The 57,671-nt window shown below is 28.6% G+C and carries 72 protein-coding genes and 2 pseudogenes (2 of these 74 running past the window's edge); 73 read left to right on the top strand and 1 reads right to left on the bottom strand.

What is annotated here, in order from left to right; all coding sequences use genetic code 11:
* The 30 genes from BUB83_RS04485 to BUB83_RS04340 all read left to right on the top strand — a co-directional run.
* Positions 1-438: the 3' portion of a hypothetical protein gene (locus BUB83_RS04485; protein WP_073337249.1), read on the top strand. It extends 294 nt beyond the left edge of the window; 438 of the gene's 732 nt are visible here — the last part of the coding sequence; its start codon lies beyond the left edge, outside the window; it ends in the stop codon at positions 436-438.
* Positions 439-441: 3 nt separating this feature from the next.
* On the top strand, positions 442-900 hold the full coding sequence (locus tag BUB83_RS04480) for a hypothetical protein (RefSeq protein ID WP_073337248.1): 459 nt from the start codon (positions 442-444) through the stop codon (positions 898-900).
* Positions 897-1,286 (top strand): hypothetical protein, encoded by a 390-nt coding sequence (locus BUB83_RS04475; protein ID WP_073337247.1) that lies wholly within the window; start codon positions 897-899, stop codon positions 1,284-1,286. The genes BUB83_RS04480 and BUB83_RS04475 overlap by 4 nt, the downstream gene beginning before the upstream one ends.
* 67 nt (positions 1,287-1,353) lie before the next feature.
* Positions 1,354-2,421 (top strand): M24 family metallopeptidase, encoded by a 1,068-nt coding sequence (locus BUB83_RS04470; RefSeq protein ID WP_073337246.1) that lies wholly within the window; start codon positions 1,354-1,356, stop codon positions 2,419-2,421.
* A 68-nt stretch (positions 2,422-2,489) separates the two neighbouring features.
* Positions 2,490-3,047 carry an elongation factor P gene (gene efp / locus BUB83_RS04465; RefSeq protein ID WP_073337245.1) on the top strand — a complete coding sequence of 186 codons (558 nt, stop codon included), beginning with the start codon at positions 2,490-2,492 and terminating at the stop codon, positions 3,045-3,047.
* A 20-nt stretch (positions 3,048-3,067) separates the two neighbouring features.
* Positions 3,068-3,436, top strand: a complete 369-nt coding sequence (locus BUB83_RS04460) for a CD1247 N-terminal domain-containing protein (protein ID WP_073337244.1) — start codon at positions 3,068-3,070, stop codon at positions 3,434-3,436.
* 93 nt (positions 3,437-3,529) lie between these two features.
* A complete protein-coding gene (gene spoIIIAA / locus BUB83_RS04455) occupies positions 3,530-4,453 on the top strand; it encodes a stage III sporulation protein AA (RefSeq protein ID WP_073337243.1) in 924 nt (307 codons plus the stop codon).
* Positions 4,450-4,974 carry a stage III sporulation protein SpoIIIAB gene (gene spoIIIAB, locus BUB83_RS04450; protein ID WP_073337242.1) on the top strand — a complete coding sequence of 175 codons (525 nt, stop codon included), beginning with the start codon at positions 4,450-4,452 and terminating at the stop codon, positions 4,972-4,974. The genes spoIIIAA and spoIIIAB overlap by 4 nt, the downstream gene beginning before the upstream one ends.
* 9 nt (positions 4,975-4,983) lie before the next feature.
* Complete coding sequence (gene spoIIIAC / locus BUB83_RS04445; RefSeq protein ID WP_073337241.1) at positions 4,984-5,184, top strand: stage III sporulation protein AC; 201 nt, start codon at positions 4,984-4,986, stop codon at positions 5,182-5,184.
* Between the two features lie 8 nt (positions 5,185-5,192).
* Entirely contained in the window at positions 5,193-5,576 is a 384-nt protein-coding gene (gene spoIIIAD / locus BUB83_RS04440) for a stage III sporulation protein AD (protein ID WP_073337240.1), read from the top strand.
* A 16-nt stretch (positions 5,577-5,592) separates the two neighbouring features.
* Positions 5,593-6,759: a stage III sporulation protein AE gene (spoIIIAE, locus tag BUB83_RS04435; protein ID WP_073337239.1), complete on the top strand. Its 1,167-nt coding sequence runs from the start codon at positions 5,593-5,595 to the stop codon at positions 6,757-6,759.
* A 15-nt stretch (positions 6,760-6,774) separates the two neighbouring features.
* Entirely contained in the window at positions 6,775-7,353 is a 579-nt protein-coding gene (spoIIIAF, locus tag BUB83_RS04430) for a stage III sporulation protein AF (protein ID WP_073337238.1), read from the top strand.
* A gap of 15 nt (positions 7,354-7,368) precedes the next feature.
* Positions 7,369-7,971 (top strand): stage III sporulation protein AG, encoded by a 603-nt coding sequence (spoIIIAG, locus tag BUB83_RS04425; RefSeq protein WP_073337237.1) that lies wholly within the window; start codon positions 7,369-7,371, stop codon positions 7,969-7,971.
* Positions 7,972-8,034: 63 nt separating this feature from the next.
* Complete coding sequence (locus BUB83_RS04420) at positions 8,035-8,541, top strand: SpoIIIAH-like family protein (RefSeq protein ID WP_073337236.1); 507 nt, start codon at positions 8,035-8,037, stop codon at positions 8,539-8,541.
* An 81-nt stretch (positions 8,542-8,622) separates the two neighbouring features.
* On the top strand, positions 8,623-9,006 hold the full coding sequence (locus BUB83_RS04415) for an Asp23/Gls24 family envelope stress response protein (protein WP_073337235.1): 384 nt from the start codon (positions 8,623-8,625) through the stop codon (positions 9,004-9,006).
* Positions 9,007-9,121: 115 nt separating this feature from the next.
* Positions 9,122-9,523, top strand: a complete 402-nt coding sequence (gene nusB / locus BUB83_RS04410; protein WP_073337234.1) for a transcription antitermination factor NusB — start codon at positions 9,122-9,124, stop codon at positions 9,521-9,523.
* A 13-nt stretch (positions 9,524-9,536) separates the two neighbouring features.
* Complete coding sequence (locus BUB83_RS04405) at positions 9,537-10,370, top strand: bifunctional 5,10-methylenetetrahydrofolate dehydrogenase/5,10-methenyltetrahydrofolate cyclohydrolase (RefSeq protein WP_073337233.1); 834 nt, start codon at positions 9,537-9,539, stop codon at positions 10,368-10,370.
* Position 10,371: 1 nt separating this feature from the next.
* Complete coding sequence (gene xseA, locus BUB83_RS04400; protein WP_073337232.1) at positions 10,372-11,577, top strand: exodeoxyribonuclease VII large subunit; 1,206 nt, start codon at positions 10,372-10,374, stop codon at positions 11,575-11,577.
* 2 nt (positions 11,578-11,579) lie between these two features.
* Entirely contained in the window at positions 11,580-11,813 is a 234-nt protein-coding gene (locus BUB83_RS04395; protein WP_073337231.1) for an exodeoxyribonuclease VII small subunit, read from the top strand.
* The gene (locus tag BUB83_RS04390) at positions 11,791-12,660 is read left to right on the top strand and encodes a polyprenyl synthetase family protein (protein ID WP_073337230.1); all 870 of its coding nucleotides are present in this window, start codon (positions 11,791-11,793) and stop codon (positions 12,658-12,660) included. Before BUB83_RS04395 ends, BUB83_RS04390 begins: the two co-directional genes overlap by 23 nt.
* Positions 12,661-13,274: 614 nt before the next feature.
* Entirely contained in the window at positions 13,275-13,847 is a 573-nt protein-coding gene (locus BUB83_RS04385) for a hypothetical protein (protein ID WP_073337229.1), read from the top strand.
* A gap of 1 nt (position 13,848) precedes the next feature.
* Positions 13,849-15,708, top strand: coding sequence for a 1-deoxy-D-xylulose-5-phosphate synthase (gene dxs, locus BUB83_RS04380; RefSeq protein ID WP_073337228.1), 1,860 nt, complete (start codon positions 13,849-13,851; stop codon positions 15,706-15,708).
* A gap of 17 nt (positions 15,709-15,725) precedes the next feature.
* Positions 15,726-16,538, top strand: a complete 813-nt coding sequence (locus tag BUB83_RS04375) for a TlyA family RNA methyltransferase (RefSeq protein ID WP_073337227.1) — start codon at positions 15,726-15,728, stop codon at positions 16,536-16,538.
* Positions 16,539-16,546: 8 nt separating this feature from the next.
* Positions 16,547-17,389 carry an NAD(+)/NADH kinase gene (locus tag BUB83_RS04370; RefSeq protein WP_073337226.1) on the top strand — a complete coding sequence of 281 codons (843 nt, stop codon included), beginning with the start codon at positions 16,547-16,549 and terminating at the stop codon, positions 17,387-17,389.
* Between the two features lie 15 nt (positions 17,390-17,404).
* Entirely contained in the window at positions 17,405-17,857 is a 453-nt protein-coding gene (locus BUB83_RS04365) for an arginine repressor (RefSeq protein WP_073337225.1), read from the top strand.
* 10 nt (positions 17,858-17,867) lie between these two features.
* Positions 17,868-19,562, top strand: a complete 1,695-nt coding sequence (recN, locus tag BUB83_RS04360) for a DNA repair protein RecN (protein WP_073337224.1) — start codon at positions 17,868-17,870, stop codon at positions 19,560-19,562.
* A 141-nt stretch (positions 19,563-19,703) separates the two neighbouring features.
* On the top strand, positions 19,704-20,915 hold the full coding sequence (gene spoIVB, locus BUB83_RS04355; protein ID WP_073337223.1) for a SpoIVB peptidase: 1,212 nt from the start codon (positions 19,704-19,706) through the stop codon (positions 20,913-20,915).
* 166 nt (positions 20,916-21,081) lie between these two features.
* Positions 21,082-21,900 carry a sporulation transcription factor Spo0A gene (gene spo0A / locus BUB83_RS04350; protein ID WP_073337222.1) on the top strand — a complete coding sequence of 273 codons (819 nt, stop codon included), beginning with the start codon at positions 21,082-21,084 and terminating at the stop codon, positions 21,898-21,900.
* Positions 21,901-22,049: 149 nt separating this feature from the next.
* Positions 22,050-23,045, top strand: a complete 996-nt coding sequence (locus BUB83_RS04345) for a tyrosine-type recombinase/integrase (protein WP_073337221.1) — start codon at positions 22,050-22,052, stop codon at positions 23,043-23,045.
* A complete protein-coding gene (locus BUB83_RS04340) occupies positions 23,045-23,527 on the top strand; it encodes a helix-turn-helix domain-containing protein (protein ID WP_242950627.1) in 483 nt (160 codons plus the stop codon). The genes BUB83_RS04345 and BUB83_RS04340 overlap by 1 nt, the downstream gene beginning before the upstream one ends.
* An 810-nt stretch (positions 23,528-24,337) precedes the next feature.
* Here the strand turns inward: BUB83_RS04340 and BUB83_RS04335 are convergent.
* Entirely contained in the window at positions 24,338-24,538 is a 201-nt protein-coding gene (locus BUB83_RS04335; protein ID WP_073337220.1) for a helix-turn-helix domain-containing protein, read from the bottom strand.
* Between the two features lie 145 nt (positions 24,539-24,683).
* Between BUB83_RS04335 and BUB83_RS04330 the strand changes: the two genes are divergently transcribed.
* The 43 genes and pseudogenes from BUB83_RS04330 to BUB83_RS04130 form a co-directional block, all read left to right on the top strand.
* A complete protein-coding gene (locus tag BUB83_RS04330; RefSeq protein ID WP_073337219.1) occupies positions 24,684-24,920 on the top strand; it encodes a DUF5348 domain-containing protein in 237 nt (78 codons plus the stop codon).
* A 21-nt stretch (positions 24,921-24,941) separates the two neighbouring features.
* Positions 24,942-25,217, top strand: a complete 276-nt coding sequence (locus tag BUB83_RS04325) for a hypothetical protein (RefSeq protein WP_073337218.1) — start codon at positions 24,942-24,944, stop codon at positions 25,215-25,217.
* 468 nt (positions 25,218-25,685) lie between these two features.
* Complete coding sequence (locus tag BUB83_RS21840; RefSeq protein ID WP_159434046.1) at positions 25,686-25,856, top strand: hypothetical protein; 171 nt, start codon at positions 25,686-25,688, stop codon at positions 25,854-25,856.
* A gap of 186 nt (positions 25,857-26,042) precedes the next feature.
* Positions 26,043-26,228 (top strand): hypothetical protein, encoded by a 186-nt coding sequence (locus BUB83_RS04320; protein ID WP_073337217.1) that lies wholly within the window; start codon positions 26,043-26,045, stop codon positions 26,226-26,228.
* Positions 26,229-26,242: 14 nt separating this feature from the next.
* Positions 26,243-27,325 (top strand): hypothetical protein, encoded by a 1,083-nt coding sequence (locus BUB83_RS04315; RefSeq protein WP_073337216.1) that lies wholly within the window; start codon positions 26,243-26,245, stop codon positions 27,323-27,325.
* Positions 27,326-28,313: 988 nt separating this feature from the next.
* Positions 28,314-28,496 carry a hypothetical protein gene (locus tag BUB83_RS04310; protein WP_073337215.1) on the top strand — a complete coding sequence of 61 codons (183 nt, stop codon included), beginning with the start codon at positions 28,314-28,316 and terminating at the stop codon, positions 28,494-28,496.
* 48 nt (positions 28,497-28,544) lie between these two features.
* Positions 28,545-31,331 (top strand): hypothetical protein, encoded by a 2,787-nt coding sequence (locus tag BUB83_RS04305; protein ID WP_073337214.1) that lies wholly within the window; start codon positions 28,545-28,547, stop codon positions 31,329-31,331.
* A 317-nt stretch (positions 31,332-31,648) separates the two neighbouring features.
* Complete coding sequence (locus BUB83_RS04300) at positions 31,649-31,921, top strand: hypothetical protein (RefSeq protein WP_073337213.1); 273 nt, start codon at positions 31,649-31,651, stop codon at positions 31,919-31,921.
* 176 nt (positions 31,922-32,097) lie between these two features.
* Entirely contained in the window at positions 32,098-32,652 is a 555-nt protein-coding gene (locus BUB83_RS04295; RefSeq protein ID WP_073337212.1) for a GIY-YIG nuclease family protein, read from the top strand.
* Positions 32,645-32,824, top strand: coding sequence for a hypothetical protein (locus BUB83_RS04290; protein WP_073337211.1), 180 nt, complete (start codon positions 32,645-32,647; stop codon positions 32,822-32,824). The genes BUB83_RS04295 and BUB83_RS04290 overlap by 8 nt, the downstream gene beginning before the upstream one ends.
* On the top strand, positions 32,814-33,071 hold the full coding sequence (locus BUB83_RS04285) for a DUF5659 domain-containing protein (RefSeq protein WP_073337210.1): 258 nt from the start codon (positions 32,814-32,816) through the stop codon (positions 33,069-33,071). The genes BUB83_RS04290 and BUB83_RS04285 overlap by 11 nt, the downstream gene beginning before the upstream one ends.
* A 111-nt stretch (positions 33,072-33,182) precedes the next feature.
* Positions 33,183-33,362: a hypothetical protein gene (locus BUB83_RS04280; RefSeq protein ID WP_073337209.1), complete on the top strand. Its 180-nt coding sequence runs from the start codon at positions 33,183-33,185 to the stop codon at positions 33,360-33,362.
* An 81-nt stretch (positions 33,363-33,443) separates the two neighbouring features.
* Positions 33,444-33,698 (top strand): hypothetical protein, encoded by a 255-nt coding sequence (locus BUB83_RS04275; protein ID WP_073337208.1) that lies wholly within the window; start codon positions 33,444-33,446, stop codon positions 33,696-33,698.
* 117 nt (positions 33,699-33,815) lie between these two features.
* Complete coding sequence (locus BUB83_RS04270) at positions 33,816-34,256, top strand: IS630 transposase-related protein (RefSeq protein WP_073337207.1); 441 nt, start codon at positions 33,816-33,818, stop codon at positions 34,254-34,256.
* Between the two features lie 283 nt (positions 34,257-34,539).
* A complete protein-coding gene (locus BUB83_RS04265; RefSeq protein ID WP_073337206.1) occupies positions 34,540-35,112 on the top strand; it encodes a recombinase family protein in 573 nt (190 codons plus the stop codon).
* Positions 35,113-35,731: 619 nt separating this feature from the next.
* On the top strand, positions 35,732-37,507 hold the full coding sequence (locus BUB83_RS04260) for a hypothetical protein (RefSeq protein WP_084133404.1): 1,776 nt from the start codon (positions 35,732-35,734) through the stop codon (positions 37,505-37,507).
* Between the two features lie 21 nt (positions 37,508-37,528).
* On the top strand, positions 37,529-38,788 hold the full coding sequence (locus BUB83_RS04255) for a phage portal protein (protein WP_073337205.1): 1,260 nt from the start codon (positions 37,529-37,531) through the stop codon (positions 38,786-38,788).
* A gap of 8 nt (positions 38,789-38,796) precedes the next feature.
* Positions 38,797-39,570: a minor capsid protein gene (locus BUB83_RS04250; RefSeq protein ID WP_073337204.1), complete on the top strand. Its 774-nt coding sequence runs from the start codon at positions 38,797-38,799 to the stop codon at positions 39,568-39,570.
* 277 nt (positions 39,571-39,847) lie between these two features.
* Positions 39,848-40,468 carry a DUF4355 domain-containing protein gene (locus BUB83_RS04245; RefSeq protein ID WP_073337203.1) on the top strand — a complete coding sequence of 207 codons (621 nt, stop codon included), beginning with the start codon at positions 39,848-39,850 and terminating at the stop codon, positions 40,466-40,468.
* A gap of 62 nt (positions 40,469-40,530) precedes the next feature.
* Positions 40,531-41,343 carry a N4-gp56 family major capsid protein gene (locus tag BUB83_RS04240; protein ID WP_073337202.1) on the top strand — a complete coding sequence of 271 codons (813 nt, stop codon included), beginning with the start codon at positions 40,531-40,533 and terminating at the stop codon, positions 41,341-41,343.
* Positions 41,344-41,389: 46 nt separating this feature from the next.
* Complete coding sequence (locus BUB83_RS22670; RefSeq protein ID WP_278336913.1) at positions 41,390-41,518, top strand: hypothetical protein; 129 nt, start codon at positions 41,390-41,392, stop codon at positions 41,516-41,518.
* Positions 41,519-41,529: 11 nt separating this feature from the next.
* Positions 41,530-41,844, top strand: coding sequence for a phage head-tail connector protein (locus BUB83_RS04235; protein WP_143160471.1), 315 nt, complete (start codon positions 41,530-41,532; stop codon positions 41,842-41,844).
* A gap of 3 nt (positions 41,845-41,847) precedes the next feature.
* On the top strand, positions 41,848-42,144 hold the full coding sequence (locus BUB83_RS04230; protein WP_073337201.1) for a hypothetical protein: 297 nt from the start codon (positions 41,848-41,850) through the stop codon (positions 42,142-42,144).
* Positions 42,141-42,458, top strand: a complete 318-nt coding sequence (locus BUB83_RS04225) for an HK97-gp10 family putative phage morphogenesis protein (protein WP_073337200.1) — start codon at positions 42,141-42,143, stop codon at positions 42,456-42,458. Before BUB83_RS04230 ends, BUB83_RS04225 begins: the two co-directional genes overlap by 4 nt.
* Positions 42,458-42,844 carry a hypothetical protein gene (locus tag BUB83_RS04220; RefSeq protein WP_073337199.1) on the top strand — a complete coding sequence of 129 codons (387 nt, stop codon included), beginning with the start codon at positions 42,458-42,460 and terminating at the stop codon, positions 42,842-42,844. The genes BUB83_RS04225 and BUB83_RS04220 overlap by 1 nt, the downstream gene beginning before the upstream one ends.
* Positions 42,845-42,859: 15 nt before the next feature.
* Complete coding sequence (locus BUB83_RS04215; RefSeq protein WP_073337198.1) at positions 42,860-43,372, top strand: hypothetical protein; 513 nt, start codon at positions 42,860-42,862, stop codon at positions 43,370-43,372.
* Between the two features lie 54 nt (positions 43,373-43,426).
* On the top strand, positions 43,427-43,774 hold the full coding sequence (locus BUB83_RS04210) for a hypothetical protein (protein WP_073337197.1): 348 nt from the start codon (positions 43,427-43,429) through the stop codon (positions 43,772-43,774).
* Positions 43,775-43,788: 14 nt separating this feature from the next.
* The gene (locus tag BUB83_RS04205) at positions 43,789-44,106 is read left to right on the top strand and encodes a hypothetical protein (protein WP_073337196.1); all 318 of its coding nucleotides are present in this window, start codon (positions 43,789-43,791) and stop codon (positions 44,104-44,106) included.
* A 13-nt stretch (positions 44,107-44,119) separates the two neighbouring features.
* Positions 44,120-45,922, top strand: a complete 1,803-nt coding sequence (locus BUB83_RS04200; protein ID WP_073337195.1) for a phage tail protein — start codon at positions 44,120-44,122, stop codon at positions 45,920-45,922.
* Between the two features lies 1 nt (position 45,923).
* Positions 45,924-46,616, top strand: a complete 693-nt coding sequence (locus BUB83_RS04195) for a phage tail domain-containing protein (RefSeq protein ID WP_073337194.1) — start codon at positions 45,924-45,926, stop codon at positions 46,614-46,616.
* 48 nt (positions 46,617-46,664) lie between these two features.
* Positions 46,665-48,815 carry a BppU family phage baseplate upper protein gene (locus BUB83_RS04190; protein ID WP_073337193.1) on the top strand — a complete coding sequence of 717 codons (2,151 nt, stop codon included), beginning with the start codon at positions 46,665-46,667 and terminating at the stop codon, positions 48,813-48,815.
* A gap of 120 nt (positions 48,816-48,935) precedes the next feature.
* Positions 48,936-49,931, top strand: a pseudogene (xerA, locus tag BUB83_RS04185) (site-specific tyrosine recombinase/integron integrase).
* A gap of 21 nt (positions 49,932-49,952) precedes the next feature.
* Positions 49,953-51,320, top strand: a complete 1,368-nt coding sequence (locus tag BUB83_RS04180; protein ID WP_073337192.1) for a phage tail spike protein — start codon at positions 49,953-49,955, stop codon at positions 51,318-51,320.
* A gap of 3 nt (positions 51,321-51,323) precedes the next feature.
* Positions 51,324-51,608, top strand: a complete 285-nt coding sequence (locus tag BUB83_RS04175) for a hypothetical protein (RefSeq protein WP_073337191.1) — start codon at positions 51,324-51,326, stop codon at positions 51,606-51,608.
* A 26-nt stretch (positions 51,609-51,634) separates the two neighbouring features.
* Positions 51,635-51,859, top strand: a complete 225-nt coding sequence (locus BUB83_RS04170) for a hypothetical protein (protein ID WP_073337190.1) — start codon at positions 51,635-51,637, stop codon at positions 51,857-51,859.
* Between the two features lie 19 nt (positions 51,860-51,878).
* The gene (locus BUB83_RS04165) at positions 51,879-52,556 is read left to right on the top strand and encodes an N-acetylmuramoyl-L-alanine amidase (RefSeq protein ID WP_073337189.1); all 678 of its coding nucleotides are present in this window, start codon (positions 51,879-51,881) and stop codon (positions 52,554-52,556) included.
* 55 nt (positions 52,557-52,611) lie between these two features.
* Positions 52,612-52,815, top strand: coding sequence for a phage holin (locus BUB83_RS04160; protein WP_073337188.1), 204 nt, complete (start codon positions 52,612-52,614; stop codon positions 52,813-52,815).
* Between the two features lie 211 nt (positions 52,816-53,026).
* A pseudogene (locus BUB83_RS21500) lies at positions 53,027-53,119 on the top strand (sporulation transcription factor Spo0A); the annotation flags it as partial.
* A gap of 11 nt (positions 53,120-53,130) precedes the next feature.
* Positions 53,131-53,649: an NUDIX hydrolase gene (locus tag BUB83_RS04155; protein ID WP_073337187.1), complete on the top strand. Its 519-nt coding sequence runs from the start codon at positions 53,131-53,133 to the stop codon at positions 53,647-53,649.
* A 66-nt stretch (positions 53,650-53,715) separates the two neighbouring features.
* The gene (gene spoIIM / locus BUB83_RS04150; RefSeq protein ID WP_073337186.1) at positions 53,716-54,342 is read left to right on the top strand and encodes a stage II sporulation protein M; all 627 of its coding nucleotides are present in this window, start codon (positions 53,716-53,718) and stop codon (positions 54,340-54,342) included.
* Positions 54,343-54,632: 290 nt separating this feature from the next.
* Positions 54,633-55,508, top strand: a complete 876-nt coding sequence (locus tag BUB83_RS04140) for a site-specific tyrosine recombinase (protein ID WP_073337184.1) — start codon at positions 54,633-54,635, stop codon at positions 55,506-55,508.
* A gap of 108 nt (positions 55,509-55,616) precedes the next feature.
* Positions 55,617-56,795 carry a D-alanyl-D-alanine carboxypeptidase family protein gene (locus tag BUB83_RS04135; RefSeq protein ID WP_084133403.1) on the top strand — a complete coding sequence of 393 codons (1,179 nt, stop codon included), beginning with the start codon at positions 55,617-55,619 and terminating at the stop codon, positions 56,793-56,795.
* A gap of 149 nt (positions 56,796-56,944) precedes the next feature.
* Positions 56,945-57,671: the start of a response regulator transcription factor gene (locus tag BUB83_RS04130; RefSeq protein ID WP_073337182.1), read on the top strand. Its footprint extends 908 nt past the window's final position; 727 of the gene's 1,635 nt are visible here — the first part of the coding sequence; the start codon lies at positions 56,945-56,947; its stop codon lies off the right edge, out of view.

Here is a 57,671-nt window from a genome sequence, read left to right as displayed (position 1 = left end):
CAGTTAGAATTTAATGTAATAGTGTACTGCATAAATTCAGAGAAAATTTTGCAAAATAAAGAGTTGGTTTTTGGAAATCACAATGTTACGGATTTGAGTTTGATTCAATATTATTTCATTTCTTATTACAAAAAAGAATTACTAAAAGAAAAATTAATTTTCATTTTTAAGTACAATGAATTTATTTATTTGCAGTATATAGATAATGAAGTTATTAAAAGCAATTACGCATTGCTAGAATCAAAGGATTGCTACAGAATTCTTTATCAGTGTATAAACAGTATTTATAGAGAATTTTATGATAACAAAGATGAAAAGGTTTATATTTATTCTTCTCTTAAATTTAATGATGAAATAGATATGCCTATTAATATGGTATATGAAATAATTGAGTTAAATGATTATGACAAAAGAAAATTATTATTGGAAATAGGGTAAAGTATGATAAGAAAAGAAACTTTTTTACCTTGGTGGTATTTAGAAAAAAAGAATAAATATAAAATAATAAGACAATTAATTATATTCAGTATAGTATTAATTCTATTAATTATTTCTTTTAGTATAAATATTTATTTAAAAAATCAATTGACTAAATTTGATATAAATCATGATGATTTAATTAAAAATAAGAAAAATAAATATATTATTTATAAAGATAATTTAGATACAAATTTAAGAGAACTACAAATTTTTAATGAGTTGTTTAATATTGCTCAGAATGAACACCAGTTACAAATTAATGTTTCGGGAAAAAATGTTTTAATGGATTTCTATAGTAATGACCCCCTTAAAGCAAAAGATATTTTAGTTAATGTGGAAAAAATGTTTAAAATTAATTACTATAATCTTAATGAAATAGATGAAAAAATTCATACTGAGTTAAAAATGGTGATTAAATGAAAAAGAAATTTTACTTTTGGTTAGTTTTAATTTTGTTGTGTGCAGGTATAGTTAATTTTAATATAAATAATTTTTACTTAGCAAAAATTTTAACAGAAAAAGAGACTTTTATAAATGAAAGAGCCACTTCTATATGTAAATACTCAACAAATTTTGATGTGTTTGAAAAATACGGGGCTTTATCCTTGGAAAGTATCAATATAAAAAATGAAGATATAATTATACAAGGTAAAATAATAGGAAATAAGGATTTAAAACAGCTTGAGAGTTTTATAAAAGAAAATAATTTGTTTGAATTAAAAGAAATATCTTCATTTAAAAATAGTGAAGGGGTCATAGAAACTCAATTTGAATTGAAAAATATAAAATATTCCATTGGTGAGTAGTAATTATATTTGCAAATATACTGTAGTTTTGATAAAATATCATTGTTTAGAAAATAGGAGGCGCATTATGGTGCAGAATAGATTAAATACATTAAGAGAAAAAATGGAAAAAAAAGCTGTTGATGGTGTACTTTTATGGGGCGATATGAACAGAAATTATATTACAGGATTTACGGGTGATGAAAGCTGTGCTATAATCACAAAGGATAAATCTATTTTTATTACTGATTCAAGATTTACAGAACAAGCAAAATTAGAGGTAAAAGACTTTGAAATCCTGGACCATAAAGGTGATTTTGTTGGTTTTATAGCTAATTTGATAAAAGAAGTAAATTTAAATAAATTATATTTTGAAGAAGATATATTAAGTTATTCTCAATATGTAAAGTTTAAAGATGCTTTAGAATGTGAATTTCTTCCCTTAGAAGGGCTTGTGGAAGAAATGAGAATTATCAAAGACGAAGATGAAATAGCTAATATTACCAAAGCGGCTGATATAGCTGATAAAGCTTTTGATCATATGTTACAATTTATTCAAGCTGGAATGAAAGAAACAGATATTGCATTGGAACTTGAGTTTTTTATGAAAAAACAAGGAGCATCTGATTTATCATTTACTTCTATAGTTGCATCAGGTGTGAGAAGTTCTTTGCCACATGGGGCAGCTAGTGAGAAAACAATTAAAGAAAGTGAATTTTTGACCTTAGATTTTGGTTGTGTATATAATGGATATTGCTCAGATATGACAAGAACTATTGTCATTGGGGAACCAACTGAGGAAATGATAAATATATATAATACTGTTAAAGAAGCTCAAGAATTAGCTTTAGTTGAAATAGCTCCAGGTATAAAGTGTTCTGAAGTGGATAAAATAGCAAGAGAGTATATTACAAATAAGGGTTATGGTAAATACTTTGGTCATGGACTTGGCCATGGAGTAGGACGTGAAGTACATGAAGCACCACGTTTAAGCCCTAAAAGTGAAGCTATTTTAGAAACAGGAATGGTAGTTACTGATGAGCCAGGAATTTATGTGCCAAATTTAGGTGGAGTAAGAATTGAAGATTTAGTTTTAGTAACAAAAGATGGTTATAAAGTTCTATCTAAATCACCAAAAGAGCTTATTTGCATATAAATTGATTTTTTAGTTAAAAATATTTTTATAAAATATTTATCATAATTATAATGGTGGGAGGATTCAAAATGATTTCTGCAGGAGATATTAGAAAAGGTACAACTTTTGAAATGGATGGACAAGTATTTACAGTTATTGAATTTTTACATGTAAAACCAGGTAAAGGTGCTGCATTTGTAAGAACAAAATTAAGAAATGTAATCAATAGTTCAGTGGTTGAAAGAACATTTAACCCAACAACTAAATTACAAGAGGCAGTAATTGAAAGAAAAGAAATGGAATATTCTTATTCTGATGGTCAATTATACTACTTTATGGACCAAGAAACATTCGAACTAGTTCCATTAAACTTTGATCAAGTTGAAAATGCAATAAAATTCATGAAAGAAAACATGTTTGCAGTTATTAAATTCTTTAAGGGAAGTGCTTTTTCAGTAGAAGCTCCAAACTTTGTTGAATTATTAATAACAGAGTGTGAGCCAGGAGCAAAAGGAAACACAACTTCAAATGTATTAAAACCAGCAACTGTTGAAACAGGAGCAATAGTGTCTGTTCCATTGTTCGTTAATGAAGGAGATACAATTAGAATTGATACTAGAACTGGCGATTACATGGAAAGAGTTTAAATAAAATAGGAAGTGATTTTTTGGACTTAATCATAGATAAGATAAAAAATTTGGAAGAAAAAATCAATTGTATAAAGAATCCAAATGATGATTATAATGCCATTCTTTTTGATGTGTTAGGAATTATCCAAGAGATAGTATCTGATGTATCTACTCTCAACAAGAATTATGACGAGATAAATGATTATGTAACTGTTTTAGATGAAAATTTAGGGAATATTGAAGAAGAACTTTTTGGTTTTGAAGTTGAAGAAAGCGAATTTGAGGACTTTGAGTATCTTGATATTAGCTGTGAAGTATGTGGTGAGCAAATAGCCATTGAAAAATCACTTTTAAACGAAGGCAGTTCATTAGAATGTCCTAACTGTCATAATAAAATAAAGTTTTAAAAACTGTAGTGCAGAAATGCGCTACAGTTTTTTTTATTTTAGGAATAATTTCATCATATTTGCAATAAGCTTAATTAAGGAAGGAGGAAATCTATGAGTACTAGAGATGTTTTTTATATATTACCTAATGAAATTAGTGGGTTAGTAGAGAAGATTCAACGGGTGGAAGAAATTAATGAGATAAGGCTTAGAGTGGGAAGACCCATATCAATTTATATTGGTAATGAAGAAAGGATACTAAATTACACTATTAAAGGAGAAGATTTAAATAAAATTATTCAAAGGATGAGTAATTATTCAATTTACGCTTTTGATGAAGAAATACGACAAGGCTATATAACTATAAAAGGAGGCCATAGGGTAGGCGTTTGTGGTACGTGTATTATGGACAAGGGAAGAATAAAAACAATTAAAAATATATCTTCTTTGAACATTAGAATATGTAGGCAAATAATTAATTGTGCAAAAAGTGTAATGCCTAACCTAATAAATAATGGTAATCTTTTGAATAGCATAATTATTTCTCCACCTAAATGCGGTAAAACTACATTAATAAGAGATATATCCAGAAATTTATCTAATGGCTACATAGTTAACAATAAGAAAATGAAAAGTATGAAGGTTTGTATAATTGATGAAAGAAGCGAGATTGGTGGTTGTTATAATGGTATTCCTCAATTAGACATAGGCGAAAAAACAGATATTTTTGATAGTTGTTTAAAAAGTAATGGAATAATGATGGCTATTAGAAGTATGTCACCAGAAGTAATAGTTTGTGATGAAATTGGAACTTATGAGGATATGAATAGTATAATTGCCGCTTTAAGTTCAGGTGTAAATCTAATAACAACTATACATGGATTTGGAATTGAAGATCTTTATAGTAGAGATGTTTTTAAAGACATTTTAAATAATAAAGTTTTTCAAAGAGCAATAGTTCTAAGTAATAGAAAAGGAATAGGTACTATTGAATATGTTTATGATTTCAATAAAAAATCAAAGGTGGTGGTTGAATGATAAGTATTAAACTTGTTTGCTCTTTAATTATTATAGGTTCTTGTACTTTTATGGGTATAAAGTTTGGAGATACTTTGAGAAAAAGGGTAAAAGAGCTTAATGAGCTAATGGCAGCCATTTATTTAATTAAAACACAAATACATTATACATTTACACCTTTGCCTGAAATATTTAATGTTTTATCAAAAAAAAATAAAGAACCATTAAAAACAATATTTGAAAATATTTCAATAAGTTTATATGCCAATGATGTGGATTCAGTTTATGAAGCAGTTGAATATGAGTTAAATAATAAAATACATTCTCTTTCTTTAAAAAAAGAGGACAAGGATATATTTATGGATTTAGCAAAATCTTTAGGAGATACAGATATTGAAGGGCAAAATAGTATTTTGGAATTAACAGAAATGAAACTTAAGAAACAAATTGAGAAAGCTGATTTAGATTTGAAAAACAATTTGAAAATTTATCAATACTTAGGATTTACTATAGGAGCAACCATAGTAATTCTAATTGTTTAGGAGGAAGTTATGTTAGAAACAAGTTTGATTTTTAAATTAGCAGGTATAAGTCTATTAATTATTGTATTAGATAAAATTATAAGGTCTAGCGGAGGTAAGGAAGATTACGCTGTTGTTATAAATATAGCAGGAATAGTAATAATTTTAATGATGGTGTTGGGGCTTATAAATAATTTGTTTAATACAATAAAAACCATGTTTAGCTTTTGAGGTGACCTATGGATATTATTAAGGTTGTTTCTTTTGCTTTCATAGCTTTAGCTGTAATAGTTACTATAAGAAAAGAACGTCAGGATCTAGCTATTCAAATAAGTTTAGTAGCAGGGATTCTTATATTTATTTTTATGATAACTAAAATATCTTCCGTACTTCAATTACTTCAAGAATTAGCCATAAAAGCTAATATAGATTTTATATACTTAGATGTAGTATTTAAGATTTTGGGTATTTCATATTTAGCCTCATTTTGCAGTGAAATATGTAGAGATGCTGGTGAAAGTAATTTAGCTTCAAAGGTAGAATTTGCAGGTAAAATTTTAATACTGGTTTTAGCAATTCCAATTTTAATGGCGGTACTGCAATCAATTATGAAAATTATGTGAGAAACAGGTGATGACAGTGAAGAAAATTTTATTTTGTTTAAGTTTAGTATTTATGATGAATTTTTTCTTTGTTTCAAATTGTTATGGTGATGATAATACATACGGAGTAGAAGAAAGTGACACAAATAATGCTATAAAAAGTTTATATCAGTATATGACCAATATTCAAAGTGAGTATGAAATGTTAAGAGATATGACCTTTGAAGATTATGTTACCACATATACGAAAACTGGACAGGGAGCACTTACTTTTGATAAATTCATAGAAATATTTTTGAAATATGGATTAAGGGAAATCACAGCAACTTTCAAAACCATGTCTACTATAATAGTTATAGCCATAATATGTGCTTTAATTAAAAATCTAGAAACTGCTTTTAGTAATGAGAATTTAAGTAATATAGCTTATTTTGCTTGTTATTCATTGATCATAATTATACTTGCTAAAAGCTTTTATAATGGAGTTACCTTAGCTAGAGAAACTATTCAGGGAATGAGTGATTTTATGACCGCTTTAATACCAGTTCTTTTAATGTTATTGGCGGGGGTAGGAAGTGTTACGGAGGCAGCAGTATTAGACCCAATAATAATTGGAACTGTAAATATAAGTGCCAAATTAATTGTGGACATACTATTGCCCATTATATCCTTTGCATTTGTACTTATATTTGTAAATAACATAAGCGAGGATAGCAAAATAGAAAATTTAACCAAGCTATTAAATCAAATAGTTTTATGGCTTCAAGGGATAATAATGACAGTTTTTATAGGGATAATTACTATAAGAGGCATTTCGGCTAATACTATTGATGCAGTGGCAGAAAAAACTGTTAAGTTTGCTGTTGATAAGTTTATACCTATTGTGGGAGGGGCATTATCAGATGCTATTAGCACTGTGGCTGGATATTCACTGTTAATAAAAAATGCTTTGAGTAGTGTTGGATTAATAGTTTTAATCGCAATAGTTTTAATTCCAATAATCAAACTTTTGGCTATAGGATTTATATATAAAATAACTGCAGCTTTAATAGAGCCTATTAGCGACAAAAGATTAGTAAAAAGTGTTTCAGCAGCGGGGGATTCTTTAATACTTATAACTTCTTGTTTGATAAGTGTATCAGTGATGTTTTTTATAATGATAGCTATTGTAGCATCAGCAGGAAAAATAATTCTAAACGGATGACAAGGGGTGTGATTAATGGAGTATTTTAAGGAGTGGATAATGAGGATCTGCACAACTGTATTTTTTATTACGGCTGTGGAAATGATTCTTCCAAAAAATTCTATTAAAAAGTATGGTAAATTTGCCCTGGGATTGATTCTGGTCACTGTTATAATTGATCCTTTTATAAAAGTCTTTGATAATAATTTCAATTTAGAAAGATATGTAGCACAAGCCTCTAGTTATATGACCTCAAGTGAAAATAAGGATTTTAGCGATTATAAAAAAGAATCCATAGAAAAATCTTCAAGAGTATTTGCAGAAAATTTGTCTAAGATTGGGCAAGGGGAATTAGAAAGAATTATGCCAGAATGTAGTTTTCAAGTTGATGTTGAAGTAGAATACAATGAAGAATCAACGGAGTTTATAATTCAAAGAACCAAGGTTTTGGTATCAAGTTCGGGCATAAAACAAATAAAAAAAATTACTATAGGTAATTCACAAGAAGTTTCAAACAATAATGAAGTTAGTGGAGAAGTTCAAGTGAAAGTTAAAGATACATTATCCCAGCTTCTTAATATATCTCCTGATAAAATTAAAATTTACAAAGAATAAAAGAGAGGGATTAGGATGAATATTAAAGAGTTTTTGAATAAAGATGAAATAAAGAAAGTAAAAAAGGATAAAAAAAATTGGGTGAATTTAGTGATACTTACTTTGGTGGCCATTTTAATGATTGTACTAAGCAGTAGTTTTAGTGAAAGTAAAGATATGTTTTCACAAAAACAAGCTGATATACCAAAGGAAAGTACCATTTCTTCTGAAGTAGAAGTAAATGAGTATCAAACAGATATGGAGAGTAAGCTTAAAACAATGCTAGAGCAAATTGACGGAGTGGGTAAAGTTAAGGTGATGATAAATTTTGAAGGAGGAGAGGAACAGGTTCCAGCTACAAATAATAATGATTCTACAAGTTTGACAGAAGAAAATGATAGTAATGGTGGAACAAGAAAGATTACTCAAAACAATGAAGGAGAAACAGTAGTGATGGTGGATGGAATCAATGGAAATCAACCTTTGATATTGAAAAAAAATAGTCCAGAGGTATGTGGAATTTTTGTGGTAGCAGAAGGGGCTTCCAATGATTTGATTCGTTTGAGTATTCAAAAAGCTGTTATAACTTTATTTGGAGTTCCAGAAAGTAAAGTTACAGTTTATCCAATGAAAAAATAACATAAATAAAAATTTAAAGCATATAGTTATAGTGAAAATATAAAATCTTGAGGAGGAATAAAAATGAGTAAGAAGCAAGGAGCCATAATTGTAGTATTACTAGCTTTAATAATTTCAGCAGGGATTTTAGCTACTAAGTTAAATAATGATTCTCTTTATGTTGGGGAACAATTGAATGGTGATGGTCAAACTATTTCTACAAGCCAAACTGATACAACAACTTCTTCTAATTTTTTTGCAGAACAGAAAATTTTGAGGGACAACACTGAAAACTCTACATTAAAAACATTACAAACATTAATTGATGATGACAATGTATCCAAAGAAGAAAAAGACAAAACAGCTCAAAAATACACTGAATTGACTTTGGCACGTAATAACGAGTCTGAGGTTGAAACTATTTTAAAAGCAAAAGGATTTCAGGAAATTTTATGCTTAGTAGAAGAAAGCAAAGTAAGTGTTATAGTGAAAACAGCAGAAAAATTAACAGACAAGCAATTAAAACAAATTCAAACTGTAGTTTATGATGTAACAAAAATTATGGAAGTTGAAGTTATTGAAAAACAATAATTGTTTGTAAAAAGAATTTCTATTTGATATAATATACTTATGATAATTTGTTTTGGGTTTCCCAAAAGAGGAGGGACAGTAATGGAAGAAAATATAATGGAAATGACAGATATAGGGATAGTTAAAATATCTGATGAAGTAGTAGAAGTTATAGCAGGACTCGCAGCTTCGGAAATAGATGGAATAGTAAGAATGAGCACTAATTTAGTAGGTGGTATAACAAAAATATTAACTCCTAAAAAGAATCTTTCCAAAGGTGTTAAGGTAAATGTTGGGGAAGATAGTGCATGCATTGAAATATATGTTATAGTTACATATGGTACTAAAATTTTAGATGTAGCTAAAAAAGTACAAGAAAATGTTAAAAAAGCAGTAGAATCTATGACAGGATTAAAAGTAGAAGCTGTAGATGTTTTTGTTCAAAGTATGGTGGTACCTAAAGAAGAAATAAAAACAGTTGAATAAAAAAACATCCTCAATAAGAGGATGTTTTTTTAGAATTTGTTTGACATTTGAGGGAAAAATCTATAATGTTAGTAAGGGAAATATTTTAATAGGAAACACATAGGAGGAATTATTAATGAATAGACGTAAATCAAGGGAATTATTAATGAAATTTTTATTTGAGATTTCAATCAATAAATTAGCTTATGAAGAGGTATTAGAAAACTACAAAATGGATAAAAATAATATTGTGGAAGAAATTGATTTTAATTTTATTAAAGAGAGCATAGAGGGTATAGAAGAAAACAAAGAAATAATTGATAATAAAATTGAAATGAATCTTAAAAATTGGAAAATAAACAGACTTTCTAAAATAGATTTAGCTATTTTGAGAATTTGTACTTATGAGTTTTTATTTAACAAAGACATTCCAAATAATGTATCCATAAATGAAGGAATTGAACTTGCAAAAAAATATTCTGCAGATAGCTCACCATCATTTATAAATGGAGTTTTGGGAAATATGATGAAATCTTAGGAGGTTTAATTTTGTGGGGACTAAATTAGATGGAAAAACATTAGCAGCAAATATCAGAAATGACATTAGTGAAAAAATAGAGAAGTTAAAAAAAGAAAATAAGAAAATACCTTCTTTGGCTAATATAATTATTGGAGAAGATGGTGGATCTAGATTTTATTTTAATACTCAGAATTCTGTTTGTGAAAAAGTAGGGATTAAAACAAAAAGTTTAGAGCTTGAAGAAAATATTCAAGAAGAAACTTTAATTGACCTTATAAAGCAATTAAATGAAGATAAGTCAGTTTCAGGGATAATCCTTCAATTGCCATTACCTAAACATTTGGATGAAAACAAAATAGCTTCAACTATATCAATCAAGAAAGATGTGGATGGATTGAATTCTTTAAGTTCTGGAAAATTATTTAAGGGAGAAGATTGCTTTGTTCCATGCACACCAAAAGGTATTATAAAATTAATAAAAAGTACAGGTGTTGAAATTCAAGGAAAACATGCTGTTGTAATTGGAAGAAGCAATATAGTTGGAAAACCTGTAGCACAACTTTTATTAGCAGAAAATGCTACTGTAACTATGTGTCATTCAAAATCTGATAATTTAAAAGAAATATGTAAAATGGCAGATATTTTAGTGGTAGCCATAGGTCGACCAGGAATCATTAATAAAGAGTATGTTAAGAAAAATGCATTAGTTATTGATGTGGGTACTACAGTGGTTAATGGTAAATTGACTGGAGATGTAGATTATAATGATGTAGTAGACATTGCTGCTTATACAACTCCTGTACCTGGAGGCGTTGGTCCTATGACTACAACAATGCTTTTAGTCAATCTTTGTGGGGATAATTAGAATGTATATAAAAACTTTAACTGTAACTCAATTAAATAATTACATAAAAAAAACCATGGATGGAGACTTCATTCTAAAAAATGTAAGTCTTAAAGGAGAAATATCCAATTGGAAAAAGCATAGTAGTGGACATATTTACTTTTCTTTAAAAGATGAAAGTGGAAAAATAAATTGCATTATGTTTAAAGAATACGCTGATGGATTGGATTTTGACCCGGATAATGGAATTTCAGTTGAGGCAATGGGAAGAGTAACTCTTTATGCAAAAGAAGGTTCTGTACAATTGTATTGTCAAAGCATAAAAAGAGATGGAGTAGGAGATCTTTTTATTCAGTTTGAGAAGTTAAAAAAGAAACTAGAAGAAGAAAATCTTTTTTCCTCAAATTATAAAAAAAGTATACCCAAATTTGCAATGAAAGTAGGGGTTATAACTTCTCCTACTGGAGCCGCTATAAGAGACATAATCAATGTAGCTAAAAGAAGGAATTCTAAAGTAGAATTAATTATATATCCTTCATTAGTACAAGGAGATATGGCAGCGGCAAATTTGATTGAAGGTATAAAATATTTTAATGAAAAAAATGATGTAGATTTAATAATACTTACTCGTGGAGGTGGCTCCATTGAAGAATTATGGGCTTTTAATAATGAAGATTTAGCAAGAACAATATTTAAATCTAAAAAGCCTGTGATTTGCGGAGTAGGTCATGAAACGGATTTTACAATTGCTGATTTTGTTAGTGATATGAGAGCCCCAACTCCTTCTGCAGCAGCAGAAATCGCAATTTTCAATGAAAGTGAAATTTTAGAAAAATTATCTTATAATATGAAAATGATTAAGATGAAACAAATTAAGCGAATTGATTATGAAAAAAATAGAGTGAATTTATATAAAGAAAAGCTACAGAATTATAAACCTATAAACTATATAGCAAATGAATATTTCAAAGTGGATTATTTAAATAAAGAATTAAGGAATACTATTAATTCTAAAATTGATAAAAATAAAACTTTGTTAAGTCATACATATGCATTACTTCAAGAAAAGAATCCTTTAAATATTATCAATAAAGGATACTCAATAATAAGAGATTCTGACCAAAAGACTATAAAGTCAATTTCAATTTTAAAAGAAAAAAAAGAAATTGAAGTTATTTTAGCAGATGGACGTGAAAAATTTTATTTAGAAATGAAAAGGGAGGTTTAATTTTGCCCAAGAAAAAAGAAAACTATGAAGATCTTTTTAAACAATTAGAAACTATTGTGCAGGATATGGATGAAGATAATATTTCTTTAGATTCTTCTATGAAAAATTATGAAAAAGGTATAGAATTAACTAATAAGTTATATAAAATTTTAAGTGAAGCAGAAGGTAAGATTAAAATAATTGATAAAAACCAAGAAGAAAAATTATTTGAGGATGATGAGGATGAAAGAATTTAAAGATAATATTGATTTATGGTTACATGAGTATTTTAACAATAAAGATGATTATAATAAAAAATTATATGATGCCATGGAATATAGCATAAAAGTTGGAGGAAAAAGAATTAGGCCAATACTTTTGTTAACTACATATTCTATGTATAAAAAAGATATTGAAGAAGCTATGCCACTAGCTTGTGCTCTTGAAATGATTCATACTTATTCTCTTATTCATGATGATTTACCTTGTATGGATAATGATGACTTAAGAAGAGGAAAGGCAACAAGCCATAAAGTGTTTGGAGAAGCTATAGCAGTTTTAGCAGGAGATGCACTATTAAATGAAGCAATGAATATAATGTTTAAATGTTCAGCAAAATCATCACTTCATTTAAAAGCTTCTACAGAAATTGCTTTTGCAGCAGGACCTGAGGGCATGATAGGCGGGCAATTAGTTGATATTGAAGGTGAAAATAGAAAAATATCTCTTGATGAGTTAAATTACATGCATAGTAAGAAAACTGGCGCATTGATAAATGTATCTATTATTGCGGGAGCTATTTTGGGAAATGCTTCATTAGAGCATCTTGAAAAACTTTCTTTGTTTGGGAAAAAACTAGGATTAGCTTTTCAAATCAAAGATGATATTTTAGATGTTATTGGTGATGTTGATAAATTAGGCAAAAAAATCTCTAGCGATAATAATAATAATAAAACCACATATATAACTGAATTTGGATTAAAAGAATGTAAAATTATTTGTGAAGAATTGACTGATGAATGCTATAAAATATTAAATAGTATTGAGGTTGATACAACTGACCTTAAAAAAATAACTACATTTCTATTAAATAGAGATTTCTAGTAAATATTTTGAATTTTCATCATTGATATGATATAATTCCATTAGAATTAGTGGTGCAGTATTCTAGTCAGGTAAGTGTTTTTTGAGGGCGGGGCTAAAAATCCGTCAAAGGGCACATCGATGAAGCTTCTGGTGCTGGCTTACTACGCCCAGTGGTGGGTTGGTGCTGGGAGTAAGGGGGCTGGGGCAACCGCAAAGGCATGCGCATCTGACCCTACCCCCGGGAGACCATTTCTTGTGGTTTAGGAGAGATACCTATTCTACGACAATGGATTAAACCTGCAATGTGGTGAAAAGCTATGTGCAGTGTAGCCTGCCTTGAGTGAGGTTGGTGGAGGTGAACTTTTTGGTTCAAGGAAACCTATTTTGCAAAAGAGGCTAGGGAGACACCTAACTGCTGAGGAAAACTCCTAGACTGTTTTATAAAAGGTATGCTAAAGATTGCAGTGTGGACTAAGTGGTAATCCAGTCCTATAGTTTGGTAACGCTATAGGTAGAATATTAAAAGGAAACTGCTATGCTGGCGACAGGTAGTTGTTCTACGGGAAATCCTACTGGACCTAAGCCATAAGATTTATTTAGCATACTACCACTTATTATTAATGGAGGCTTAATTGAGTAATAATAAAAATAATAGAAAAAGTAAAAAAAAGAATGATTATAAAAAATGGGTAATAGTAATAGTTTTGTGGACTTTAGTTATTTCAACACTAATTTCTTTATTAGCTAATGTGGTATTGCAGGCTGTAAATCTTTTTTTAGCACTAATTATATTAGTGTTTATTATATTTATAGGTATAATCTTTGACTTAATTGGAGTAGCGGTTACTGCTGCAAGTGAGACACCTTTTCATTCAATGGCATCAAGAAAAGTAAAAGGAGCAAAGGAAGCTGTTAAACTTGTTAGAAATGCTGACAAAGTTTCAAACTTTTGCAATGATGTAATTGGGGATATTTGTGGAGTAATAAGTGGAGCTATAGGAGCTTTGATACTAGTAAAAGTTGTTTTGTGGACTCAGCTAACAGGAGAGAATGTTAATATAATTATAGGTTCTATTATTGGGGCTATTATTGCATCTCTTACAGTGGGTGGAAAAGCTATTGGTAAAAGTATAGCTATAAGTAAAAGTAATAAAATAGTTTTTGCAGTAGCAAAGGTTATAAATCTTATGAAAAGGGATAGATAGCATGTATAAATATTTGGATAATTACTCTCAATTAGATGGAGTAAAGAAAATGACATTAAAAGAGCTTTATGATTTTAGTGAAGAAATTAGACACTACCTTATAGAAAAAGTATCAAAAAATGGAGGACATTTAGCTTCAAATCTTGGTGTTGTAGAATTGACTTTAAGTCTTTTAAATATATTTGACGTGGAAGAAGATAAAATAGTATGGGATGTAGGACATCAATCCTATGTATACAAACTATTAACTGGAAGAAAAGAATGTTTTGACACTTTACGAAAATTTGGTGGACTTAGTGGATTTCCTAAAAGATGTGAAAGCAAATACGACTACTTTGAAACTGGACACAGTAGCACTTCTATTTCTGCAGCTTTAGGATTGGCTAGAGCTAGGGATATCTTAAATGAAAAATCAAATGTTATTGCCGTAATAGGCGATGGAGCATTAACAGGTGGTATGGCTTTAGAAGCTTTAAATGATATTGGGTATAATAAAACTAATATGATTATTGTTTTAAATGATAATCAAATGTCTATATCTGAAAATGTTGGTGGTATCTCAAATGTTTTAAATGGACTTAGAGTAGATCCAAACTATAATAGAATTAAAGAGGATATTACATCCACTTTAAATAAAATTTATTTTGGCAAAGAAATAGCTAATTCTTTGGGTAAAATAAAAGATGGTATACGAAATTTACTTGTACCAGGGCAGTTTTTTGAAGAATTAGGAATAAAATATTTTGGACCTATTGATGGGCATGATATTAAACAATTAAGTAAAGTATTAGGGCAGGCTAAGAAAATAAAGGGACCTGTATTGATTCATGCACTTACATTGAAAGGAAAAGGATATGATCATGCAGAGGAAAATCCTTCAACTTTTCATGGAATTGGACCTTTTAATTTAGAAAGTGGCAAAATCAAAGAAATAAAAAAAGAAACATATTCTAAAGTTTTTGGAAAAACCATGGTAGACCTTGGGAAAAACCATGAAAATTTAGTAGCAATTACTGCGGCTATGCCTGATGGTACCGGATTAAAGGAATTTAGCCAAGTTTATAAAGATAGATTTTTTGATGTTGGAATTGCAGAACAACATGCAACTACTCTTGCAGCTGGAATGGCAAGTGGGGGGTTAAAACCTGTATTTGCTGTTTATTCAACTTTCCTTCAAAGAGCCTATGACCAAATAATACATGATATATGTCTTCAAAAATTACCTGTAATACTTGCTATTGATAGAGCGGGTATAGTAGGAGAAGATGGAGAAACACATCAAGGATTGTTTGATTTATCTTACTTGACACACATACCAAATTTAACAATTATGACTCCACGATGTACTAAAGATTTGCAATTTATGTTGGAATGGGCTATTGAACAAAATGAGCCTATTGCAATAAGATATCCAAGAGGTGGAGATAATTATATTAATGATATACCTTTATGTTTAAATATAAATAAAGGAAAATGGCAAACAGTGTGTAAGGGTGAAAAAGTGGTAATAATAGCTTTAGGAGACATGGTTAATAAAGCTTACGCTTTAAGAGATAAGCTGAAAAATGTTGGAATAGACCCTACTATAGTTAATGCTTTATTTGTAAAGCCACTAGATACTGTTATGTTAGATTATTTTATTGAAAATGATTATAAAATAATTACTATAGAAGATAATTATACTATTGGTGGGTTTGGTGCTTATGTATTAAACTATACTAATAATAAAAATAAAAACATTAAAGTGTTAAATCTAGGTTATAAAGATGAATTTGTAACTCATGGAGAAGTTGAAATACTTTATAAACTTAATAAACTTGATGAAAATGGAATATTTAAAAGTATAGTTAGTTTTGTTTAAAGAAAAGGAGACATAAAATGAGTTCAAAAAAGGAAAGATTAGATTCATTGCTTGTAAAAAGAAATTTCTTTGAATCTAGAGAAAAAGCTAAAGTTAGAATTATGGCTGGTGAAATTTTTGTAGACAATGAAAGAGTAGATAAATGCGGTCAACTTGTAAAAGAAGATGCAGAAATTGAATTCAAAGGAAAAGAAATGCCTTATGTTAGTAGAGGTGGGTATAAGCTAGAAAAAGCAATGAAAACTTTTAATATAAATTTAGAAAACACAAAATGTATGGATATTGGAGCTTCTACAGGTGGATTTACAGATTGTATGCTTCAAAATGGTGCATCAAAAGTTTTTGCTGTAGATGTAGGTTATGGTCAATTTGCATGGAAGTTAAGACAAGATGAAAGAGTAGTTTGCATGGAGAGAACCAATGCTAGATATTTAACTGAAAAAGATTTAGGTGATTTGTGTGATTTTGCAAGCATTGATGTTTCTTTTATTTCTTTGACTAAAATCATACCAGCTGTATCCAATTTATTAAATGATAAAGGTTCAGTTGTAGCTTTAATTAAACCTCAATTTGAAGCAGGAAGAGAAAAAGTTGGTAAAAAAGGCGTTGTTAGAGATTCTAAAGTTCATAAAGAAGTTATTATGAAGATATTAGATTTTCTTAAAGCAAATGAATTAAAGGTTGTAGGAATAGATTATTCTCCAATTAAAGGACCAGAAGGAAATATTGAATACTTGGTTTATTTTACAAAAGATAAAGATTACACAATTGAATTTTCAAATGATGTAGTTGACCAAATAGTAGATTTTTCTCATGATAAAGCGAAATAGGTGGTATAATGTATAAAATAGCTGTTAATATCAATAGTAGAAAATTAATTGGGGATTCAGTAGTAGAAAAAATTATTTATACTATAAAAAAATATTATAAAAATACTGAGATCATTTTGTTTAAAGATGCTGTTAACTTAAAAGAAAGGTTAACCTGCGATTTCAGGAAAATTATTGTTTTAGGTGGAGATGGCACAATACTAGCTACCGCAAGAGAAGTTCATGATTGTGGTATTCCAATACTAGGAATAAATCTTGGGAATTTAGGATTCTTAACATCCATAGAAATGTCAAATTTAGATGAAGGTATAAAAAAACTAAGTCTTGGTGATTTTGAAATAGAAGAAAGAATTATGTTAGATTGTTCTATACAAAGTTCTATACAAAATGGAAACAATGAAGAGAAGATGCTAGCTTTAAATGATGTTGTGATTTCTAGAGAGATAATGTCGGGTATGTATAAATATGGTATTTATGTGGATGGTAATTATTACACCACCTTCAAATCAGATGGCATAATTATATCGACACCAACAGGTTCTACTGCTTATTCACTATCTGCAGGAGGACCAATAATTTACCCAACTATTGATGTTATAGCTATCACTCCAATTTGTCCTCATTCTCTTAATTCTAGAAGTATTGTGCTTGGGGCAGATTCCAACATATCAATATCTATAAGCGGCAATGTAGGTAAAATAATTTTGTCTTTAGATGGTCAATCTCATAATGATATTGTAAATACAGATATTATTAAAATTAAAAGGCATGAAAAAAAATGTAAAATCATTAAATTGAATGGGGATGACTATTTCAACGTTCTCAGAAATAAAATATTAAAAAATGTTTAAAGAAAGGGGACTTTTATGAAAATTGAGCGTCAAGCAAAATTACTAGAAATTATAAGTACACAAGATATTGTAACCCAAGAAGAATTGGCTGATGAATTGAAAAAACAAGGAATGGATATTACACAAGCCACAGTATCAAGAGATATTAAAGAATTAAAACTAATAAAGGTGCTTACAGATAATGGAACATATAAATATGCAACTGTAGTACCAAGCAATAATCCACATTCAAACAGACTGGCTAACATATTTTCACAAACTGTATTATCAGTTCAAAGTGTAGGTAATTTTGTTTGTGTTAAAACCATGTCAGGTTCTGGTGGAATTGCAGGCGAAGCAATTGATACATTGGGCCTAGAAGGTATTGTAGGAACAATAGCAGGAGATAATACAATATTTGTTTTAGCTATTAATGAAGAGAAGGCAAATGAAATATCAAAAAAAATGAAAAAAATGATAAGTAAATGAGGTGAGCAAAATGCTGCTTCAAGTTAGTGTGAAAAATTTTGCATTAATTGAACAATTAACGGTAAATTTTGAAGAAGGATTAAATGTTCTTACTGGTGAGACCGGGGCAGGAAAATCTATTCTTATAGATGCAATAAATTTTGTTTTAGGAGATAAAACAAATAAAAATGCTATAAGGCATGGAGAAGATAAAACTTTTGTAGAAGCTGTTTTTGAGGTGAAGAATCAAAAAACTATTGAGTTGCTTCAGAGTTTGGATATCGATTTTGACGATGTTATAATTGTCAGTAGAGAAACAAACAAATCAGGTAAAAGTTTGGTGAAAGTAAATGGAAAAACATTATTAGTTTCTCAAGTAAAAGAATTATCAGAAACTTTATTAAATATTCATGGACAACACCAAAACCAAGATTTGCTGAATTCTTCAAGACATATTGAATTTTTTAATAAATATGGGGAAGAATTTTTAATGGAAGTTATGAAGGTTTATGTTGAATTATTTGAACAATATAAAAATATAAATGAAAAGATAATATCCATTAAAAAAAATAAAGCTGAAAATGAAAAGTTGTTGGATTATTTGCAATTTCAATTAAAAGATATAGAAAAAGCAAATTTAAAAGAAAATGAAGATGAAGAGCTAGATGAGAGATATAAAATACTTTCAAATGCCGAAAAAATCAGTGCGGTGTTAAATGAAAGTTACTCTTCATTAAATAAAAATTCCGAAGATAATTATTCAATTAGCTATATCTTAGGTAAAACAATACATAATTTAAAAGGTATAGAAAGCAATTTAAAATCCATATCGCCGGCCATTAATCTTATTCAGGAAGCTTTTTATAATATTGAGCAAGCTATAGATGACATAAGAGATCAAAAAGATGATATTTATTATGATTCAGATGAATTGGATTTTCTAAATAGTAGAATTTTTCTTATTGATGCTATGAAAAGAAAATATGGAGCTTCTATAAAAGAAATTTTAGAATTTAAAAAATCCATTGAAGAAAAAATTGAGAATATAACTTTTAGCGATGAGAAAATTGAGAAACTAGAAGAGCAAAAACAAATTCTTGAGAATAAAATGATTCTAAGTTGTGATGAAATTTATAAAAGAAGACTTATTATAAAAGATGAGTTAGAAAAAAGTATAAAAAAAGAGCTAGATTATGTAGGATTAGAAAAAGCTATTTTTAAAGTAAATATAGAGCATACAAATGAATTTTTTGACTCAGGAAGTGACATTATTAAATTTCTTATTTCAACCAATCCAGGGCAACCATTACAACCTATGGAAAAAATAGTATCTGGAGGAGAATTGTCTAGAATAATGCTTAGCTTAAAAGCGGTATTTGCTAATAAAGATGATATTCCAACTATTATTTTCGATGAAATTGACACTGGAATTAGTGGAAGAACAGCTCAAAGTGTTGCTGAAAAAATGTATTTAATTTCTATTGATCATCAAGTTTTTTGTGTAACTCATTTACCGCAAATAGCTAGTATGTCTGATTCTCATTTAAAGGTATTTAAAGAATCTATAGATGAAAATACTTTTACAAAAGTTATTAATTTAAATCGTGAAGAAAAAGAAGATGAAATTGCTAGAATGATAGGTGGAAGTAAAATCACACCATTAACACTAGAAAATGCTAAAGAAATGATAAAATTAGCGGATGATATAAAAATAGAACTTTCATGAGAAACCATATATTTATGTATATGGTTTTCTTTTTTGCGTATTGAAAAGAAGAACATTTGAAGCATATTTATCTTAGCATAATATATTTCATATGGGGGAAATTAAAATTAAAGTCAGTGCCATTATGCAGGAGGTAATGAGATGAAAAAGAAACTTTATTGCATGGTATGCTGGATTTTTATTTCTCTATTAATTTTTTCAGGAAATTTATTTAATAATATTTCCTCTATACCTAGCACCATTTATGTTCATGAAGGACAGGAAATAGAATCCAATAATATTATAGAAGCAAATATTTTTTATACCAAAAACCATTTAAACAAAATCAATAGTAACAATGATTCAATTAATATTAATCTTCTTGGGTTTCTGCCAGTTAAGTCAGTTTCTGTGCAGTCTGTACCGGATATAAAGCTTTATCCTGGTGGGCAACCTGTAGGTGTTAAGATTAACACTAAAGGAGTATTAGTGGTAGCATTATGTGATATTGAAACCAAGGAGGGTAAAGTTATAAGTCCAGCTTCATCAGCCAGTATTAATGTAGGAGATTCAATAGTAAAAGTAAACAATAAAATAATTAAAACTGCAGAAGAACTTGTATATGAAGTGAAATGTTCAGAAGGAAGAGATATTATAGTTACAGTTGAAAGAGAAGGGAAAGAATATTCTAAAAAAGTTGTTCCTCAATTAGCAGAGAAGGACCAATCATATAAAATTGGATTATGGGTAAGAGATTATACTTCTGGAGTTGGGACTTTAACCTTTTATCACAAAAGTTCTAAAACCTTTGGAGCACTTGGACATCCCATAACAGATATTGATACAGGAACCATTTTAACTGTGGATAAAGGAGAAATTGTTAATTCCTCAATAATTTCCTACAAGAAGGGTGAAAAAGGAAGTCCAGGAGAATTGAGAGGCTTATTTGTAGACGAAGATAAGATTATAGGAAAAGTTGAAAAAAACACCTCTTGTGGTATTTATGGAAAAGGAACTAATAAATTGTTAGATAATAAGTATTCAAAGGCAATGAAAATAGGCTTAAGAAATGAGATTCAGGTTGGGCCTGCGCAGATATTGACCACAATTGACGGTTCAGAGCCAGAATTATACGATATAAAGATTGAAAAATTGATAGACCAACAAGAACCGGGATCTAAATCTATGGTTATTAAGGTTACAGATGAAAGACTTTTAAAAGAAACAGGAGGCATTGTTCAAGGAATGAGCGGAAGTCCTATTATTCAAAATGACAAAATTATTGGAGCAGTAACTCACGTTTTAATAAATAAACCTGATGTAGGATATGGTATTTATATAGAGTGGATGTTGAAAGATGCAGGGATTTTATAATATTACTAGAAACTTCTTCTATTAAGTAGTAAAATAAAGGATAAGTAGATTTTATCTTTTATTTTACTTTATTTTTTTTAAAAATTTCATTAAGTTAAAGGAATTGTAAATCTTATGTCGAATAGGTATATAAGAAGTTAGTTTGGAAAATTATAGGAGGGGTAAAATGGATAATTCAAAAATTAATGTAATAATTGCAGATGACAATAAAGAGTTTTGCAATATTTTAAATGATTACCTACAAAATCAAAGTGATATTTTAGTAACAGGAATGGCTAAGGATGGACTAGAAGCACTGGAGCTTGTTAAGGTTAAAAAGCCAGATTTGTTAATATTGGATATTATTATGCCGCATTTAGATGGATTAGGAGTTTTAGAAAGATTAAATTCAATGAACCTAGAAAGTATACCTAGAGTAATAGTTCTTTCAGCAGTGGGGCAAGATAAAATAACTCAAAGAGCTTTATCATTAGGAGCAGACTATTATGTAGTTAAACCATTTGATATGGATGTTTTTATTAAAAGAATCAGACAAATGTTTAATAACACAATAAGTGATGATAGTATTAGAATTAGAAAAGATATTGAAGTTGTGGATAGTGAAAAATATGATTACAGAAGAAACGAGCCACTGGATTTAGAAAATGAAATTACTAACATAATTCATGAAATAGGAATACCAGCTCATATAAAAGGATACATGTATTTGAGAGAAGCTATTACCATGGTAGTTAATAACATGGAATTATTATCTGCTGTGACCAAAGAACTTTATCCTAATATAGCAAAGAAGTTCAATACAACTTCAAGTCGTGTTGAAAGAGCAATAAGACATGCTATAGAGGTAGCTTGGGGTAGAGGTCAAGTTGAAACAATAAATAAAATTTTCGGATATACATACTCTAATGGAAAAGGAAAACCTACAAATTCTGAGTTTATAGCAATGGTTGCTGATAAGCTAAGATTAAAAAATAAGGTAAGCTAGCCTACTTATATCAAGGGTTTACATAGATTTTGGTTCATATTAAAAAGCCAACAAACTATAATATAAACCAACAAATTGTTTTTTTGAATTTATTTTAAGATTTTCTGTTTATTGGATTTTATTCTAATAAACAGGAGGTCTTTTTTATTATGTTAAAAGAAATTGAGTATCAAATTGACAATTTTATGTATTACTGCGAAAATAAAAATTTATCTAAAAAAACTATTGCGAGTTACGAAGCAACGCTAAGATTATTTGCACGTTATTTAGAAGACAACTTTTCAATTACAGATGCGAAATTAGTGAAAGAAAAAAATATTAAAGATTATATTATTTATACTAAAGAGCGAGGCAAATATACCTTTACAGCAAATAGCAGAACAGAAAAAATTAATAATCCTTGTGCAAGAGAAGATTTCGGTAAAAAAATTTCTACAACTACTGTAAATAATTATATCAGAAATTTAAAAGTATTTTTTAATTTTTTGGTAGAGGAAAGAGTTATAAAAACTAATCCACTTCAAAAAATCAAGCAATTTAAAAATGTAAGAAAAGCAAAAGAACAACTTTCAGATGAAGAGTTTGCAAGATTAATTAGATACTTAGACACAACAAAATTTCACGAATTTAGGGATTACATTATTATACAATTAATATTAGATTCGGGTATGAGAATAGGGGAATGTTTAGCACTTCAAGTAGAAAATTTAGATATTAGAAATAATGCAATATTAATTAAAGCAGAAAATGCAAAAAGCAACAAGGATAGATATGTATTTTTTTCTAATGTTATGCAGAAAATGTTACACAGATGGTTGCAATACAAAGATAGATATGTCAATACAGAGTTCTTATTTTGCACAAATAGAAGCACTCAATTAGCAGTAAGCAATTTTGAAAAGAATTTTAGAAATTATGTTGCTAGAGCAAGAATAACGAAAAATATTACAGCACACAGTTTACGAAATAATTATGCACGAAGATTTCTAATGAGTGGTGGAGATATTTACACATTATCCAAAATTTTGGGTCATAGTAGCGTAACTGTAACAGAACAAGCATATGCAGATTTAAGCACAGAAGATATTAGAAAAAATTATCGTAAATTTAGCCCTTTAGAAAATATGAAGGGGGGTAGAAGATAATGCGTACAAAAAAAATGAAAAATATAGTAAATAATAATACATCTACAACAACAGCAGGGAATTATACAATTATACAAAATGCAGATATTACAAGTAATCTATCAAATAGTGCTTATCGTCTATACGTATTACTATTAAGTATGTGCTATGCAGATAAAGACACTTGTTACCCTTCACAACAATATTTAGCATCAAAATTACATTGTAGTGTAAGAACAATACAAAGATCTTTAAAAGAATTAATAGTTGACAAATTAATTAAGAAACAGAGAAGAGGAAGTATCAGCAATATATATACAATGCTACAAAAGAAAATAAATCAAGTTGGTAATACAGTAGCAAATAAAGTTAATCAAATTAAAAATAATTATTCTAGTAATAAATCTAATCAATATAAAGATTCCTTCTCAAACAGAAAACAACGTTCATATAATTTAGATAAAATTGAAAGAACTTTGTTAGGTTGGGATGAATACGAATAGAAAAAGCACCTACTGAGATAACGACTCAAGTAGATGCCACAACTAAATAAAATATACTATTACACTTATTATAACCGATTTTTTAAAAATTATCAAGAATAGGTGTATTTGTCATGTAAATTTTTATTTTATTTTTTCGCAGCAACTTAAATTTGTATCTAATTACAAATATTTACCAACGATTTCTTTAAAGGAAACGCTTTTATAAGTGAAAATTTGTAAATAAATATAAAATATTCTAGTGCAAAATTAGTATATTAAATGTGTGTCGCATAAGAAATAACTTGTATCTCACATCAGATAAGCCACAGTTGTTATACAAAGAAATACAAAGAAGAATTAATTAAATTAATACTATATATATATATATAGATAGATTTATAACTATATTATATACCGTTAAATTATACTTTTTTAGTTGTTCGGTATGTTAGTTATAAACTAAGCCATTTAAACATTGATATAAAAGGATTCTGAGATTCATTAATATAAGCAAAAAAAAGTGGTGGGTGGAATATAGATAACTAACTAATTACTCAGTTTTTTTTAAACAAGCATAATTAAACAGATGTCCTTAAAGAACTTTAGTTGTTTATACGCATGTAATAGCACTCTACACGATAAATAAGGCACTATAATCCTAATTAGGTACATTAGGTATATTAGCACCTGATTATTGTTATAATGCCTTATTTATGTGCTATTTTGGCTGTACGTTGACTAGAGGTCACTAGATTTATTATCTAATTGTTTCTTAATTAATTTGTCAACGCATAAAGAAAAAGGGCTAGAATTTAATCTAGTCCTTTTTTAGTCTTTAATTTCAAAAATATCATCAAAATTACAATCTAAAGCCTTAATAATTTTCTCTAAATTTTCAAAATTAATTGAAGAAGTTTCATTTTTTACAAGCCTGCCTGCACTATTTTGACTCATACCAATTTGTTTAGCCAACCAGTAAACAGTTTTATTTTGTTCTTCTAAAATATCCTTTATTCTAAGTTTAAGCATTTAAGAACCTCCATACTACAAGTATATATATAGTATAACAATAAATAATATAATTATCAATAATACAACTTGACTTATAGTATAAGTGCAGTTATAATAGTAAATATATTAAGACAAAATAAAAATTCTTGGGAGGTTAAAATTTATGAATAAAAAGTATGACCATGAAGGAAAGCTTAAACATAATAGTCAGGGCAGATATGCACTAGAAGATAATTATTATTTTACATCAGGAGAACCAATAGAAATTTTCGACACAGATGATAACACTTGGCTACAAGGCATTATTGAATATAGCCACAAATACCAAGACTACTATTTTTGCAATGATGAAGATGGAATTTATATTTACGATTTATTAGGTTGGAAAGCAAGAATTTAATAAAAAATGGGGGATGATAAAATGGAAAATTTATTTACAAAAATGGAAACAAGAAAGCAAAAATTGGATAAACAAATCGTGGGAGATTATATTTACCTTTATGCAGGTGGGACAAGGGAAGAAAGAAAATTTGTGCTAGAAGAACTGTTTATGCAAAAGATTAATAATTACGATTATGTGGAATATTGTATCAAAAAAAATGAGTGGACTTTAGATGATATATTAAAAGGACATTTTGCAAATTTGTATTGTTGTATAGAACAATTAGTTTGTTGTAGCAAAGAAATATTAGATTAAAAATCAGAGTAGCCTAAATGGTTACTCTTTTAATTTCAACAAAGTTGATAAAAGTGGAATTTTATTAAAATCATGTTGAAGAAAAACGTAGCAAATGGAAGCATGAGCGAGTATGAGAGAGGTTAAAATTTAGAGTTTATGTTGGGAAATCCCAAAGCAAAACATATATCGTTTCCTTTAAAGGAAATGCTTTATATAAAATTTAATACCGAATAATTTCATCAAACATACTGTAAAGCTAGTCATACCAACACTTACAGACAATAAATTATAAATTTACATCTGCTACAATAAGGGGAACAATAATTTCAAATGTCCGAATAGGATTAATAAATTTGCACATATAATAGCTAGAAATGGCTATATGACTAGATTTGTAACAACGCTATGGGGGAAATGAATTGTCCGTATTAGATGTATATATTTTTTATTTTTTAAATACTTATAGAAATCAAGGGGGTGAAATAGATGGGGAGACCAAAAATTGACGTAGAAAGAGAACCTTTCACAACTTCTATTCAAACAGATATATTAGATCAGATTAGAATACTGGTTAGAATACTTGCAATAGCAAGAAGATGTAGCATCAATGTTATTATAGAAGAATTATTTTCTCAATATATTGCTGAAAATGAATAGAACACTACACAATAATATTAACATATATAAAGTCAATATGCAAGAATTATTTTTGCAATCCTCCATTTTAACTGAGGATACATAGAATAAATATATGATTTATGGAGGATTGGATATTATAATCCTCCATAAATAAACAATAATTTGTAAAGTTCATTCCGAACATTACAACAGGGGGTAATTAATATGGAAAATAACTATTCAGTAATTAAAAAGAAATCTTTAGCAGAAGCACTGAATTTCATAGGTTTTAGATACTTTAAATATCAGGATGAAGAAGGAAAAACGGTATATAGTTTTGAAAATACAGATAAATTTAATTTTGTGCTACATGAATTAATTAAACTAAAAAAAAGCACATCTAATTATTAGGGGGAATACCAATTATGAATACAAACAATTTACAAATCAATCAAGGATACAAATACAAAGAATTATGTAGTTTATTAGAAGTAGAAGAAAAGAGTAGAGGTAACTCACGAAATTGTCAATATAAGGACTTTGAAAGGTATTTCACATATCATAAAGTAGGACAGAAAACCTTCATTGATGAGATCTTTGCAGAAGTAAAAGAAAAAATTGATAATAGAAAAGGGCATAGTGGAAAATCAGAAGGGAGTAGAAATCAAACTACTCTTTATGCGAATTATATTGATGCTATATTAACAAATTATTTCTATTCTATTCAAGAAAATCACAAAATAGACAATACAATATATCGAACAAACTTGCAAATGCTACAAATAGCAAATTTAATCAATGAAAATTACAAAAGACTTCAAACAAAAGAAGAAGAAATCGTCAAATATATTTCAAAAAATGGATTATCTTTTATTTCATTTAACAACGTTATGTTTCAAGTTTCTTCGATAGCAAATAGAAAAATTGAACAGTCATTGACAAGATTGCAGAATAAAAATATTATTAAATTTCAAAAAGGATACATTATTTCATACTTTGATGAAGAAAGAATTTCAAAAGAAAGAATTGCTAATACAGAAGAAACTCAAATAATTAAAGATATTGAGAAAAAATTATTAGATGCATATGACACAACAATTCAACAACTTAAATTTGATAAAAAAGCATTAAGAAAATTTTATGACAAAGTAAAAGAAGAAGTTAAAAAAGAAATTGAATGTATGTATTTTTATGTTGGCTATGAAATTACTGCTTATTATCAAGAAAATAGAGAAATAATTGATGAAGAATATAATAATGCAAAAAAATTAAAACAAATAATAAAATCAAAAGTAGCAGAAAAAGCAAAATTGCAAGTTGAAGAAATAATAGTAAGAAAGAAGCAACTTGATAATGATATATTATATTTATTTTTAGAAGAAGAAGAAGATAAAGTTTTTAAAGGTTCTAAAAAGAAACCTCAATATTTAAAAAGTTGGGAAATGTCAATTGTTAATAATGAAAATTATCTAAATGAGGTAAAAGAAATAGTTAATTATATAGTTTAATCCTCTAAAACGTTCCATCTTTCGTAACCCTATATTAGAAAATTATATATAAGCCTACGAAAGATGGAACGCTTTTTGAATTGTACTTTCACTCAATTGAGGGAACACATAATCAGAATAAAAATAATAAATAAATAAAATAATAAATTTTGGCTTTCAAGTCAGCGTAGCGTTTTGACTTTAAAGACGAAATGACAAGCAACTTGTTGTGCGTCAGGCATTTGACTTTATCTTTTGACTTTGCTTTTAATCTTTTGACTTACTTTAATAGATAGAAGAAAAGATAAAATCAAATGCACGTCGTTAAGTCGCAAAAAGCAGCGACTGAACTTCCTTTTCACTTCGCAACAAGTTGCTTGTGATTATTATTATTATTATCTATCGTTATCAAATTAAATAGAGTACATATTACACTTATTATTGTGCTAGTATACTTATATTCAAATTAATTAAAGAACGGTATTTAGTTGCTTAATAATGCTTGTACGTACGTGTTTTAAATATACATAGTGTGCATTTTAGAAATTTTTAAAGGGTATGAGCCATTTAGAACAGGTTCTTCAAATGAACTTGTAAGGTTGATTGCAAATATTCTAGTATCAGTTCAAGGTGCACACTTTTGTGACGCTTAAACTGATACTCAAAATGAAGAACAGTTGTCTTATCACTCAAAATGATAAGTGATAACGTTCCGACCGTGAGCAAAATAACTGTGTCCACCTTTGTACACAGTTTAAGAATATGGCTATTAGTGGGTTGGCATAGACTGTGCAAACTTTAATAATTTACCCTCCAAAGGGGAAACTTTTCTAAACACAAATAAACTCACCCATTTTTGAGTGAATTCAAAAAAGCCCAAAAGTGTTGGACATTAATTTTAATTTATGTTATAGTTATGCCATGGTAAGATTACAACTAAGTATACCATATTATTATGTGCAATGTCAACAATAAATAAAAAATAAATTTTAAATAGGGGGAAATTAAATTGAATATCAAAAAAATATTTAAAAAGCAAATTGCAGAAGAATTAATGAAAAATGGAAATAATTTTCAGGGTACTGAAATAAATAGAAACAAAATTGGATTTCTAGTTTTTCTTTTTGAAGATACGGACAAGCTTAGATCTGATTTAGATAGCATTACATTAAGAAATAAAGCAAAATTTTAATTAACCACAAATCAAATAAAAATAAAAATCAAATGGGGGAATAAGGTTATGAAAAATGTTAATGAGGAAAGAGTAGTTGCAGAGATAGTAGAAGGAATATATATACCTTCAATAGAATGTTGCTGGTTGTACAAAGCTGCTATGGAAAATGAGGATAACAATTATGTTGTAGAAGAAAAATACTTAGATAAAATATTAAATGGTAAAATTGATTGGTCGTTTGAATTGGTTAAAAATCCATATCTACAAGACAATATAGATGTTAAATACATAGATGGGAAAGCTTATACATTAGATATTATTAACGTAAAATATAATAAGAAATATATTAATAAAAAAGAAGAAATCGCAGTAAATACGCTTGATTTAAGAATTTGGTCATATAATAATGGCTTTAAATTCAATAATAATTTAATGAAAAATTGGAAACGTGGAAGTGGTAAAGCTAGAGTTGGAGATAATCTATTTATGTTAAATACAATAGTGGACAAGTCGTTAGTATGGGCAAGAATGGACTTAGATTTTACAGGGGAAGTAGATATTGCTAGTGTAAGAGCATATGAAAGCTTAACATTGAGTAGTTTAATTGGGACAATAAAATTTGACCCTAAAAATATTCTTGTTATCGATGATTATGAGAGTAAATTTAATTGGAAAATGAGTAAAACATGGCTAGAAGGTGAACAATTACATACAGAAAATGTAATGATGGAAGAATCTAACTCAATTTGGGATGGGGAAGGACTTCTCTCGAAGAAAATTTTTGAAGATAATGAGATTATTAAAGGCAAGGGAGTAGCTTTATTGAGAAACAGATATATGAAGTGTGCTGGGTTTTCGTGTGATTTAGAAGCATATTATATCGACTATTGTAATAGTATTGGTGCTGATTATGAAACATTTACTGTTACAGATATGTTTGGGAAAGAAATATTTGTAAAAGATATTGAGTTAATAACTACACCAAGTGCAATTAAAATAGCTAAATTTCAAGAAGAAGTTACTAGAAAAGGTTATGTCGGAGAAGGTGCGTGGTTGACTTATTGGAAGGAAAGATGTGGGACAACCTTTGGCGTGTGCAAAACAGAGCATCAAAGTCATTTTGTTTCTGATGATGGTATTCCGAAAAATAGATTGTCGTACCAAATGGTTAATACTATTCCATTTACAAAATCTGAATTATCTCAATTAGTAGCACCAGAAATAGCATATGTAAATAAATTAAAAAATGATTTAGATTTCTTTCTTGCAGAAGTTAATTCTATAGATAATAGTTTTATAGATGATGATGAAGAAATTACAAAAGGTAATCAAATTGACGTTACAAGTGCTTTTGTTGCTATGTCACACAAAAATAGCGACTTCCAACACACACAAGTGTTTAAAGATTATAGAAGAAATTTTATAAATTCTTATGTAAATAAAATCAGAACAGGTAAAATATTGATAGATAGTGCAGATTATTGTGTTGCGTGCGGTAATCCTGTTGAATTATTAAATGCTACTGTGGGGAAATTTGATGGTATTTCTGAATTAAAAGGTAATCAACTATATTGTAGTAGATTTAATAATGGAGAAGACGTTGTTGGATTCAGGAATCCTCATGTTAACGAGGGGAATATAGGTATTCAAGTTAACAAATACATAGATGATATACATACTTACATGAACGATACTGAAAACATAGTATTTCTTAATAGCATAGATTATCCAATTTTATCTACATATCAGGGAGAAGATTTTGATATTGATAGTAACCTTTTAACAAACAATACTATAATTGTTGAAGCTTGTAAAAACATTGGAAAAGACAAAACTCTTATACCTAAAAATTGTATTAAAGGTGAGAACGTTAGGAGAGAGTTAAATGCTTTAAATATGTGTATTGTAGATAAAGCTATTGCACAAAATTATATTGGGCAAGTAATTAATCTTAGTCAAGAAATAAACAGTAAATTTAATCATCTACGATATAACAAGCTAGAAGCACAAGCAGAATTAGATGAGCTTTATAAACAAAGTAGCAGACTTTCTAGTATCTCTTGTTGTGAAATAGATAAGGCTAAAAAACAGTTTGCTAAATTAAAAATTATTAAGGAATTAGAAATTATTAAAAAAGATATGGAATTTATAAGTGCTGAAGATAAAAGAAGAATTAAACCTAATTTCTTTAGATATATTGGGGATAATAGCGCAGATAAACAACGACAAATAACAAATAAAAAACATAGAAGAGATTTAGATGCACCAATTATAAAACAATATTGTGCAGATAATAATGTTAATTTAGAAGAGATTAAAAAAGATAAAGAAGCTTATAAAAAATTATTAGATAAATCTGAATTGCTAGAATTGCTAAAAGTAAATGACAGTATTCAAAAAGATTGGATTGAAGCACAATATACCAAAATGGACACTCCAATGGACTGGCTACAAGAAGAACTAGATAAAATTGCAGACAAAAAAGGTAGAAATGCTACAGTACATGTTGCTAAACTGCTAAAAGAGAATAAAAATAAAGTTAATCATGAAAAAGTAGATAATGTTGTTAGAAAAATTAATTCATTAGATTTCATGAACAAAGCAGTAATGGGCAATTCTGAACTAAGTAGAAAAGAAAAACATGATAAAGTAACTTCTAATAAATATAATGCAGCTAAGTACATAAAAGATCAAAAGCTTACAAAAGCAGATATTGTAGCTGTTATGAAAAAGTGTTTAAATACTGTAAAACATAAATCTAATAGAATAGATAAGAAAAGTGGAATAGAATCAATTAGTTTAGAAGTGTTATTTATAACATTTGGAGATTCATTATTACAATTATTCAAATAAATTTAATACCGAATAATTATAATTAAAAGTTTCTAAACCATTGATATGACTAGCTTAACAAGGTTTTTTAGGGTGTGTTGTAGGTGCTACAATAGGGAGAAGAGTAGATAATCAATCAAAATTTTCTCTGCTTTAAAAAGCAATACTAGTAGAGTTGTTTGCGGAACAACATTAAAAATACCGTCAGTAGGAGCATAGTATTGAGGGGTCGCTACCTTCATTTATTATGCTTTTGCTAAAAATAAACGTATTAACACAATTTTATTATACATAGGGTTGATGTCAAAGTCAATACCAAAAACAGGGGGAATGTGGAAATGGGATACAAAAAACAAATTATTAAATTGATGGACAAAAATGCAATAGAATGTGGTACAGATAAGGATACTCTATATGTAAATGATGTAAATGGGGTACAACTCGAAATTGGCATAGGTAAAGATGATATTAGAAGTTTCGCTCATAATTTAGCAACGAATACAATTATAATAGAAGAGTATGATTGGGAAACATTTTTAATTAATTTGGATACACAACAAGTTATATTTTACCAAAGTATGGAAGAATTGATTTATTTGAATTGTAAATAATAATACATATAAGGGGTCGTGAAATGCGATTCCCTTTGCTTATATATTTTTTTATTTAAAAATGCAAAAAAGTATTCACTTAATTATAACAGTAATCAAATACAAATGCAATAGAAAAACTAAAATAAATTAAAATTAAAAAAGTTTTCTGTAAGGGGAAACGAGGGGGATATAAAATGAAAATGGGGATAAGTGGAGTATATGCAATTGAGGATGTAAAAACAGGAAATTTATATGTTGGTTCAAGCAGCGATATATCTAAACGCTGGTCACATTACCGCAGTTTTTTTAAAAATAATGAACACAGATATAAAGAATTACAAGAAGCATTTAACGAGGGTGGTAAAGCTAGAGTGAAATATACTATATTAGAAGAATGTAGTATAGAGGAATTAGAAGATAGGGAAAATTGGTGGTTGCAACATGTACAAAAAATTGAAGGTTGGACTTTAATTAATAAGCAGAAACATGCTACCAGAAGTGTTAAAGTTAATACTAAAAAAATGAAACTAGCACAGCAAAACGAAAGAAATGGGAATTGCAAATATAAGAGATCGGATATTATACGTGTATTAGAATTAATATTTTTAGAAAAAATTAACAGAAAAGATGTAGCTGCACAGTTTAATATGAGTTATAACTATGTAACATTTATTTGTACAGCAAGAAAATGGAAAAGTGTAGTACTAGATTGGAAAAAAGAAAATTTGGAAGGTGAGGGTAATGTGTAATTGTTTAGTTTATCCTTATGCAAATAAAATTGAAATGTTAGATATTATATCAGGATTAAAAAATGAAGGCAAGAAATATAGCAATGTTGGTAATGCAATATTTGTTATGGAATATGTTGAAAATGAAAAAACACCAGGAAAATTGATATGGGAGGACAGAAATGGTAAATGAAACAATACAAATATCGAGTGTAAATAAAATTGCATGGTTAAAGTCGCATAATATTAATGAAATAGATACAATTTGTTATGAAGATGCTAATAGACAATACATAGATTATATTTTTAACAATACAGATGAAGTTAGAGAATTGCTTAATAAATTTAAAAATGATAGTGAAATGTATGAGTTTCTAAAGTGTTTTAAACGTGTGAAAGATGAGATGAGAGAGATAAGACATAGTAGATTAAGTAGATAATTTGTACACGCTATACAAGAAAAATAAGGCTTTGAACCTTGTGCCGTTGTTGAAATCACACATTAAACAAGCGTTCATTAATTAATTAATATATGAATATAGGGGGAATATATGGATAAAAATGTGAGGGGATTAATTAAAAGTTTTGTGATGGCTGTTATATGTGCTTATATTATGAATGTAGATATATTATTTATTAAAGTTGCAGCGAATATTTTTGGATTTTGTTCGTTAATTATGATGGTTGCTTATTATCAAACTTGGAAGGATAGTAAGAAAAAATGTAAATAATTGAAATATTAAAAAGGATAATTGCTTTTAATGTAGAATATTTGAAGTGTAGTAAAATATTTTATGTGGGAGGTGAGAGTTGTGGAGATATATGAAAAGTATAATAAAATATTTAAATTAATCGGGGATTTTATTGATGAAAAACATCAAGGTATTTCTTTGGAAAATAAAATAAAGTCATTGAAATCAGAGCTAGAAGAAATGACTATGGATAACAGCCTAAAAGGAACTGAACATAGAAGAAATCTTGATTTTAAAATTAAAGAAAATACAAAACAATTACGTGAATATGAATTGCTTTTACAAATTAGAGAAGAAATTAATAACATTGATTAGCAAGAACACCCAGTTTGGGTGTTTTTATTTTGTAGAAAAATAGATAGGTATAATATATTTTAATTGTAAACTAATATTAAAATATGGTAAACAAATAAACTGGAGGTGTGTAGATGAATGGGAACATTAGGAACTAACAAAGAATTGTCAGAATTGAAAATGAAAATGATAGAAGGAATATTAAAGAATGACACTATTACACAGATTGCAAAAGATATAAAGGTGACTAGAAATACAGTATATGCGTGGTTAGAATTGGATGATGTGAAGGCTGAGTTAAACAAACGCAAACAGCAAATTATTTCTAAAGCTCAGAACGCAATTATGAATGATATGGATAAGTATATTGCAGAAGTTAAGAGATTAGCATTAGAATCTGACAGCGATAAGATAAAAACAGATTGCTTAATTTATTTGATAGATAAAACTTTGGGTAAAAATACTACTAAAATACAAGAAATATCAGATGAAAATAACAATAATAACCAAACCAATGAACAAATTATGAACGAATTGAATGATTTTAAGTTGATAGAATTAGAGAAAAAAGCTAAATAATTATACTATAATCGTGTTAAACGTTGGTATAACTAGGGTTAGAGTACATTGGTAGATATGCTAGAGGTATGCACATAATAACAATTACATGAATATATGATAAAAAGTTAATAAAATCTTTCTTTTATTGTCCCTTAAACGGTGATTTATGGTACAATATTTTAACTAACGTATTTTAGCCATTTTTAGCACTCAAAATTGTTTCAATAAACGTTCCAATATCTATTTACATTGTGGTACGTTTATGGTATATTAATAATATAATATATCGGAGGTGCTAGGAATGTTAATAGGATATGCAAGAGTTAGTACAGAAGAACAGTCTTTAGATCGGCAGATAGATGCTTTAGTTAAGTATGGTGTAGATAGTAGAAATATATATAAAGAAAAGATTACAGGTACTAAAAGAGATAGAGAACAACTTAATAAAATGTTAGAAGAATTAAAGTATGATGATATAGTTATCATTGCTGACCTAACAAGAATAAGTAGAAGCACTAAGGACTTATTAGAGATAGTACAAAAGATAAAGGATAAAGGTGCTAGTATTAAGAGTATAAAAGATACTTGGTTAGATACTACAACAGATAATCCTTATAATAGTTTCCTCTTAACTGTAATGGCAGGATTAAGCCAACTAGAAAGAGATTTAATATCTCAACGTACTAAAGAGGGATTGGCTAGTGCAAAGGCTAGAGGTAGAGAAGGTGGAAGACCTAACAAGCGGAATGATAAGGCTGATATAGTAGAGTTGATGGCTAAAGAGGGATATAAGATTAAAGATATAGTAGATAAAACAGGACTAGGAAGAACAACAATATATAGAATATTAAAAGATATAGAGCAATCTGAATAGGTTGTTCTTTTTTCTTGCATATAATAGACCCACCCACCCTTCTAATGTAAAAATTATGATTTTGGTGCATTGGACTATATAATTTTTTATAATATTTTCCCAACTTAGAAAGATTAATAATAATAGCAATAATAATAACAATACCCTGTACCATTTAGTACGCCCTCGCCCTCAATTGATAATCCATCGTCATAATTAGCCGAAGCCAAGATTGGATTGGGTGATAGTCCTTCCCCAAAACGGGGGAAGGTATTACAAGTGTGAAGAGTTTGACGGTTGTGTATTGTCGTAGATATTAGAAATATTTAGGTATCTATGCCATAGATAGCAAGATTCTAAAATGACAGATTGTCTATTTAGGAAAGTTCAAGTTTGCACTATCCTAATTGTAATTGTAGTGTCGGTGAGGTCGACACGTGTGCCTATGTGGCATGGGTTGAATATGATTGATGATGATATACGTTAACTAACAACTTAACCAAAAGTGGTCAAGTTTACTACTCGTACTAATAACGACTACTCGCCCTAATGGTGATTACCTATTTGTGACATTCATCTTGAAGATAACAAATATATAAAAATAAAATAAATAATAAATAATTAAACAGAAAGGGGGAAAATGAATAATAACATGATAGATTTTACAAAGTTGAATTTTACATCTGATAAACAAAGAGATAAATATATATTATACCATTATTTAACACTTAATTATATTAAAAATAATAATCTAACACAACAAGAAGCAGAAGTGAGTGCAACTAATATTATATTAAAATATAAAGATAATTTATTTACAAAAAATGGATTAGCAGTAAATTTAGCGTCAAATAATATAGAATTTTTCTGTATCTATTTCTTACAAGATATATTTGTACCAAAATCTAATAATACAACTAGAAACTTGGCAAATTTACATTACGAAATATGGGAAGAATTACAAAAAATATTTATTGATGATACACATGATATGGCTGAATTTATACTCCCTCGTGGAAGTTCTAAATCTACAACTATAAATAAAGCATTATCTTGTTATTTACATTGTTTTAAAAAATCTCGTTATTCTCTTATAATAGGTAAAAGATCTGAAGATGCTGAAGCATTTGTATCAGACGTAAGAAAATTTCTTGAATTTGATACTATTCAAAAAGCATTTGGAACTCTTGTAAATAAGAAAGATAGAACTGTAAATAAACAAGAATTAGAATTAGACAACGATACAATGATAAGGGCGTATGGTTGGGAAACTTCTGTTAGAGGTACTTCTTATTCTGCTAGAGATGGTATATTTAGACCAACTGTTATTATTTTAGATGATGTGTTAAATGAGAATGATATTAAAACTGATGGTGCTAAAGAACGTGCAGTTAATAAATTTTATAAAGAAATTAAAGAGTCTGGAGACGAATCTGTATATAGAAATAATGTAAAAATTAAAATGGCTACTAAATTTCTTGTGCTAGGTACACCACTTGCGACAGATTGTTTTGTTAATACTATTAGAAAAGACGTAAATTTTAAAGTATTTCATAGACGAGTTACAAATATTGACATTGATGATTATTTTGAAAATAACCAATATTGGATAAATTATAAAAAAATTATGATGGACACTAAACTAAATGAAGAAGAAAGAGAACAATTATCTAGGCAATACTATAATGATAATTATTCTGATATGCAATTTCCCACGATTTGGGAAAAATATAATTGTTTAAGTTTAGCAAAGAAATACTTGACTAAAAGAACAGCATTTATGCAAGAGTTAATGTGCGACTGTGAAAATGTAGGTGAAAAATGGTTTAAATCTATAAGAACACAATCTACAGAAGAAATTGAGGAACATACATTTATTAAAACTATGCTTTGTGTAGACCCTGCTTCTACAACTACTAATAGAAGTGATTATTCAGCATTTGCAGTAGGCTCTATAGCTGATAATGATTTTTTATATATTAGAAAAGGAATAATTGATAAATTAGAATTTAATGCTTATTGTGAGAAAGTTATTGAATTATTAAAGCAATATGAGGATATAACTCATGTATGTATAGAGAAAAATACATTTCAAGGTGCTGACGTTAAAAAAATACAAGAACTAATTGCTAAAGATAAGGATTTATCTAGTCGTAGAATAGAGTTTATAAATAAAATGCAGAGAAGAAATAAAGATGAAAAAATTTCTACTATAGTAAGTCCTGTTAACTTGGGACAAATTATTTTTAATGAAAATGATGTTGAATTTATTGAACAAATAAAAGAATTTGCTGGTCAAAGATATGGCAACGGACATGACGATAGTAGCGATACCGTAGCAGAGTTATATATAAATATAAATGAAATACAAACAAATAGTTATATAAGTGTGTTAGACATTAAGAAATTATTCTAATACAACCTATGGAGGTGAATTATGGATTTAGAATTAATACAAAGTTGCATACAAGATTACAGAATTAATAAATCTTATGTGCAAAAAAATTACAACTATTATAAAGGTGATACAGATGCTTTAAGAGATTATAAACTACAAACAACACGTTCTAATCTAAAAGTAAGAACTAATTTTGTGAAGAAATTTATAAAAGAAGAAGCTAGTTATATATTATCGAATAGTGTCACATATATAAATAAAAGTACAGATAATAGCGATATTATAAGTGCTATAGAATTAAATTTAGCGCATTGGAGCAAGAAGCACGACCAAGAATTACTTAAAAATTCATTAATTTTTGGTGAAAGTTATGAGTTGTATTACATAGATAACAATGCACAATTCTGTAGTAGATTACTAACACCACTCAATTGTTATGTATATCGTGATTATTTTGGGAATACAACAATGGCATTACATTTTTATAAATTAGACAAATTTTCTGATATAGAATATGTAGATATATACACTTCTACAGAAATAACTACATGTTTAGTTGCTGATTTATCTGTAACATCTGTTAAAAATCATATATTTGGAGAAGTTCCAATTTCTATTTGCACAACTAGCAGAGATGACGAGAAAGATACATTATTTGAAGATATCAAAGGCTTACAAGATGCTTATGAAACTAATTTGAGTGATATTTCTAATGAAATTTGTGATTTTAGAAATGCTTATTTGAAGTTCCAAAATTGTCAAGTAAAAGAAGAAGATTTGGCGAATATGAAGAAACTCGGCATAATACAAACTTCAAATAAAGACTCTTCGGTAGATTGGCTTGTTAAAAACATTAATGATACATTTATCCAAAATACTCTTACTACTGTGAAAGAAAATATGTATGAATTATCTAGCCATGTAAACACCAATGAGAAATTATCTTCTAATATTAGTGGGGTTGCCTTAAGATCAAGATTAATTAGTCTTGAACAGAAATGTAAATTTAATGAAAATGCTGTAACTGATTGCATGTTGAATAGACTAAGATTAATGTTTAATTATATTGAATTGCTAACTTCTAAACAATATGACTACAGAAATATAAGAGTTAAATTTACTGCAATGATACCTAGCGACGATCACACTACAAGCCTAATGTTAGCACAGCTAAGTGGTATGATAAGCAATGAAACAGGAATAGCACAACTTTCCTTTGTTGATAATACAGAAGCAGAAATGGCTAAATTGAGGGCTGAACAAGAATCTAATGCTATTAATTTAGATAATATTGTTTAGGTGATGGTATGGCTATAGATAAAGAATACCAAAAAATGATAGAGCAGATAAAATTGGACAATGAAGAATTGACTACTGGGCAGATAAAAGAAATTTTAAAAAAACAGAAATCTGATAGAGATGAATTACTTGATTATGTTTATATAATGTTTGGTAAATATGCAATAGATAATTTAATTTCTATGAACAGTGTTAAATTAAATTCTATTAAGAAAGAATTAACTAAAATACTATCTAACAACGCATCTAGTTTAACTAGGAGCGAAATAGCAGTTACAACAGAATTATTATCTAATGTATTTAAGGAAACTTATTACAAAAATGCTTTTATACTTGATTCGGGTATTAAAATAGACTTGGACTTTAATTTAATTAGACAAGAGTTTATTGACGCTATTGTAAATAAAGAGTTTGCGGGTGAATTATTTTCTGATAGAATTTGGACAAATAAAACTGATATGATGAATAAATTGCAGCTAGAAATTATTGAAGCAATGAAGGGTAATAGAACAGTACAACAAGTAAGTAATAACATAAAAAAGCAATACGATGTACAAGCGTATGAGTCTTTACGTTTGGCAAGAACTGAAATGGCTAGAGTTGAAGCACAAGCAAATGAAGAAATAGCAAGAAGTACAGGAATAAAGAAACAATTATTTCTAGCTACATTGGATAATAAAACATCGGAAATATGTCAATTTTACGATGGACAGGAATTTGATATAGGTGATAGTAATAAACCTATTCCACCACTGCACCCTTTTGCCGTAGCCTACTTGTAAATGTCCCTTTCGCTGCGTGGACTCCAAGTAGGCGTAAAGACAATGAAACAAAAGAAATAATTGATTATGTTAAGTATTCCGAATGGAAGAAAAACAAAAATATTTAGGCTATTAACTTGTGTCCTCAAAGGACTTTAGTTAATAGTCTTTTATAATGCAAAAAAATATTACAAATGGGTCTTTGTATGGAGTAGACCTAAAAGAACATTCAAAAAAATAAAACTTATGTGTTTCTAGGTACAGTAGTAGTTAGAAGTGCAATGGAGGTAATAAAATAATGGATATTAAAGAGATGCAAGAATATATAGAAGCAAATAAAGACAATACAGACGTTCAAAATTTTGTGAATGGTTTGAATCCTATTAATTTAGATAGAATTAAGTCATTTGTAGAAGAGGATAAGGATAGTAAAAGTTGGTTAGACAGTATTAAAGATAAACATTTAGGAAAAGGAATTGAGACTTTTAAATCCAACAATCTCCAAAAATTGGTCGATGAGAAAATAAAAGAATTATATCCCGACACTGACCCCAAAGATACTGCAATGGCACAATTAAAAGCGGAAATAGAACAAATGAAATCTGAATCCTTACGTAAGGATTTAACAAATAAAGCTTTAGAATCTTTAAATAGTAAGAAGTTGCCTTCTACGTTAGCAAAGTTTTTAGTTGCTGACAGTGAAGAAAATACGTTAGCTAACATTAATTCAATTGAAGAAATTTTTAACACATCTTTATCTGAAAGGGTAGAGAACAAAATAAAAAGTAACATACATATTCCTCCTACTGGTGGAAGTGGTGGGAAAATGACAAAAGAACAATTATTAAAAATGGGATATAAAGAAAGAGTCGAGTTTATGACTTCTAATCCTGAACTATATAAAGAATTAAACAAATAAAAATTGACTTTCGGGCTAGTCTATAAATAAGCACTATACAACATATAGAGAGGTAATTAAAAATGGCACAAACAACATTAACAAACTTAGTAAATCCTGAGGTTATGGCAGATATGATTTCTGCAACACTTCCAAATAAAATTAAATTCGCACCTTTAGCAACAATTGATACAACTTTAGTAGGACAAGCAGGAAACACTATTACAGTTCCTAAATTTGCTTATATTGGAGACGCAGAAGACGTAGCAGAAGGTATTGCAATGGGTACAACTGTATTAACAGCATCTTCTACACAAGCAACAGTTAAGAAAGCAGGTAAAGCAGTAGAGATTACAGATGAATCTGCATTAAGTGGATACGGAGATCCGGTTGGTGAAGCAGAAGCACAATTGGAAAAAGCTATTACAGCTAAAGTAGACGCTGACTGTGTAACAGCATTAGTTTCTACAACTTTAGTTTCTGACGATTCTGCAAACTTTATTTCTTATACAGGTATAGTTGATGCTATAGATAAGTTTGAAGAAGAAGACGATGAAACAAAAGTATTATTTATACACCCACTTCAAAAAGGCACTTTAAGAAAAGATGAAAACTTTATAAAAGCTTCCCAAATGGGCGATAACACAATAATGACAGGTGTTATTGGTGAAATAGCAGGTTGCCAAGTTGTTGCAAGTGCTAAAGTTCCAGTAGCAGCAGGTGTATATTCTAATTTAATTGTTAAAGCAGGAGCATTAACAATCTACTTGAAAAAAGATGTAAATGTTGAAACTGACAGAGATATATTGGCGAAAACTACTGTAATTAGTGCAGACGAACATTATGTAGCAGTATTGAGTGACGAGTCTAAGTGTGTAAAATACTTAGCAAAATAATTAATTGAGAGGGTAAATCCCTCTCTTTTTAATGGAGTTGAATTAAATGTTAATTAGAAGACATAGAGAAAAAGAAAAAGAAAAAAATGAAGTAGTAGAAAAAGTTGAAACTGTAGAAAAGGTTAAAAAAACAACTACTACTAAAAAGAAAACTAAATCTACTACTAAAAAGTAGAGGTGTTATAAATGGATATATTAGAAGAAGTAAAAATAATTTTAGATATAACAGATTATTCTAAAGATGAATTATTGAACATTTATATTAGAAAATCAAAACAGATGATTAAGCAATATCTAAATACAAATGAGACTTTAGAAGAAATAGAATCTAACTATGTGGATGCTATAGAAGAGTTAGTTGTATATATGTACCGTATAAAAGGTAAAGAAAACATAAAATCTATGGCACAAGGTAGTAGAAGTGTAACTTATGCAGATGTTGTATTCCCTGCTTTTGTAGCTAATATGTTACCCGTTCCCTTGGTTATTCTGAGGGGGTAGACTATGTTTTATGATTATATGGTGGATATTTGTAATGAAACTTATACAAAAAATGAATATGGCGATAGAGTAAAAACTAAAACTGTAATTGATACTATTGAATGTGATATGCAACCTTATTCGTCTACTCTTGCTTCTAGGGATTATGGACTTGATATTTCTTGTACTAATAGAATTTTTGCTAATATTAATTCTAATATTAAACAAGGTAATTTTATTTTTTATAATTCTAACTATTATCTTATAACTTCTACTATTATTTGGGAAGATTATATTGAAGCGATGGTGAATAGAATATGACATTTAATAATTTTACAGATGAAGTTTTAGCAGAAATAGATAGAAGGAAAAGGCAAATACTTGAAGAAATAGGCTCTCTAGTGGTAGCAGAAGCACAAATGAGGACACCAGTTCTGACAGGTGATTTGCGTAGAAGAGAAACACATGAGGTTATAAGTAATGATACAGTTAGAGTGGGTTCTGATGTTGAATATGATGCTTATGTTGAATTTGGTACAAGCAAACAGCAAGCACAACCACATTGGACACCAGCATATACAGAAAATTTAGGCACAATACAAGAAATTGCAAATAAGAATTGGGGGGAAGAATAATGTTAGATTTATATAAATTATTAAATGCTAAATTCGATGAAATGAATCTTAAAAATGTAGAAATATATAATGCTAAACCTAGCATTGTAACTGTATTCCCTTCAATTATTTTGAACTTTGAAAATGTATTTGAGTTTGAAAAATATAGAGAAGATATACAAATAGATATAGATATATTTTCTAACAATGACAGTATTGTTGAGATTGAAACAATAGTAAATACAATAGACAATGCTTTAAATAGATTAAATTATAATGATGAGGATTTGAATTGCATAATATACAGACAAAATGTTTGGAAATTCTATCTTGACGAAACAAATGAGAACGATACAACGATAATAAAACGTAGAAAATTAAAATACGTAATAAAAAAATACGAATAAAGTGAGGTAAAAAAAATGGCTGATAAAATATTATTAGGCTCTGGTGCTATTTATTTTGATTTCGGTCTTGCGACTGAAAGTTTAGTTGGTTCTACGCAAGGTGAAGGAAAATTTAATCGCAAGGTTAAATACCACGATATTGAAAGAAACGGTGCATTAGGTAAAGAAAAGGGTATGAGCATTAAAGAAAGTGTAGAAATAACTATGTCTTTTGGTGCTTTAAATTTGATTGAAACAAATATGACTAAGTTCTTTGCGGGATTAGAAAGTAAAGTAGTTGATACATATACAGAAATAACAGCAACGGAAGATTTGGTATTAAGCGATTATATTGATAACGTGGCTTTTGTTGGAACAGATAAAGCAGGGAAAGAAATAATTATTATGATAGAAAACGCAACAGGGTTAGGGGATTTGGAAATGAAATTTAAAGACAAAGAAGAAATTGTTGCAGATGTTGAGTTGACAGCTACTTTTGATCCATTAACACCAAATTGCGAACCTTGGAAAATTAAATATTTGAACTAAGACTAGAATTAATCTAGTCTTTTTTTTATTATAAAAAACTTGGAGGAACTAAAAATGAGGAATATAGTTACAGCAGATTTATTTACAATAGCAAAGATAGTAAAAAAAATGAATGTAAAGCAACAATTAAAACAAATTTTATTTTCTAACGTAGAAGATATAAAAGGTAAAACTGACAATGAAATTATACTAGCAAAAAAAGAAGCACAGTTTGAAATAATAATGATGATAATTGAGAATATTGATAATGCTGAACAAGATTTATATGCTTTTCTCGCTAAAATAACTGAACAAAAGGCTAAAGATATACAAAACATGGAAATTGATAAATTTATAGAATTAATGCAAGAATTATTTGAATCAGAAAGTTTTAATAAAGTTTTTACGGTTGCATTGAGATAGATGATATAGTTTCAATGCAAAATAAGGTTTTCAGCACATATAACGATGTGCAATCTGTGCTAGATATGGATATAGAAGATTTTATTAATATGTATTATTCGCAAATAAAGAAAGAAAAAGAAGATAGAATATATTCGGCTTGGTTGATGTTATACCAAAATATGGGTAAAGATAATTTTATCTCTTTTGAAGAATACAGAGACAAAGTAACAACAACTAAGAAAAAAAGTGAAATTAAAATAGACGAGCAAACAAAGCTAAATATAATAAATAAAGCAGAACTTATGACAGCAAAATCTAATAATGTAGAATGGACAAATAAATTGAGGTAGGTGAGAAATAAAAATGCAATTATTTGAACTTTTTGGCGATATAACGATAAGAGATGATAATGCTGAAAATAAAATAAACAATGTAACAAAGGGTGCAGAAAAAAGTAATGGAACTTTTGGTAAACTTGTAAAAACAATTGGTGCATTGGCAATAGGTAAGAAAATACTAGAATTAGGTAAATATTCCTTGACAGCTGCTAGTGATGCTGCTGAAATGCAGAGTAAATTTGATACTGTTTTCGGCTCTCTGAACAAAGGTGCAGAAGACTGGGCAAAGAATTTTCAAGATAAAGTTGGAGGTTCTAGAACAGAAATAAAAGGTATGATGGCTGATTCGCAAGACATGATGACGGGTTTTGGAATGAGTTCTGATAGTGCTTTTGATTTTGCAACGAAGATACAAGGATTGGGAACAGACTTGGCAAGTTTTCAAAATTTGCAAGGTGGGGCAGCAGAAGGTGTTGAACGTCTTAGAAAAGGTTTAATGGGGGAAACAGAGTCATTAAAAGCGATGGGAATAGTAATAAATGAAACTGTTATGAAAGAAAAGGCTCGTTCTATGGGTCTTGGAGATAATATACAAGCATTATCTGAATCTGAAAAGATGGAAATTAGGTATCAGATAGCTTTAGACCAAAGCAAAAATGCTATAGGTGATGCTGAAAAAACAAGCCAAGGATATGCCAATCAAATGAGAAATATTAAGGGCAGATTTGAAGATATAGCAGTTAATATTGGAAATAGGTTTCTTCCAGCGTTTACCACTATGGCACAATACATAGGCAACCACATGCAACAAATTGAAACAGTAATAAACGCAACAATGGATGCTATTGGAGTTGCGTTTAATTTTGTAATTGGAATAATAAACAATGTTAAAACAGCGATAACAAGCTACGCAACAGAAAATGCTACACAAATGAACTCTATTAAAACTACTGTAATGGAAGTTATAACAGCTATTACAGAATTTATAAAAGCATTTATTGTATTTGCAAAGGCATTTTGGGAAAATCATGGTGCTGAAATAATGGCTATTGTTAAAAAGTACATGGATTTTATAACGAATAATATTAAATTTGCTTTAGATATTATTAAAAACATATTTAAATTGTTTACTTCTATTTTAAAGGGTGACTGGTCAGGTGCATGGGAAGCAATAAAAAATATTGTTAGTGGTGTGATGGGTTTTCTTAATAATATTATAAACAGCGGACTTAATATGATAAAAAATGTAATAAAATTAGGGTTAACAGTAATAAAAGAAACGTTTTCTAATATTTTTAATGCACTTGGAGGCATTGCGAGTGCAGCATTATCAAATTTAGCAGGTGTTGTAAGTTCTAAATTTAATGACATTAAAGCAAAAATAATGTCTCCAATAGGAGCAGCAGTAGATTTTGTAAAAGGGCAAATAGATAAAATAAAAGGATTCTTTAGCAATTTGAATATTAGTTTACCTCATATTAAAATGCCACATTTTAAAATAAATGGAAGCTTTAGTTTAGCACCTCCAAGCGTTCCAAAACTTGGCGTAGATTGGTATGCAAAAGGAACAGATGATTTTGAAGGTGGATTAGCAGGGATAAATGAAATGGGCGGAGAGATAGTAGAACTTCCAAATCATAGTAAAATATACCCCCATGATAAAACTGTTGAAATGGCTTATAAGGATGGACAAAATTCTAAGAGTGGTGGAGATATAATTATAAAAATAGATAAATTTATTAACAACAGAAAAGAAGATGTGCAAGCATTTGCAGAAGAGTTAGAGTCTTACAGAAAACAAAATAGTTTAGCTAAAGGGGGTGCATAATATGGCACTACCTTATTTTATTTTTAATGGGATTGATAGTAGAGATATTGATGGAATTGTAGTAATTAAACTACCTGATATGATGAAAGCACAAAAGGACATAAATAAAATTGAAATAGAAGGTAGAGATGGATTTTTGACGGAAGATTTAGGTAGTTATAGAGGAACTGTAAAAACGGTTGAATGTACGTTAAAGGCTAATGCAGACATAGATTATATTTCTAGTTGGCTTGATGGTAGCGGTGAAGTGACTTTTTCTAATGAAGAATATAAAGTTTATGACGCTACAATTATAAATTCTATTTCTTTTAAAGAAATTTTTAACATTTGGCATAGCATCATAATTCAATTTGAGTGCCAACCTTTTAAAAGGGATCTAAGCACATCTATTATAACGTTAACCTCTAGTAATTCTACGGTTTACAATAATGGAACAACTACTTGTAAGCCTATTATAAAGGTTTTTGGAGAAGGTAATATTAATATCACAATTAATAATAATACTTTTAATCTAACAAATGTTGATGAATATGTGATTGTTGATAGTGATTTATTGGAATGTTACAAAGATACAGAATTAAAAAATGCTGATATGAATGGTGATTTTCCTCTTTTGCATGTTGGAGAAAACACAATTAGTTATGCAGGAACAGTAACAAAAATAGAAATACAATTAAATTTAAGATATAAATAGTGTTTAATTATTAGGCACTATTTTTATTTATAGGGGTTGATAATAAAAATGATAACACAAAAAAGTTATAGTTTTAATTTAGATATGAAGCAAAAAAAAATATATGATATAAAATTTACGCAAGGTGATAGCAAGAGCAATGTTTTAGATATTGTACTCACACAAGATGGACAGGCTTATGACTTGCTAACAAATACAGTTTATCTCTATGCAAAAAAATCTGATGGAACTACAGTTTTTATTAGTAGCTTGGATAAAATTACTATAGTTGATGCAACAAATGGAAATGTAAAATGTGAATTAACTGATGATATGGTTTCTGCAAAAGGTTTAGTTGAAGCAGAAATAATTGTATTTGGTGCTGATAATGAAAGAGTGTCTAGTGCAAGATTTAATTTTACGGTTAATGAAAGTTTGGTCGATGGTGAAGCTATTGAAAGTTTGAATGATTTTATTGCTTTGACAAGTGCTTTAAGCAGTCTCGCAGAATACGAAACTTATAAGGCAAATGTTGATACTAACACAACAAATATAGCAAATAACACAGCAGAATTAATTTCGGTTAGCTCGTCTTTGGAAGAAAAGGCGACCAAAGTTGAGTTAAATGCTTTAGGACAATTAAAACTAGAAGGGAATTATGATACTTTAGCTTTATTACAAGCAGCTCACCCAACTGGTGCAGAGGGTTTATATTTAGTTGTAGAAGATGGATATACGTATAGATGGAGTGGAACAGTATGGACACAAGCTGTCCAGTTTCAAAGTACTGGTATTGGAAATGGTACAATTTTTAAATCTGCTTTAAAAACAGATGCAATAAACTATTTAACAGATACATCAAGAGTTGATTTGTTAAATATGGATAAATATATGTGTCATAGGGGGACTATAGAACAAATATACCCTGAAAACACAAAAACAGGACATATTGGTGTTGAATCATATAATTATGCCTTAGAACTTGATGTTTTGAAAACAAAAGATAATATATTAGTATTAAGTCATGATGATACCGTTGATAGATGTTCAAATGGTGTAGGATTTATCGCAGATATGTATTATGATGACTTAATGCAACTAAATTTTAATTATGGTTATCAAAAATTTATTGATGAAAAAATACCAACACTTGAAAATGTTTTTAAAAAATATGGTAAAAGTAAAATTTATCTATTAGACATTAAGAGCTTAGCAGGTGGTATATCAACAATACTTGTTGCTCAAATGATTGTTAAATATAATTTACAAAACAATGTAATAGTTGGAGCATATACAATACCCGATATTACTAATGTGCACTCTGTAGATTCATCAATTGAATGTGGAACGGTTTATAATACGTCTAAAAGCATGGACTATTATGTTTCGAGTGGTTATAAGTGGGTTTTCTTTGGGTCTGAATTGTTACAAATGAAGGAAAAAATTTCGGAAGCTCATGCAGTTGGGTTAAAAGTTAATGTATCAGTTGTTAAAAATAAATTAGTAAATAATAAATATATTGCTTTAGGTGTAGATAGTATAATGTGTAAAAATCCTAGTTATTTAGATGGGACAATTGCAACAACTCAAATGGGATTGCCCTTCACGATACCATTTTCAAACATTTATTTGAATCAAGAATGGGCAGTAGACACTATTCACGAAAAAGTAAAATACCAAATGGTTGGTGATGGAATTGAAGAATCAGAAATATCATCTAACACACTTGATTATTGTACTTATGTTGCTAAAAAATTAACAAATAACAGCTTTAAATTAAATGCAATAATCACACCAAAAGTATTAAATGCAACGACTACTAAAAATGTCGGATTTCATTTTTCAAACTGTGATGAATTTCCAATCGGTCCAAATGGTGTTGGTGCTTATAGAGCTTCGCATGGATTTGTAGCAGAAGATATGGCAAATTCCTATCAAATCTATTTTAGACAAGATGGATTTATTGGTATTACAGAGGTATTAAACGGAACAGCAGCAGGGGTAAGTGGTGCAGCGTGGGGAAATAGTTTTACGCCAATGGCAGTTAGTGTACCTTTAAATATAGAAATAATATTTACTGCTACCACAATATCAGTTCAAGTAAATGGTGGGGTGGTCAGAACCGTAACGAATAGTGACGTTATAAGAGATTTTTATATTGGTTTTACATGGGGACAAACAGCTGCTAAAATATCAAATGTTGTTCTTTCGGCAGTTTAATACGACTTAGATAAATAAGACGAACTAACTAAGACAAGAAATAGAGTTATAAAAATAAAATAAAAATAATGAACTCCTAGCATAAATTGTTAGGGGTTTCTTTAATTTAGGGGGAAACACATGGGGGAAAATAAAAATTGTAATGAAGAGGTAATAATAAAAATACTAGGTAAAACAGATTTGAATTTAACAGATCAATTAAAGTTAAGAGGTGTAATTGAGGAAGTGTTATATCTATACGATGTAACAACAAAAGAAACAAGCTTAATAGTATCAGATTTATATGAAAAAATTCACTATTACATAGCAATTAAAAGATTAGATGGATTAAGCCAAAGAACACTAGATAACTATATCAATGTCCTAACTTGCTTTTCAGATAAAATTAATAAACCAGTTTCTTCAATAAATACAGCAGATATTAGAATGTATTTGGCTTGGAAATCTAAAACTATTAAAAATACATCACTTAATACTATTCGTTCAGTATTAAAAAGCTTTTTTAACTGGTTGCAGAGAGAAGAATATATTCAAAAAAATCCAATGGATAAAATTAATACTATTAAAGTAAGTAAAAGATTAAGAGAAGCTTTAACAGATGAAGAATTGGAATTATTAAGAAGTGCTTGTATAACAGATAGAGAGAAAGCATTAGTAGAATTTGCATATAGCACAGGCTGTAGGTTATCAGAAATAAGAGATGTAAATGTGGAAGATATTAATTGGAGCGAAATGTCCTTGAGGGTAATTGGAAAAGGGGATAAAGAGAGAAAAGTTTATTTTTCAGTCAAGGCAAAATTATTATTAAAGAATTATTTGCAAAGTAGAAAAGGTGAAAGTAATGCACTCTTTATTGCTACTAAAGGCTCTTTTGCTAGACTTGGTAATAGAAGTATTCAAAAAGAAATATCTAATGTTGCTAGTAGAACAAAAATAAATAAAGCAATATATCCACATTTATTAAGACATACATTCGCCACATTAAAATTATAAGCAGGTATGCCATTAACTGTATTACAAGCTTTAATGGGACACGAGAACCCAAGCACAACACAAATATATGCACAAATTAATTCAGAAGCAATACAAATTGCATATAGAAGAACAGCAGCTTAAAAAGCTAAGGTAGGTGAGAAATTGATAATATTATATTCACCATTTGCAACAGATTTTGAAAACAATGGACTAGGTGTAATAGACGATATAGTTACAAAAGCAGAAATAACACAAGAGCTGAATGGAGATTATTATTTAGATTTAGAAGTTACAAGAGATAAAAGAGAGAAATACAAAAGAATTGAATCATTAGCAATTATTAAAGCAGATGGACAACTTTTTAGAGTTCCTTATTTAGAAAATACTCAAAATAATGGTGCTACAATTATTATTAAAGCAAAACACATTTTCTATGATTTGTTATATGATTTTAATTTAGATGCTAGAGCAGACACCAAAACAGTACAAGAAGCTTTAGAAATATGCACAGCAATAAACCCTAGATTTACTATTACAACTTGTAGTAATTTGGGTAATAATACAGCTTATTTTATTCGAGAAAACCCCGTTAAAGGTATATTCGACAAAATATTAAGTCGTTGGGGTGGAGAACTTTACAGAGATAATTTTAATATAAGCATTAAAGAAAATTTAGGTACTAACACGGGATATTTAATATCTTATGCAAAAAATATTATTGGATTTAAGCAAAAGATAGATTATTCAACGCTTTGTACTAAAATGCACCCTGTAGGCAAAGATGGTTTAGAATTAGACGAGATTTATTTAGAAAGTCCACGAATTGCTGATTACCCCATTACATTTACAAAAGAATATAGTTTCGACGTAGTTACCAAAACAGAGTTGAAAAATGAAGCTGAAAAGTTGTGGGGAAGTATTGATATACCTAATGTATCATATGAGGTAGATTTTGCAGAATTAAAAAATACACAAGAATATGCTAAATTTAAAGATATGCTAAACTTAAATCTTGGCGATACAGTTATTATTAGACATCAAATATTCAACGTAGATTTATCAGCGAGGATTATTAAAACTACTAAAAATGTATTGTTGGATAAATATACAAAAATTTATTTGGGTGATTATGTAGACACTTTAGCAACTTCTATAAATAGTACAGAAAGTAGAGTATCTACAGTAGAAAGTAAAGTGGAAGAAATTCAAAGTGATTTAACGGTTTCAGATGATATAATTACAGATCACTTAAACAGTACAGATATACATGTTACTACATACGATAAAAATATTTGGGATACAGCAGAAAGCAATGCAAATTCATATACAGACAACGCTATTTATGAATTATTAGACAGTTCTCCTTCTGCACTTGATACACTAAATGAGTTGGCAAACGCACTAGGAAATGACCCTAATTTTTCTACAACTATACTAAATTTGATAGGTTTAAAAGCATCTCAAACAGATTTAGACACAGTAGAAAGCGAATTAACTAGAATAAAATATCTAAAATATATGGGGGTGTAATGTGTGGACACAATTAAAAGATTAGCAAAAGGAACTCTAGGAACAACAGAAACTACATTATTTACTGCAACAAAAACAACTATTATTAAAGAAATAATTTTGCATAATACAAATGTTTCTACTGCGAAAAATGCAACTATAAAATTTGCAGATATGCAAGTATATAATGTAGACATTCAAGCAAAAGAAACAATAATTATACATCTTGCATTAGTAATAGCAAATACAGAAACAATTAAAGCAAGCGGTGAAGTTAATTATTATGTGAGTGGAATAGAATTGGCATAAATTAAATAAGACAGAGGTGGTAGTAATTGGAAAGAGATGATATCGTGGAAAAACTAGAAGATCACGAAAGCAGAATTAGATGCACAGAAAAAGAAACAATTAGACAAGAAACGCAGATAGAACAGTTATGCAGCAGTATTAAAGATTTAGCACAATCGAATAGAGATTTTATTGGTACGATAAAGTGGGGACTAGGCTTGTTTATTACAATTCTAATCCCTGTTTTTACATACATTTTTAGTAAATTATAATAGAAGGGAAATGATATAAATGTTAATAGCAGTAAGTTATGGACATATTAAAAATGAAGGTGCAGTAGGAATTAGAAAAGAATTTGATATGATTAGAGAATATGCGCCTTTAGTTGTAAAATATTTAAAAGAGCAAGGGCATACTGTAGATGTAATCAGCAAAGATACAGGGGCAAGTTATTTATCTGATAGGTGTAAAGAAGAGAATAAGAAAAAATATGACCTTACTATAGATTGCCATGTTAATGCATTTAATGGAAAGGCTCATGGAACGGAGTGTATTTATTATCCCTCTAGTGAGACAGGCAAGAAATATGCAGAAAAAATTAATGCAGAAATAGTTAAACTAGGTTTTGGCAATCGTGGTGCTTATGCAGATAGAAGAGGTTTATATATGTTAAAACATACAAATTCACCTTGCGTTATCATAGAACCATGTTTTTGCGATAGTAATGTAGATATGGCTTTATATAATGCAGATAAATTAGCAAGAGCAATAGTGCTTGGTATAACTGGTAAAGAAGTTAAAGAGAAAGTTGTTGTTGTTCCTCAAAAGGATAATAAAGTTTTAGATTTACAAAAATTACTTAATAAATATAATTTTCTAGGTGCAAATGGTAAAGCATTAGCAGAAGATAATATTTGGGGTAAGAATACAGAGTTTGCAGCAAGTAAGTATATAGAAAGTATTAAGTAAGTATATAGTTAATATAGAGTCAGTATAGAGTTACTATATAGAAAGGGATGGGAAAATGGATATAAAAAATAGATTAAAAAATAAAATGTTATGGGTTTCTGTAATAGCATTAATTCCAATGCTATGTCAAAGTTTTGGATTAGATATATTGCCTTCTAATTATACAGAAGTTTCTAATAGTATTTTAGGAATAGTTATATTGTTGGGATTAGTTAATAATCCTAGTACAGAAAATGCAGGATTTAAAGACGATAAATAATAAATTAGGCTAGTGCATATATTGCATTAGTCTTTTTTTTGTTTACTAAAACATAATTTCTAAATTTTTCAAAATTAAAATTGACTAACACATATAAAAAAGGTTAAAATAGAAGTATCAGTAAATATATATGAATAAACCAATAAACACAAAAAAAATGAAAATAGTTCAAACTAATAAATAATTTGATAAGTGGCTTGTTTGCTAGGTTTTCACATACTCTAATGGAAAAGGAAAACCTACAAATTCTGAGTTTATAGCAATGGTTGCTGATAAGCTAAGATTAAAAAATAAGGTAAGCTAAGGGAGAAAATAATGAATATAGTAGAAACTACAATTGAATCCGAAGTAAAATTTGAAGGTAAAATTATAGATTTGACTGTAAAACAAGTATTATTACCAAATGGTAAACAAGCATCAAGAGAAATTGTAAACCATCCAGGTGGGGTAGCTATTTTAGCTTTTAAGGATAAAGACACTCTTTTATTAATAGAGCAATTTAGAAGTCCTATTGAAAAAATTATTTTAGAAATACCAGCTGGAAAACTAGAAAAAAATGAAGACATAGAATTGTGTGGAAGAAGAGAATTAGAGGAAGAAACAGGGTATAAAGCTAATAAATTCACTTATCTTGGAAAAATAGTACCATCTCCAGGCTACACTGACGAATATATATATTTATATAAAGCAGAAGACTTGATTAAAGGTACTATTGGATGTGATGAAGACGAATTTATAAACTTGAAAGAGTATAGATTGAGTGAAGTTAAAGAAATGATAAAAGATGGTGAAATCATAGATTCTAAAACAATTTGTGCTTTAATGTATTTATAAAAATTGAATATTATCCTTAAGTTTTACATACTTATTATTAGTGAAGTAACTTAAGGAGGATAAAATATGAAAAACTTTATTACTAACTTTGATTTAAAGAATAAGATTAGTGAAAATCTAGTGTTGTACATCATTGTATTGGTTTGCTTATGCACAGGTATTGTACTTGGTATATATGCTGTAAAATACATGGGGTCCTTTGAAAGAAATGATTTAACTAATTATTTATCAAATTTTATGGTGTCCGTGGACAAAAGTGATGCGAAAAATCTTGAAGTATTGATTCAAACTATAAAAAATAATATCCCGGTAATTATAATCATTTGGTTTTTAGGGCTAACTATGGTAGGTATGCCCTTGATATTAGTAATGGATTTGTTTAAAGGATTTAGTGTTGGATTTACCATAAGTTTTTTAATGAAGGAATTAGGTGTGCAAGGAATAGGAATATCATTATTAACTGTTATTCCCCAAAATATAATATACATACCTTGCATTATCTTAGCCTCAGTATTCTCCATTGAATTTTCTTTGAATTCATTGAATAAAAATAATTATAAAAATTCAAAAGATAATTTGGCAGTACAAATACTGTCATATACAAGCACCTTTGTAGCAATAATTATATTTATGTGTATAGGTTTTTTATTGGAGGCTTTTATAACACCCAATATAATCAAACTAATAGTTTAGTTTTATAAAGGGGGGTCTAAGTTTGAAAACTTCAATAGTGAACTTTTTCATACTTTTTATAAAATGTATTTTAATTTTATATTTTTTCACAGTAATTTTGCCTGTAGTGTTTGATTTTATATTAACTAGTTTTTTTATTAAAAACAGAAATTACAACAATGCTGTTTTTGTTTTTAAATATTACAAATTGAATTGCAATATAATGGAAGTATTTGTTAAAATATTTAAAATTTATTTTATTATATAAAAAGGGAATTTATCACACAAAAGAAATAAGGTAAAGGAGTTCTATGAGCACATACATAAATGATTTTATAAAAAATGGTGAAAAAAGAAATTTAAGTAAAAACACTTTAGAGGCATATAAAAGAGATTTAGTGAAGTATGAGGATTTTCTTTCAACAAGAAAGGAAGATTTTATTTCATCAGATGAAGTATCAGTAATGGCTTTTGTTCAGCATTTAAGAAGCTTAAATAAAGCAAATTCTTCTATTGTAAGAATAATTGTTACTTTAAGAGTTTTTTATAAGTATCTAGTAAATAAAAATATAGTAGATCAAAGTCCTCTTTTTAATTTTGAAAATCCAAAATCTAAAAGAAATATGCCTAGAATTTTATCGGTGGAAGAAGTGGATAAGTTATTAAATATGCCTGATGGCTCAACTTTAAAAGGAATTAGAGATAAAGCAATGCTTGAGGTAATGTATGCTACTGGTATGAAAACTACTGAACTTATAAACTTAAAAATATCTGATGTAAATTTGAAACTAAGTTATATTCGATGTAAAAACAATAAATTTGAAAGAATTATTCCTATAGGAAGCTATGCATCAAATTGTATAGAAGAATATTTAAAAGTAAGACCAGAAATTAATTTTTATAAAAGTGAAGACTTATTTTTTAATTTAAAAGGTAAGAAAATATCAAGACAAGGATTCTGGAAAATAATAAAAGAGTACAGTGCTATGTTAAATATTGAAAAGCAAATAGACTCAAATATATTGAGACATTCTTTTGCGGTTCATTTACTTCAAAATGGTGCAGATATTAAGTCTATACAGGAATTGTTGGGACATACAACCATAACTAGTACTCAAATTTATTCTTCTGTTTCTAAAAAATCAAAAATAATGGATGTTTACAAAAACGCTCATCCTAGAGCTTAGGATGAGCGTTTTTTTATATTTTTTTGAATTGGTAATTATACCTAAGATTAATATATTCAAATTTGGTAAAAATAAATCTATAAAGATTAAAGGAAGGAGATACAAATGATGAAAAAAAGAAAAATAATTACAATAACTATAATATCTATTCTATTGATATCATTATTCTCTAATTTATCAGCTTTAGCTGACTCCCCAAATTTGGATTTGGATGTGGAAGCTAAATCAGCTTTATTAATGGAACCTAGCACAGGGAGAATAATATATGAGAAAAATTCCCATGAAAAATTTGCACCTGCATCTGTAACTAAAATTATGACCATGCTTTTAACAATGGAATCAGTGGATAGTGGAAAAATAAAATTAAGTGATGAGGTTGTTGTAAGTGAGACAGCTAAAATGGCTGGTAAAGGTGGAAGTAGTTCTATGCTTTTAGATACTGGGGAAGTTAGAACTGTAGAAGAATTATTAAAGGGTGTTGCTATAGCATCAGGAAATGATGCAGCAGTTGCATTAGCTGAGTATCTTGGAGGTAGCGAGGATGCGTTTGTAAAAACAATGAATAAAAGAGCTAAAGAATTAAAAATGGAGGATACTACTTTTAAGAATTGCCATGGTTTGTCTGCAGAAGGACATTTAAGTTCAGCTTTTGATATTTCTATAATGTCTAGAGAATTAATAAAACATAAAGATATATTAAAATATACAGGAACCTATATGGAGACCATTTCAGAGGGAAGATTGAACCCAATAGGATTAGTTAACCATAATAAACTTGTAAGGTTCTTTAAGGGCTGTGATGGACTAAAAACAGGGTTCACAAATGAAGCTAAATATTGTATTTCGGCTACTGCTACAAAAGACAATGTAAGAATGCTTGCTATAATAATGGGGGCTCCATCTTACAAAGTAAGAAATAGAGATGCAAGTTTGCTTATGAATTACGGATTTTCAAAATTTGAAGCAAAAGCTATAATCAATAAAGATAGTGAAATAGAACAAGTGCCTTTAAATAAAAAAGGGGATAAATTTTTAATAGCAAAAGCAAGTGAAGACTTCACAACTATATTAGAAAGAGGAAAAGAGAATAAAATAGAAAAGAAATTGGATTTAGATTTATCTAAAAAAGAGATAAATCAAGGGGAAGTCATAGGTACTTGTGAAATAATAATCGATGGATTTTCCGTAGGTAAGATTAAAGTTTATAGTGACAGAACTATTAAAACTAAAGGAATATTCCAATTTTTCAAAGAAAATCTCGAAGGATTATTTGACAAAGCAATATAAAGTTGTGAAGGAAAGTTCTATTTATTGAAATAGAGCTTTTTTTATGGAAATGTAAATTTTTTTAGCATATTATGATACAATATGAGTTAAGAAGTTTCAGTAAATTTGTGACTTAAATGAATAATATTTTTACTAGAGAGGATAAGGTTATGTATAAAGTAATAATTGTTGAAGATGAAGAACCTATTAGAAAAATTATTTGTCGGTTAATTGATTGGAATCAATTAGGGTTTGAATTGGTATATGAAGCAGGGGATGGACAAGAAGCTCTAGCATATCTTGATGATAACCAAGTAGATTTAATTATTACGGATATCTCAATGCCTTTTATGACGGGGCTTGAATTATGTAAAAGAGTTACAAAAATCATGCCCTCAGTAAAAATGGTTATTTTAACAGGGTATAATGAATTTGAATATGCTCAAAAGGCTATTAATCTAAATGTTTCCCACTATTTATTAAAACCCATAACTGCAAATGAATTTAGGAGTACCCTTGAGGCTATTAAGATAGAGATGGATGAAAAATTCGCAAACCAAAAAAATATTGAATTACTTAGACAACAGTATAATGAAAGTAAAGAACTCCTCAAAAATAAATTTTTTATGAATTTAGTATTAGGATACAATCAACCCTATAACCTAGAGAATCTTGAAGAAGAATTAAGCGTTAATATACAAGCAAATTATTATACTGTTGGGGTTATGACTATTGAAGATGTGCGTGAAACTGAAAAAGAATTCTGGGGTAAGGACAGACCTTTGTTAGAATTTGCCATTTATAATGTAGCACAGGAACTTTTAGAAAATATTAATCAAGATATAATTTTCTTTGGACCAGGTAACCAAGTTTGTATGATTTTTAAAAGTGAAGATT

The organism is Clostridium grantii DSM 8605, assembly GCF_900129965.1.
GTDB lineage: Bacteria > Bacillota > Clostridia > Clostridiales > Clostridiaceae > Clostridium_AF > Clostridium_AF grantii.
Note: the sequence above shows the minus strand (reverse complement) of the source record. Positions and strands in the feature narration are given on the sequence as shown.

What these genes read in the sequence shown, in the direction of transcription:
- spoIIIAA (WP_073337243.1), top strand. Translation starts at nt 3,530, where the DNA reads ATGAGTACTAGAGATGTTTTTTATATATTACCTAATGAAATTAGTGGG.
- BUB83_RS04340 (WP_242950627.1), top strand. Translation starts at nt 23,045, where the DNA reads ATGCGTACAAAAAAAATGAAAAATATAGTAAATAATAATACATCTACA.
- BUB83_RS04230 (WP_073337201.1), top strand. Translation starts at nt 41,848, where the DNA reads ATGTTTTATGATTATATGGTGGATATTTGTAATGAAACTTATACAAAA.
- nusB (WP_073337234.1), top strand. Translation starts at nt 9,122, where the DNA reads ATGAATAGACGTAAATCAAGGGAATTATTAATGAAATTTTTATTTGAG.
- BUB83_RS04370 (WP_073337226.1), top strand. Translation starts at nt 16,547, where the DNA reads ATGTATAAAATAGCTGTTAATATCAATAGTAGAAAATTAATTGGGGAT.
- BUB83_RS04265 (WP_073337206.1), top strand. Translation starts at nt 34,540, where the DNA reads ATGTTAATAGGATATGCAAGAGTTAGTACAGAAGAACAGTCTTTAGAT.
- BUB83_RS04160 (WP_073337188.1), top strand. Translation starts at nt 52,612, where the DNA reads ATGGATATAAAAAATAGATTAAAAAATAAAATGTTATGGGTTTCTGTA.
- BUB83_RS04225 (WP_073337200.1), top strand. Translation starts at nt 42,141, where the DNA reads ATGACATTTAATAATTTTACAGATGAAGTTTTAGCAGAAATAGATAGA.
- efp (WP_073337245.1), top strand. Translation starts at nt 2,490, where the DNA reads ATGATTTCTGCAGGAGATATTAGAAAAGGTACAACTTTTGAAATGGAT.
- spoIIIAD (WP_073337240.1), top strand. Translation starts at nt 5,193, where the DNA reads ATGGATATTATTAAGGTTGTTTCTTTTGCTTTCATAGCTTTAGCTGTA.
- xseA (WP_073337232.1), top strand. Translation starts at nt 10,372, where the DNA reads ATGTATATAAAAACTTTAACTGTAACTCAATTAAATAATTACATAAAA.
- spo0A (WP_073337222.1), top strand. Translation starts at nt 21,082, where the DNA reads ATGGATAATTCAAAAATTAATGTAATAATTGCAGATGACAATAAAGAG.
- BUB83_RS04300 (WP_073337213.1), top strand. Translation starts at nt 31,649, where the DNA reads ATGGGATACAAAAAACAAATTATTAAATTGATGGACAAAAATGCAATA.
- BUB83_RS04280 (WP_073337209.1), top strand. Translation starts at nt 33,183, where the DNA reads ATGGATAAAAATGTGAGGGGATTAATTAAAAGTTTTGTGATGGCTGTT.
- BUB83_RS04365 (WP_073337225.1), top strand. Translation starts at nt 17,405, where the DNA reads ATGAAAATTGAGCGTCAAGCAAAATTACTAGAAATTATAAGTACACAA.
- BUB83_RS04415 (WP_073337235.1), top strand. Translation starts at nt 8,623, where the DNA reads ATGGAAGAAAATATAATGGAAATGACAGATATAGGGATAGTTAAAATA.
- BUB83_RS04195 (WP_073337194.1), top strand. Translation starts at nt 45,924, where the DNA reads ATGGCACTACCTTATTTTATTTTTAATGGGATTGATAGTAGAGATATT.
- BUB83_RS04260 (WP_084133404.1), top strand. Translation starts at nt 35,732, where the DNA reads ATGAATAATAACATGATAGATTTTACAAAGTTGAATTTTACATCTGAT.
- BUB83_RS04155 (WP_073337187.1), top strand. Translation starts at nt 53,131, where the DNA reads ATGAATATAGTAGAAACTACAATTGAATCCGAAGTAAAATTTGAAGGT.
- spoIIIAF (WP_073337238.1), top strand. Translation starts at nt 6,775, where the DNA reads ATGGAGTATTTTAAGGAGTGGATAATGAGGATCTGCACAACTGTATTT.
- spoIIIAB (WP_073337242.1), top strand. Translation starts at nt 4,450, where the DNA reads ATGATAAGTATTAAACTTGTTTGCTCTTTAATTATTATAGGTTCTTGT.
- BUB83_RS04215 (WP_073337198.1), top strand. Translation starts at nt 42,860, where the DNA reads ATGGCTGATAAAATATTATTAGGCTCTGGTGCTATTTATTTTGATTTC.
- BUB83_RS04290 (WP_073337211.1), top strand. Translation starts at nt 32,645, where the DNA reads ATGTGTAATTGTTTAGTTTATCCTTATGCAAATAAAATTGAAATGTTA.
- BUB83_RS22670 (WP_278336913.1), top strand. Translation starts at nt 41,390, where the DNA reads ATGTTAATTAGAAGACATAGAGAAAAAGAAAAAGAAAAAAATGAAGTA.
- BUB83_RS04420 (WP_073337236.1), top strand. Translation starts at nt 8,035, where the DNA reads ATGAGTAAGAAGCAAGGAGCCATAATTGTAGTATTACTAGCTTTAATA.
- spoIVB (WP_073337223.1), top strand. Translation starts at nt 19,704, where the DNA reads ATGAAAAAGAAACTTTATTGCATGGTATGCTGGATTTTTATTTCTCTA.
- BUB83_RS04335 (WP_073337220.1), bottom strand. Translation starts at nt 24,538, where the DNA reads ATGCTTAAACTTAGAATAAAGGATATTTTAGAAGAACAAAATAAAACT.
- BUB83_RS04190 (WP_073337193.1), top strand. Translation starts at nt 46,665, where the DNA reads ATGATAACACAAAAAAGTTATAGTTTTAATTTAGATATGAAGCAAAAA.
- recN (WP_073337224.1), top strand. Translation starts at nt 17,868, where the DNA reads ATGCTGCTTCAAGTTAGTGTGAAAAATTTTGCATTAATTGAACAATTA.
- BUB83_RS04320 (WP_073337217.1), top strand. Translation starts at nt 26,043, where the DNA reads ATGGAAAATAACTATTCAGTAATTAAAAAGAAATCTTTAGCAGAAGCA.
- BUB83_RS04345 (WP_073337221.1), top strand. Translation starts at nt 22,050, where the DNA reads ATGTTAAAAGAAATTGAGTATCAAATTGACAATTTTATGTATTACTGC.
- BUB83_RS04140 (WP_073337184.1), top strand. Translation starts at nt 54,633, where the DNA reads ATGAGCACATACATAAATGATTTTATAAAAAATGGTGAAAAAAGAAAT.
- BUB83_RS21840 (WP_159434046.1), top strand. Translation starts at nt 25,686, where the DNA reads ATGGGGAGACCAAAAATTGACGTAGAAAGAGAACCTTTCACAACTTCT.
- BUB83_RS04245 (WP_073337203.1), top strand. Translation starts at nt 39,848, where the DNA reads ATGGATATTAAAGAGATGCAAGAATATATAGAAGCAAATAAAGACAAT.
- BUB83_RS04330 (WP_073337219.1), top strand. Translation starts at nt 24,684, where the DNA reads ATGAATAAAAAGTATGACCATGAAGGAAAGCTTAAACATAATAGTCAG.
- BUB83_RS04235 (WP_143160471.1), top strand. Translation starts at nt 41,530, where the DNA reads ATGGATATATTAGAAGAAGTAAAAATAATTTTAGATATAACAGATTAT.
- BUB83_RS04470 (WP_073337246.1), top strand. Translation starts at nt 1,354, where the DNA reads ATGGTGCAGAATAGATTAAATACATTAAGAGAAAAAATGGAAAAAAAA.
- BUB83_RS04480 (WP_073337248.1), top strand. Translation starts at nt 442, where the DNA reads ATGATAAGAAAAGAAACTTTTTTACCTTGGTGGTATTTAGAAAAAAAG.
- BUB83_RS04270 (WP_073337207.1), top strand. Translation starts at nt 33,816, where the DNA reads ATGGGAACATTAGGAACTAACAAAGAATTGTCAGAATTGAAAATGAAA.
- BUB83_RS04240 (WP_073337202.1), top strand. Translation starts at nt 40,531, where the DNA reads ATGGCACAAACAACATTAACAAACTTAGTAAATCCTGAGGTTATGGCA.
- dxs (WP_073337228.1), top strand. Translation starts at nt 13,849, where the DNA reads ATGTATAAATATTTGGATAATTACTCTCAATTAGATGGAGTAAAGAAA.
- BUB83_RS04295 (WP_073337212.1), top strand. Translation starts at nt 32,098, where the DNA reads ATGAAAATGGGGATAAGTGGAGTATATGCAATTGAGGATGTAAAAACA.
- BUB83_RS04390 (WP_073337230.1), top strand. Translation starts at nt 11,791, where the DNA reads ATGATGAGGATGAAAGAATTTAAAGATAATATTGATTTATGGTTACAT.
- BUB83_RS04250 (WP_073337204.1), top strand. Translation starts at nt 38,797, where the DNA reads ATGGCTATAGATAAAGAATACCAAAAAATGATAGAGCAGATAAAATTG.
- BUB83_RS04375 (WP_073337227.1), top strand. Translation starts at nt 15,726, where the DNA reads ATGAGTTCAAAAAAGGAAAGATTAGATTCATTGCTTGTAAAAAGAAAT.
- BUB83_RS04210 (WP_073337197.1), top strand. Translation starts at nt 43,427, where the DNA reads ATGAGGAATATAGTTACAGCAGATTTATTTACAATAGCAAAGATAGTA.
- BUB83_RS04255 (WP_073337205.1), top strand. Translation starts at nt 37,529, where the DNA reads ATGGATTTAGAATTAATACAAAGTTGCATACAAGATTACAGAATTAAT.
- BUB83_RS04205 (WP_073337196.1), top strand. Translation starts at nt 43,789, where the DNA reads ATGCAAAATAAGGTTTTCAGCACATATAACGATGTGCAATCTGTGCTA.
- BUB83_RS04135 (WP_084133403.1), top strand. Translation starts at nt 55,617, where the DNA reads ATGAAAAAAAGAAAAATAATTACAATAACTATAATATCTATTCTATTG.
- spoIIM (WP_073337186.1), top strand. Translation starts at nt 53,716, where the DNA reads ATGAAAAACTTTATTACTAACTTTGATTTAAAGAATAAGATTAGTGAA.
- BUB83_RS04200 (WP_073337195.1), top strand. Translation starts at nt 44,120, where the DNA reads ATGCAATTATTTGAACTTTTTGGCGATATAACGATAAGAGATGATAAT.
- BUB83_RS04165 (WP_073337189.1), top strand. Translation starts at nt 51,879, where the DNA reads ATGTTAATAGCAGTAAGTTATGGACATATTAAAAATGAAGGTGCAGTA.
- spoIIIAG (WP_073337237.1), top strand. Translation starts at nt 7,369, where the DNA reads ATGAATATTAAAGAGTTTTTGAATAAAGATGAAATAAAGAAAGTAAAA.
- spoIIIAC (WP_073337241.1), top strand. Translation starts at nt 4,984, where the DNA reads ATGTTAGAAACAAGTTTGATTTTTAAATTAGCAGGTATAAGTCTATTA.
- BUB83_RS04220 (WP_073337199.1), top strand. Translation starts at nt 42,458, where the DNA reads ATGTTAGATTTATATAAATTATTAAATGCTAAATTCGATGAAATGAAT.
- BUB83_RS04285 (WP_073337210.1), top strand. Translation starts at nt 32,814, where the DNA reads ATGGTAAATGAAACAATACAAATATCGAGTGTAAATAAAATTGCATGG.
- BUB83_RS04305 (WP_073337214.1), top strand. Translation starts at nt 28,545, where the DNA reads ATGAAAAATGTTAATGAGGAAAGAGTAGTTGCAGAGATAGTAGAAGGA.
- BUB83_RS04315 (WP_073337216.1), top strand. Translation starts at nt 26,243, where the DNA reads ATGAATACAAACAATTTACAAATCAATCAAGGATACAAATACAAAGAA.
- BUB83_RS04325 (WP_073337218.1), top strand. Translation starts at nt 24,942, where the DNA reads ATGGAAAATTTATTTACAAAAATGGAAACAAGAAAGCAAAAATTGGAT.
- BUB83_RS04475 (WP_073337247.1), top strand. Translation starts at nt 897, where the DNA reads ATGAAAAAGAAATTTTACTTTTGGTTAGTTTTAATTTTGTTGTGTGCA.